The sequence below is a fragment of the Saccharopolyspora sp. CA-218241 genome (genome assembly GCF_050954615.1).
GTDB lineage: Bacteria > Actinomycetota > Actinomycetes > Mycobacteriales > Pseudonocardiaceae > Saccharopolyspora > Saccharopolyspora cebuensis.
This window is the reverse complement of record NZ_CP191860.1, coordinates 4,297,795-4,353,909: the sequence shown is the minus strand read 5'-3', so window position 1 is coordinate 4,353,909 and position 56,115 is coordinate 4,297,795. Positions and strand designations below refer to the sequence as shown.

The following is a 56,115-nucleotide window of genomic DNA, read 5'->3' as shown; positions in this document are numbered from 1 at the left end:
CCGGCCCAGCACGCCGAGGTGCGGGGTGCGGCCCAGCAGCACGTAGTCGGTGACGGTCAAGCCGAGGGGCAGCTGCGGGATCTGCGGGGCGTACCCCAGCGCCCGGGCCCGTTCGCGCCTGCTCAGCGAACTCAGCGCCCGCCCGTCGACCAACACCCGCCCGCGGTGCCGGACCACCCCGGTCAGCGCCTTGAGCAGCGTCGACTTGCCCGAACCGTTGGGGCCGATGACCGCCAGCCAGCCGCCGGAGCCCACCGTGGTCGTCACCCCGGAGACCACGGTGCCGCGCCGGTACCCGGCGGCGAGGTCCTCGATCCGCAGCGCGCTCACGCGTGCCGCTTCCGGGTCTGCAGCAGCACCGCGAAGAACGGCGCTCCGGTGAACGCGGTGATGACGCCGATCGGGATTTCGGCGGGCGCCAGCAGCGTCCGGGCCAGCATGTCCGCCGACACCAGGAACACCCCGCCGTAGAGCAGCGACAGCGGCACGATGATCCGGTAGGTGCCGCCGACCGCCAGCCGCACCAGGTGCGGCACGACCAGGCCGACGAACCCGATGAGCCCGGCCACCGACACCGCGGCCGCGGTGGCCAGCGAGGCGGCGACCAGCACCACGGCCCGCACCCGGCCGGGCCGCACGCCCAGCGCGGCGGCCTCCTCGTCGCCGGTGCCGAGCAGGTCCAGCAGCCGCGCGCAGACCCACAGCACCACGCCCGCGGCGACCAGGTGCGGCAGCACGACGAGCACCTCGCGCCACCCGGTCGTGGTGAGTCGGCCGAGGATCCACATGTAGACCTGCTGCAACGAGTCCACCCGGAGCTGCATCGCGAAGGTCTGCCCGGCGGTGAGGAACGCGCCGACCGCGACCCCGGCGAGCACCAGCGTCGCGGTGTCCTGCCCCGCGGTGCGGCCGACCACCCAGGTCAGCCCGACGCCGCCGAGGGCGCCCGCGAAGGCGGCGAGCTGCACCACCGGTCCGCTGGCCGCCTGCGGCGCGGTGGTGATCACCACGGTCACGGCCAGCCCGGCGCCCGCCGCCGAGCCGAGCAGGTAGGGGTCGGCCAGCGGGTTGCGGAAGACGCCCTGGAACGCCGCTCCGGAGACCGCCAGCGCCGCGCCGACGAGCACCCCGAGCAGCACCCGGGGCACCCGCAGCTCCCACAGGATCGCCGCCTCGCGCTCGGACAGCGGGGAGACCCCGCCGGTGAGCTGGGCGGCGATCTCGCCGAGCACCCGCTGCCAGCCGAGCTCGGCGGCGCCGAGCAGCACCGACAGCAGCGTGCACAGCACCAGGGCGAGCACGCCGAGCAGCAGGTGCCGGGGGCGCAGCTTGGTCGGGGTCAGCACGGGCGCGGTGGTCCTGGCCGGCCGCTCGGTCGTCGCGGTCACCCCTGGGCCTTGGCGATCCCGTCGCCGATCGCCCGCACGAGCTCCACCACGCGCGGCCCCCAGCGGCCCGCCACGTCGTCGTCGAGTTCCACCACGTTGCCCGCGCGCACCGCGTCCATCGTCGCCCAGCCCGGGCGCTGCGCGGCGGAGGCGGCGGTGACCTGGCAGCACTCGGTGTCGGCCAGGAAGATCAGGTCCGGGTTGGCCTGCAGCACGTGCTCCTCGGAGAGCTGCGGGAACGGTCCGCCCGCCGGGTCGGCGATGTTGCGCAGCCCGAAGCGGGAGTAGACGTCGCCGACGAAGCTCTCCGAGGTCGCGGTGTAGTAGTCCGGGCTGACCTCGTGGTAATAGGTCAGCGGCTCCGGGGGCTTGGGCGTGTCCGCCACGATGCGCCGGATCTCCTCCCGCATCGTGGACACCAGGTCGCGGGCCTGCTCGCGGTGGCCGGTGGCCTGCCCGAGCACCTCGATCTGCCGGTACGCCGACTTCAGGTCCGCCGCGGCGGGGGTGAGCAGCACCGGGACGTCGATCGCGCGCAGCCCTTCGGCGAGCTCGGTGGCGCTGTCCGGCACGACGACCAGGTCCGGGTCGTGCGCGCCGACGGCCGCCGCGTCGGCCTGGAGCCCGGACAGCTCGGTGCGCGGCGCGTGCTCCGGGAAGTTCGAGTAGGAATCGACCGCGACGACCTGCTCACCGGCGCCCACGGCGTAGAGCGTCTCGGTCGCGGTGGGCGACAGCGAGACGATCCGCTTCGGCTGCTGAGTCAGCGTCACCGGCTCCTGGTCGCCGAGCTGGACCCGGACCGGGAACGCCGAGGCCGGGTCGTCGACCGGTGCCGGGATGGCCGATTCGGGTCGGGTGGCGCAGGCGGTGGCCCCGATGAGCAGGGCCAGCGCGGCGAACAGCAGCGCGGCGAGGCGGCGGAACCCGGTCATGTCTTCCCTCGGTTCTGCCCGGTGCGGTGCGGCGCGTCCGAGGCGGGCGGCGCCGCACCCCTGCACCGGGGGTGGCGGACGTCCACGCCGATCGCCGAGGCGGCCTGGCTCGACCCGGCGGGGGCCGGGGATCACAGTTGCGGCACAGCACCGGGTTCGCACCGGATTTCGCTCGACGGCGGCGTTGCTCAGAACACCTTTTGCTCGGGTGCCCTGAGCTGGAAAGATATCAGGAGGTGGGCGTGTGTCCACGCCTGCGGCGATCGCGGGTGGACGGGTGCCGACCCAGCGGTGGCCATCGATGACCGATCGTGTCCGCGACCGGGCGCCCTAACCCATCGCCCGCCGCGGCAACAACATGGTCAGCGTCACTCTCAAGGTGCTGCCAGTGGGTATCGTGGCTGTTAAAGTCCTCTGAACAACTCCGGCCGCAGCGAGCCGGGCCTTCCCGCCCGAACAATTCTGTCGAGCCGCCGGACGTCCATTTTGCGGGCCAGTGTCGTCCCGTGCCCAGAAGTCCTGAAAGTCGATGACTTCAGCACGACGAGATGACGAGGGAGGTCTGCGCAGTGGTCTTCTCTGCCGTACCCGGTCCCCAGGGGTTGTACGACCCCGCCGCGGAGCAGGATTCCTGCGGTGTCGCCATGGTCGCCGACGTCCGGGGCCGCCGCTCCCACGGCATCGTCGCCGACGCCCTCACCGCGCTGGCCAACCTGGAACACCGCGGCGCGGCGGGCGCCGAGCCGACCAGCGGGGACGGCGCGGGCATCCTGCTCCAGCTCCCCGACGAGCTGCTGCGCTCCGAGGTCGAGGTCGCGCTGCCCGAGCCGGACGCCTCCGGTGCCCACCGCTACGCCGCGGGCATCGCCTTCCTGCCCGCCGACCAGCAGGCCCGGCAGCGCGCCGTCCGGCTGGTGGAGGACCTCGCCGCCGAGGAGGGCCTGCGGGTGCTGGCCTGGCGCGACGTGCCGGTCGCCCCGGAGCACGCCGGGGTCGGGCCGACCGCCATCGGGTGCATGCCGCACTTCGCGATGGTGCTGGTCGCCGGGGAGCGCGAGGAGTCCGGCCTGGCCCTGGACCGGCTGGCGTTCTGCCTGCGCAAGCGCGCCGAGCGGCGGGCCGCCGACGAGGGGCTGGAGCTCTACTTCCCGTCGCTGTCCAGCCGGACCCTGGTCTACAAGGGGATGCTCACCACCGAGCAGCTCCCCGCCTTCTTCCCCGACCTGCGCGACGAGCGGCTGATCAGCGCGATCGGCCTGGTGCACAGCCGGTTCTCCACCAACACCTTCCCGTCGTGGCCGCTGGCGCACCCGTTCCGCTTCGTGGCGCACAACGGCGAGATCAACACCGTCCGGGGCAACCGGAACCGGATGCGGGCGCGCGAATCGCTGCTGGCCTCCGACCTGATCCCGGGCGACCTGTCCCGGCTGTACCCGATCTGCGCCGACGACGGATCCGACTCCGCCTCCTTCGACGAGGTGCTGGAACTGCTGCACCTGGGCGGCCGGAGCCTGCCGCACGCGGTGCTGATGATGGTGCCGGAGGCGTGGGAGAACCACGCCGAGATGGACCCGGCCCGCCGCGCCTTCTACCAGTTCCACGCCAGCCTGATGGAGCCCTGGGACGGCCCGGCCTGCGTCACCTTCACCGACGGCACCGTGATCGGCGCGGTGCTGGACCGCAACGGGCTGCGCCCGGCGCGCTGGTGGCGGACCGCCGACGACCGCGTGGTGCTGGCCAGCGAGACCGGGGTGCTCAGCCTCAAGCCCGAGGAGGTGGTGGCCAAGGGCCGCCTCCAGCCGGGCCGGATGTTCCTCATCGACACCGCCGAGGGCCGGATCGTCGACGACGAGGAGATCAAGTCCGAGCTGGCCTCCGCGCACGCCTACGGCGAGTGGCTGCACGCCGGCCAGCTCCACCTCGACGAGCTGCCCGACCGCGAGCACGTGGTGCAGAGCCACGCGTCGGTGGTGCGCAGGCAGCTCTCCTTCGGCTACACCGAGGAAGAGCTCGCGATGCTGCTCGCCCCGATGGCGCAGACCGGCGGGGAGCCGCTGGGCTCGATGGGCTCGGACACCCCCACCGCCGCCCTCTCGCAGCGCTCGCGGATGCTCTACGACTACTTCGTCGAGCAGTTCGCGCAGGTCACCAACCCGCCGCTGGACGCGATCCGGGAGGAGATCGTCACCTCGGTGGCCCGCGTGATGGGCCCCGAGCAGAACCTCCTCGCACCGTCCCCGGCGTCGAGCAGGCACATCGTGCTGCCCACCCCGGTGATCGACAACGACGAGCTGGCCAAGCTGATCCACGTCAACGACGACGGGGACCTGCCCGGCTTCTCCTGCACCGTGCTGTCCGGGCTGTACGAGGCCGAGGGCGGCGGTGCGGCGCTGGCCGAGGCGATCGAGCGGGTCCGCGAGGAGGCCTCGGAGGCCATCGCGGGCGGCGCCCGGGTGCTGGTGCTCTCCGACCGCGACTCCGATCACCGGTTCGCGCCGATCCCGTCGCTGCTGCTGGTCTCGGCGGTGCACCACCACCTGGTGCGCACCAAGGAGCGGCTGCGGGTCGCCCTGGTGGTCGAGAGCGGGGACGCCCGCGAGGTGCACCACATCGCCACCCTGCTCGGCTTCGGCGCCGCCGCGGTCAACCCGTACCTGGCCTTCGAGACCATCGAGGACATGATCTCCACCGGCCAGATCAGCGGCATCCGGCCCGCGGTGGCGATCGGCAACTACGTGCGGGCGCTGGTCAAGGGCGTGCTCAAGGTGATGTCGAAGATGGGCATCTCCACCGTGGGCGCCTACACCGCGGCGCAGGTCTTCGAGGCCGTCGGACTGGCCGAGGACGTCGTGGCGGCGTACTTCACCGGCACCTCCTCCAAGCTGGGCGGCGTCGGCCTCGACGTGCTCGCCGAGGAGGTCGCCCAGCGGCACCGCCGCGCCTACCCGGACAACCCGACCGACCGGGTCCACCGCAAGCTGGAGGTCGGTGGCGAGTACGCCTACCGCCGCGAGGGCGAGCTGCACCTGTTCAACCCGGAGACGGTGTTCCTGCTCCAGCACTCGACCAAGACCGGCAAGTACGACGTCTACCGCCGCTACACGTCCGAAGTGGACCGGCTGGCCGCCGAGGGCGGCACGCTGCGCGGGCTGTTCCGGTTCGACAGCGGGCGCGCCCCGATCGACGTCGACGAGGTCGAGCCCGCCGCGGAGATCATGAAGCGGTTCTCCACCGGGGCGATGAGCTACGGCGCCATCTCCGCGGAGGCGCACGAGACGCTGGCGGTCGCGATGAACCGGATCGGCGGCAAGTCCAACTCCGGCGAGGGCGGCGAGGACGTCGACCGGCTCTACGACCCGCAGCGGCGCTCCGCGGTCAAGCAGGTCGCGTCCGGGCGCTTCGGGGTGACCAGCGAGTACCTGGTCAACGCCGACGACATCCAGATCAAGATGGCGCAGGGCGCCAAGCCCGGCGAGGGCGGCCAGCTCCCCGCGCACAAGGTGTACCCGTGGATCGCCAAGACCCGGCACTCCACGCCCGGCGTCGGGCTGATCTCGCCGCCGCCGCACCACGACATCTACTCGATCGAGGACCTCGCGCAGCTCATCCACGACCTGAAGAACGCCAACGAGCACGCCCGGGTGCACGTGAAGCTGGTCAGCGCGCTGGGCGTGGGCACCGTGGCGGCGGGCGTGTCCAAGGCGCACGCCGACGTGGTGCTCATCTCCGGGCACGACGGCGGCACCGGCGCGGCCCCGCTGACCTCGCTCAAGCACGCGGGCACGCCGTGGGAGATCGGTCTCGCCGAGGCGCAGCAGACGTTGCTGCTCAACGGGTTGCGCGACCGCGTGGTGGTGCAGGCCGACGGCGGCTTCAAGACCGGGCGCGACGTGCTCGTCGCCGCCCTGCTCGGCGCCGAGGAGTACGGTTTCGCGACCGCCCCGCTGGTCGTCGAGGGCTGCGTGATGATGCGGGTCTGCCACCTCGACACCTGCCCGGTGGGCGTGGCGACGCAGAACCCGGACCTGCGCAAGCGCTACACCGGCCAGGTCGAGCACGTGGTGAACTTCTTCGAGTTCGTCGCCGAGGAGGTGCGGGAATACCTGGCCGAGCTGGGCTTCCGCACCCTGGACGAGGCCATCGGCCAGGTTTCGGCGTTGCGCACCGACGAGGCCGTCGCGCACTGGAAGTCGCGCGGGCTGGACCTCGCCCCGGTGTTCGCCGAGCCGGAGACGCCGTACTCCTCGGTGCGCCGCCAGATCCGCGGCCAGGACCACGGGTTGGAGCACGCGCTGGACCGCACCCTGATCCAGCTCGCCGAGGCGGCCCTGGAGGACGCCCGCCCGGTGCGGCTGCAACTGCCGGTGCGCAACGTCAACCGCACCGTCGGCACCCTGCTCGGTGCGGAGGTCAGCCGCCGCTTCGGCGGGGACGGCCTGCCGGAGGGCACCATCGAGGTGGAGCTGGAGGGCTCGGCCGGGCAGTCGCTGGGCGCGTTCCTGCCGCGCGGCGTCGCGCTGGACCTCATCGGTGACGCCAACGACTACGTCGGCAAGGGCCTGTCCGGCGGTCGGATCGTGGTCCGCCCGCACCCGGACTCGGCGTTCGTCGCCGAGGACCAGGTGATCGCGGGCAACGTGATCGGCTACGGCGCGACCGGTGGCGAGATCTTCCTGCGCGGCAAGGTCGGCGAGCGCTTCGGCGTGCGCAACTCCGGTGCGGTCGCGGTGGCCGAGGGCGTCGGCGACCACGCCTTCGAGTACATGACCGGGGGCCGCGCGGTGGTGCTCGGCGGGACCGGGCGCAACGTGGCGGCCGGGATGTCCGGCGGCATCGCCTACGTGCTCGACCTCGACCCGGTGCGGGTGAACACCGCGATGATCGAGCTGCAGCGGCCCGGCGCCGAGGACCTGAAGTGGCTGCACGGGATCGTGCGGCGGCACCACGAGCTGACCGGCTCCGCGGTGGCGGCCTCGCTGCTCGGCGACTGGCCGCGCCGCTCCGCGGCGTTCACCAAGGTGATGCCGCGCGACTACCAGCGAGTCCTGGAGGCCATGCGCCTGGCGAAGACCGAGGGCCGGGACGTGGACGAGGCGATCATGGAGGCTTCCCGTGGCTGACCCCAAGGGTTTCCTGAAGCACCCCCGGGCGGACGCGCCGAAGCGTCCGGTCGACGAGCGGCTGGGCGACTGGCAGGAGGTCTACGCGGCGCTGTCCGCCGAGGCCCGGGCCGACGAGGTCGCCACCCAGGCCGCGCGCTGCATGGACTGCGGCATCCCGTTCTGCCACTCCGGTTCCGCGGGCTGCCCGCTGGGCAACCTGATCCCGGAGTGGAACAACATGGTGCGCCGCGGGCAGTGGTCGGCGGCCGGTGACCGGCTGCACGCCACCAACAACTTCCCGGAGTTCACCGGCAAGTTGTGCCCGGCGCCGTGCGAGGCCGGCTGCGTGCTGGCGATCTCGCCGGACGCGGGCGGCGCGGTGGCGATCAAGCGGGTCGAGGAGACCATCGCCGAAGTCGCCTGGGACAACGGCGAAGTCGTTCCGCAGGTGCCGGAGGTGCACACCGGCAAGCGGGTCGCGGTCGTCGGCTCCGGCCCGGCCGGGCTCGCCGCCGCCCAGCAGCTCACCCGCGCCGGGCACGAGGTGACGGTGCACGAGCGCGACGACCGGATCGGCGGCCTGCTGCGCTACGGCATCCCCGAGTTCAAGATGGAGAAGTCCGCATTGGACCGGCGGCTCGGCCAGATGCGCGCCGAGGGCACGAAGTTCGTCACCGGCTGCGAGGTCGGCGTGGACCTCACCGTCGCCGCGCTGCGCGAGCGGTTCGATGCGGTGGTGCTCGCGGTCGGCGCGCTGCGCGGCCGCGACGACCGCACCATCCCGGGCCGCGAGCTCGACGGCGTGCACTTGGCGATGGAGCACTTGGTCCCGGCGAACAAGGAGCGCGAGGGCGACGGCCCGTCGGCGCTGACCGCCGAGGGCAAGCACGTCATCATCCTCGGCGGCGGGGACACCGGCGCGGACTGCTACGGCACCGCGATCCGGCAGGGCGCGCTCAGCGTCACCCAGCTCGACAACTACCCGCAGCCGCCGACGGCCCGCGACGACGACCTCTCGCCGTGGCCGACCTGGCCGTACGTCCTGCGCACCTACGCGGCGCACGAGGAGGGCGGCGAGCGGCGCTTCGCCGTGGCGATCGAGGAGTTCGTCGGCGACGAGCAGGGCCGGGTGCGCGCGGTGCGGCTGCGCGAGGTCTCGGTGCAGCGCGACGCCGACGGCCGCAGGCAGGTCGTCCCGGTCTCCGACGAGGTGCAGGAGCTGCCCTGCGACCTGGCGCTGCTGGCCATCGGTTTCGAGGGCGTCGAGCGCATGCCGCTGCTCGACGGGCTCGGCATCGAGCTGACCGCCCGCGGCGCCATCGCCTGCGGCTCGACGTGGGAGACCACCGCCCGCGACGTGTTCGTCTGCGGCGACGCCCACCGGGGCGCCTCCCTGGTGGTGTGGGCCATCGCCGAGGGCCGCTCGGTGGCCAACGCCGTCGACGCCCACCTCACCGGCGACTCCCGCCTCCCCAGCCCGGTGCACCCCACAGCTCTACCCCTCGCAGTAGCCTGAACCCTTTTTTGAGTGAGGGGCACCCTTGTCCCAGTTAGGGGTCTTTTCAGTATGCGGCGGAGCCGCATGCGGTGAGGCTGTCAGCTTGCACCTCCGCGGGTTCTCAGCGGTCTTCTCGCGAGGACAGCCGTGACGCCGTGTACGTGGTTGGTACATCAGGAGCGGCTCCCGGAGCGAGAAGACCGCTGAGGTTCCGCTACCCGCACCGCCACGCAAGCCGTTCTGAAAGCGGTCCTAACTTGGGCAAGGGTGCCCCTCACTCACTTCCCGGACGGGTGGAGGAGGTCGGGGAGGGGTCCGGGGTGGACGATGCCTAGGCGTTGGGTGGCGCGGGTGAGGGCGACGTAGAGGTCGTTCGCGCCGTGTTCCGAGCCGTCCAGGATGCGCTCCGGGTCGACCACCAGGACCCCGTCGAACTCCAGGCCCTTGCACTGCTCGACGGTGAGCAGCGCGACGGGGGAGCTCAGGCCCTCCGGGTCGGTGCCGATGGCCGAACCGGGCACCGACGTCGCGAGGGCGGGGCCGAGGTCGGCGAGCAGCTCGGGGGGCAGCAGGACCGCGAGGGTGCCGTCGCCGATCGACGCGCGCTCGGCGGCGATCAGCTCCGGCAGCTCGGCGGCCAGGTGCTCCTCGGGGACCTGCCGCGTCCACGGCTCGTGCCCGCTGGTGCGCACCGAGACCGGCGCCCGCAGATCGGTGTCCATCGTGGACAGTACGTTCGCGGCCAGCGCCATGATCTCCGCCGGGGTTCGGTAGTTCACCGTCAGCTCGGCGAGGTTCCACCGGTCCTGGACGTAGGGCCCGAGCACCTCGCCCCAGCTCCGGGCGCCGCCGAGGGCACCGGTCTGCGCCACGTCGCCGACCAGGGTCATGGACCGGCTCGGGCAGCGCCGCATCAGCACCCGCCAGGCCATCGGGGAGAGCTCTTGGGCCTCGTCGACGATGACGTGCCCGAAGGTCCAGGTCCGGTCCTCGGCGGCCCGCTCGGCGGCGGTGAGGTCGCTGCGGGTCTGCTGCCGCTCGGCGAGCAGCTCGGCGTCGAGCACGTCGGAGACCCGCAGCCGCTCCTCGTCGGCGATCTCCTCGTCCTGCTCCATGATGTGCAGCACGCCTTGGGCGTAGGCGAGTTCCTCGCGCTGCCTGCGGTCCTGCTCGGCGCGGGTCGCCGCGTCGTCCTCGCCGAGCAGCTCGGCGAGCTCGTCGAGCAACGACACGTCGGCGGCGGTCCACGGTGCGCCCGGCTCGCGCAGCAGGGCGGTGCGCTCGGCGTCGTCGAGGTGCTTGCGGGTGGCGTCGGCCAGCCGGTCGGCGTCGGAGAGCAGCTCGTCGAGCACCTGCTGCGGGGTGAGCTCCGGCCACAGCGCCTCGACCTCGGCGGTGACCGCCGGGTCCGCCCGCAGCTCGGCGCTGATCTCGTCGAGGTCGCGCGGATCGAGCAGGTCGCGGCCGTAGCGGTCGGCCACCTGCAGGGTCAGCGCGGCGTACAGCTCGTCGCGGAAGACCCGCCGGGCCAGGTTGTGCGGGCGGCGGGCGCGCCGGGCCTTGGTGCGGGCCTGCGTGACGGCCTTGCGGTGGAAGCGCAGCGGGGCGCGGTCGAAGGTGATCTCGACGTAGTCCCGGGGCACCCGCTGGCGGTCGCGCACCGCGGCGGTCAGCACCGCGACCATGTCGGCCCGGCCCTTGATCTCCGCCGCGCGCGGGGAATCCGCGCCGGTGGCGGTGACGCCGGGGTAGAGCCCGCCGGTGGTCGACAGCAGCACGCCGGTCTCGCCCAGCGAGGGCAGCACCTGGCCGATGTAGCGCAGGAACGTCTCGTTCGGGCCGACGACGAGCACGCCGCGCTTGGCGAGCTGCTCGCGGAAGGTGTAGAGCAGGTAGGCGGCCCGGTGCAGCGCGACCGCGGTCTTCCCGGTGCCCGGCCCGCCCTGCACCACCAGCACCCCGTTCATCGAGGCGCGGATGATCCGGTCCTGCTCGCCCTGGATGGTCTCGACGATGTCCTGCATCTGCCCGGTCCGGCGGGCGTCGAGCTTGGCCAGCAGCGTCGCCTCACCGGCCAGGCCGAGGTCGCTGCCCTGCTCGGCGGCGTCGAGGTCGAGCACCTCGTCCTCGAAGTCCAGCACCCGGCGCATGCTGGTCCGGAGGTGCCTGCGCCGCCGCACGCCGTCCCGCGACGCGGCGGTGGCCAGGTAGAACGGCCGCGCGGCGGGGGCGCGCCAGTCGACGAGCAGCGGCTCGTAGTCGTGCTCCTCGTCGAACAGGCCGAGCCGTCCGATGTGGAAGCTCTCGCCCCCGTCGAGGTCCAGCCGCCCGAAGCACAGCCCGTGCTCCACCGCGCTGATCTGGGTGAGCCGGTCGGTGTACATCCGGGTCGAGATGTCCCGCTCGGTGCGGGCCTGCGGGGAGCCGCCGCTGTCGCGCAGGGTCGTCCGCAGGCGTCGGGTGGTCTCCTCGCGCAGGTCGTCGAGCTTCGCGTAGAGCATGGACAGGTAATCCTGCTCGTCGGCGATCTCCCGGCCGCGCTGGTCGGCGTGGGCATCCCGATCGGCTCGGGCGTTGGACAATTGCGCCACCTTCGTGGAACGGGTCTGGGGAGCGGGTCCGCGCGGGCCCGACCCACCAATATACCGCGCGCGGCGGGGGCACCCGGCTCGTCGCGAGGTGCGCGCGCAGGGCCGCCGATCACCCGGACGTGACATGAGTGAGGGGCACCCCGCACCACGTCACGTGGTGCGGGGTGCCCCTCACTCGTCGGCGGAGCGCGTGGCCGGGCGGCCGGGTGGGGCCGGCCGCCCGTGGGTCACAGGACCGCGCTCAGCCCCAGGATCACGACGAACGACACGACCGAGATCAGCGTCTCCATCGCCGACCAGGTCTTGAGGGTCTGCCCGACGCTCATCCCGAAGTACTCCTTGACCAGCCAGAACCCCGCGTCGTTGACGTGCGAGAGGAACAGCGAGCCGGAGCCGATGGCCAGCGCGACCAGCGCGCCCTGGGCGGGGTCGAGCCCGGCCACCAGGGGCACCACCATGCCCGCCGCCGAGATGGTGGCCACGGTGGCCGACCCGGTGGCGACCCGGATGCCGACCGCGATCAGCCAGCCCAGCACCAGCGGCGAGAGGTTGGTGCCGGAGGCGACGTCGATGATCATGTCGTTGACGCCGGACTCGACCAGGGTCTCCTTGAACCCGCCGCCCGCACCGACGATCAGGATGATCCCGGCGATGGCGGGCAGCGAGCCGCCGACGATGTCGGAGAGCTTCGCGCGGCCCAGCCGGGCGCCCCGGCCCAGGACGACGAGCGCGATCAGCACGGTCAGCAGCAGCGCCACCACGGGGGTGCCGACGGTGTCGAGCACCAGGTAGGCGATCCCGCCCTCGGCGAGCACCAGGTCGGCGACCGACTTGCCCATCATGAGCACGACCGGCAGCAGCAGCATGGCCACGGCCGTCCAGAAGCTCGGCCGGCGGACCGGGGTGTCGGAGTCCTCCGCCGGCTCGTCGGTGCCCCCGCCGAGCAGGTGGGTGGCGGGCGGCAGTTCCACCCGCTTGGCGATGAACGAGCCGAAGACCGGTCCGGCGACCACCGCGGTCGGGATGGCCACCACGATGCCCAGCGCCAGGGTCAGCCCGAGGTCCACGCCCAGCGAGTCGACCGCGGCCAGCGGGCCGGGGTGCGGCGGGACGAGGCCGTGCAGGACCGAGAGCCCGGCCAGCGCGGGGATGCCGATCTTGAGCATCGGCTGCTTCGCGCGGGAGGCGACCATGACCACGATCGGCACCAGCAGGACGACGCCGACCTCGAAGAACAGCGGCAGGCCGAGCAGCGCGGCGATGAACACCATCGCCCACGGCAGGGTCTTGTCCGTGGTGCGCCGCAGCACCGTCTCGACGATCTCGTCGGCGCCGCCGGTGTCGGTGAGCAGCTTGCCGAGCATCGCGCCGAGGGCCACGAGCAGCCCGACGTCGCCGACGGTGGAGCCGACACCGCCGGTGAAGGTCTCCACCAGGTCGCTGATCGGCATCCCGGCGACCAGGCCCAGCGCCGCGGCGCCCAGCGCGAGGGAGAGGAAGGGATGCAGCTTGGCCCAGCTGATCAGCAGGACGATGACCGCGATACCGGTGACGGCGGCGAGCAGCAGCCGCGTGTCGTGACCGGTCCAGGTGCCCGCGGCCTGGGCGAGCAGGGCGACGTCGGTCGAGCCGCCCGTGAGGCTGTGAAGCATGAGATGGGCTCCTCATTGAGCTGGTGCGCCGCCACAGCCTAGGCAATAAGTATGACTTTACAAGGGTCCGTACCGATAAAGTATGCCGTTATCCGGATCACTCACCTATGTTGGGGGCGATCCGACGAGGGAGGTGCCGGTGGGCGGCGGGCTGCACGGCAAGGTGGTGGAGGAGCTCGGTCGCGAGATCAGCGCGGGGCTGCACCCGCCCGGCACGGTGCTCCGGATCGACGAGATGGAGCGGCGCTTCGGCATCTCGCGCAGCGTGGCCCGCGAGGTGGTGCGCACGCTGGCGTCCATCCAGCTCGTGATGAGCCGCAAGCGGGTCGGCGTCGTGGTCCGCCCGCGCGCCGAGTGGAACGCCTTCGACCCGGTGCTGATCCGCTGGTTGCTGTCGGTCGACCGGGAGGCGCAGCTGCGCACCCTGGCCGAACTGCGCACCGCGATCGAGCCGGTGGCCGCCTCGGCGGCCGCCCGCAACGCCTCCGACGAGCAGGCCGCGCACCTGGTGGGCCTCGCGGAGCGGATGGTCGCGACCGCGCGGGCCGGGGACCTGGCGCAGTTCGTGGACGCCGACTGCGCCTTCCACCGCGCCGTTCTCGGTGCCTCGGGCAACCCGATGTTCGCCCAGCTCCACGAGGTCGTCGGGGAGGTGCTGCGGTGGCGGACCGGGCACGGGCTGATGCCGTCGCACCCGCGTCCGGTCGCGGTCCGGCTGCACTGCGAGATCGCCGAGTGCGTCCGCAGCGGTGACGGGGCGCGGGCCGAGGAGGCCATGCGGGAGCTGGTCGCCGAGGCGCTGGAGGGCACGATCGCGCTGCTCGGCGAACCGGCCGCCGCCGAGTCCTGACGTTCGCCGGTGGTGCGCGCGGCGGTCCTCCCGCTGCGGAGAACCCGCCGCGGGAACACCGCCGAGGAGCTCAGTAGCCCTGGTAGCTGCCGCCCGAGCTGACGCCGAGGACGCCGGGCACGTTCGACAGCGAGCCGTAGCGCTCGATCGCGTACCGGGTGGCGGCCACGATGTTGTCGACCGGGTCCAGGATGTCGCCGTGCCCGGGCAGGGCGAAGGACTCGAAGGTCGGCTCGATGGTCTGCATCAGGCCCTTGGAGGGGGTGCCGGCCAGCGCGTTGGAGTCCCAGCTGTTCACCACGTCGGGGTCGCCGCCGGACTCGTGCATGATGATCGTGCGGATCGCCTCGCGGTTGAGCTTGTCGGAGGGCACGCCGTGCTCCTCCAGCACCGCCACGGCCTCGTCGATCCACCGGCCGACCTCGTCCTTCGGGGGCGCCTGCGGAGCGGGTTCCGGGGCCGGGGCCTCGGGAACGCGCGGGGCGGGGTCGGCGCCCCGGGGGAGGCCGCCGGTTCGGGGTGCGCCGGTCCGGGATGCGCCGCCGGTTCGGGGGAGCGGCGGCGTCGAGGGCGGTCCGCGCCTCGGCGGCCAGCGGGGTGACGTGCGCCGCGTTCGTGACCTGCTCGGTCTCGGCGGACGCACCACCGGCCAGCGCACCGACCACGCCGACGGCGGCCACCGCGGCGCCGACCTGGACCGACCGCATCTTCGGGGGGAGGCGGTGCTGCCGGGTCGCAGGGCCGGGGCCAGGGCGCCGCGGGACAGGGCGCCGCGGGACAGGGTGCCGCGGAGTCGGCCGATCGCGGTGGACGATGTCTGATCGGGATGCTCGGGGCTCACGTGTCTCCACCCTCCTGCACGGAGGGTGCCCACGCACCGAGGTTTGTCCCGGCATGACTACCTGGTTTTGTGGGCGAAAGCGACTGATCGGGCGGCTTCCGACACGGTCGGTGACGATCTAGCTCCCGCTGTCGGCTGCGTCACCCTGCTTCTGGCCCGCGACCCAGCCGCCGATCTGGGCCCGCGAGGAGAAGTCGAGCTTCGACAGGATGTTCTGCACGTGGCCCTCGACGGTGCGCTGGGCGATCACCAGGCCCTCGGCGATCTCCTTGTTGGTGTTGCCCTGCGCCACCAGCTCGGCGATCTGCCGTTCCCGCCTGGTCAGCGGCATCGGGTGCACGTTGTCGTCCTCGCGGGCCTGCCGGGGCTGCTTCTTGGCCTCCAGCGCGAACTCGACCGCGCCGGGCAGCGAGAGCCGGCGGCCCCGGTCGAAGGAGTCCTGGAAGGTCTCCTCGCCGAGCATCTGGCGGGTCTGCTGGGCGTGCTCGGCGTGGGTGGCGCTGAACGGCGTGTAGAACGCGGGGGAGGCGCCGACGGAGTCCCACAGCGCGGCGGCGGCGCCGAACAGCCGCGCCGCCCGCTCGGCCCGCGCCTGCCGCTGCGCGGTCCAGGCCAGGGTGTCCAGGGTGAAGGCGAGGGCCAGCCGGTTGTCCAGTTCGCGTTGCAGCCGCAGCGCCTCCTTGGCGGCGTTCTCGGCCCGCTCCGCGGCGTCCTGGCGGATCGCCACCTGGGCCAGCGCCCACAGCGCGTAGGCGCGCCAGAACAGCTCCCCGTACCCGGCGGTGATCGCGATGCACTCGTTGAGCAGCGCCAGCCCGGAGTCCGGTTCCTCGCCGAGCCCCCGCACCAGCCCGAGCGCGAACAGCGCGAACAGCTCGCCCACGACCGAGCCCTGCGCCCGGGAGCGCTCCAGCGCGTCGGTGACCAGCCCGTCGGCCTGCTCCAGGCGCCCGAGGATGAGTGAGCCCAGGCCCCGGACCAGGGCGATCGCGGCCTTCTCCGCCTCGTCACCGCGCCGGGTGGCCAGCACCCCGGCCTGCTCCAGCATCGGCATCGCCGCCTCGACGTCGCCGAGCAGCAGCGCGAGCCACGCGTCGTAGCGCAGCGCCGCGGCCCGCTCCGGGTCGTCGTTCGGGGCGATCTCCAGCGCCTGGTCCAGCCAGTGCCTGCCTTCGCCGTTGAGGCCCCGGATGCCCCAGTACTGGCCGAGCCCGGTGGCCATCCGCAGCGCCGTCGAGGCCGTCTCCGCGGAGGACAGCGAGGTGTGCAGGGCCAGCCGCACGTTGCCGTGCTCGCGGCGCAGCCGGTGGACCCACTCGACCTGCCGCTCGCCGATCCAGTCGGCGGCGAACCGGTCCACCAGGTCGGCGTAGTAGAGCCGGTGGCGCTGCTTCATCGGGTCCTGCTCGCCCAGCGCGGCGAGCTTGTCGTGGCCGTACTCGCGCAGCGCGTGCGGCAGCCGGAACCGCACCTCGCCGCCTTCCTCCTCGCGCACCAGCACCGACTTGTCCACCAGGGCGTGCAGCGCGTCGAGCACGCCCGCCTCACCCGCGCCCCGCCCGGTGACGTACGCCGCGGCGGGCAGGTCGAAGGAACCGGAGAACACCGAGACCCGCGACCAGGCGACGCGCTCCTGCTCGCCGCACAGCTCCCAGCTCCAGTCGATCAGCGCCCGCAGCGACTGCTGCCGGGCGGGCGCGCCCCGGCGGCCGTCGGTGAGCAGGTCGGTGCGCCGGGCCAGCCGCTCCTCCAGCTGCGTCAGCGACAGCGATCGCAACCGCACCGCGGCCAGTTCGATGGCCAGCGGGTTGCCGTCGAGGTGGTGGGAAAGCCGCATCAGGGCCGGGGCGTTGTCCTGGGTCACCTCGAACTCCGGCACCGCCGCCCGCGCCCGCTCGACGAACAGCCGCACCGAGGCGTACTGCTCGTAGGCCTCCGGCGGCGGCAGGTGCTCCGGGTCCGGGGTCTGCAGCGGCGGCACGACCAGCGTCGCCTCGCCCGCCACGCCGAGCGACTGGCGGCTGGTGGCCAGCACCCGCACCGCCGGGCACCAGCGGGTCACCGCGTCCACCACCCGCGCCGCGGCGTCCACCACGTGCTCGCAGTTGTCCAGCACCAGCAGCATCTCGCGGTCGCGCAGGTGCTCCAGCACGGCGTCCAGGTCGGCGGTGGTCGGTCCGCCGAGGCCGAGCTGCTCGACCACGGCGTCGACGACCAGGTCGTCCTCCTCGACGTCCTCCAGCTCGACCAGCCGCGCCTTGTCCCGGAACTGCCGCCGCATCCCGCCGGCCACCCGCAGCGCCAGCCGGGTCTTGCCGACCCCACCGGGGCCGGTGAGCGTGACCACCCGCGATTCGGCCAGCAGCCGCTTGGTGAGGGTGATCTCCCGCCTGCGGCCGACGAAGCTCGTCACGTCGGCCGGGAAGGAGCCGGAGAGTTCGCCGTCCCGGGAGCGCGCAGTGGAGACCACGCACCGAGCGTAACCCGACAACGACGCTGTGACCTGCGATCTTCGTGCCGGTCCGGCGAGCGCCACGCCGTCCGGGTGCCGGCCCCGCCACCCGACCCACTCCGCCACCGACCAGCCTCCGGGCAGGCGAAGTCGTCGGCCGGTCCCACCGCCCGCCGGCACGTCGTGGAAGTGCCGGTCGGTCCAGTGGGGCGCGCCGTCACCATCGGAGTGATCTAGGGCACCGGGGAAGCCCCGGGGCGGGCGCGGCGCCGCTTCCAGGAGTGGCGGCGAGGATGCCCCGGGAGGCCAATCGGCCAGGTGACCACCGGCGGCCATCCGAGGGCACGACCGATGGTGCCCCCCGGCGACCGCGCGCTCCGGCGGCCCGGCCATCGTGGCGGGGTCGTCGTCGAGGAGCGGGAGGGAGCCGGGCGTGCGGTTCGAGGGGTTCGGGGACGGGCTGGTCGACTTCTTCGAGGGCTTGGAGGCGGACAACTCCAAGGCCTACTGGAGCGACCACCTGGCGCACTACCGGGAGCAGGTGCGCGGGCCGATGGAGGCGCTGCTGGCCGAGCTAGAGCCGGAGTTCACCGGGCCCGGGATGGCGGGCAAGGTGTTCCGCCCGCACCGCGACGTCCGGTTCAGCGCCGACCGCTCGCCGTACAAGACGCACTGCGGCGCGGTGATCGAGCGCGGTCGGGGCGGCGGTGCGTACTACGTCGAGGTGAGCGCGGCGGGGATGCTGGTCGCCGGCGGCTGCTTCCACGCCGAGTCCGACCAGCTCGCCCGGTTCCGCGGCGCGGTGGACGCCGCACCGCACGGCGAACGGCTGCGCGCCCTGCTCGCCGAGCTCACCGGCGCGGGGTTCCGGATCAGCGGTGACGTGCTGCGCACCCGGCCGCGCGGGGTCCCCGCCGACCACCCCCGGCTGGAGTTGCTGCGGCACCGCACCCTGCACGCCGTCCGGGACTGGCCGCCGGACGAGGCGCTGCACGACCGGCGCTGCCTGGACCGGGTGCGGCGGTCGTGGACCGCGCTGCGCGGGCTCACCGAGTGGTGCGCCGAGCACATCGGTCCGTCGGCGAAGCGCTGAGCCCCCAGCCCGACGCGCGGTGGCCCCGCGCCGGAGCGACGCGGGGCCCCGCGGAACGGAGCCTCAGCGGCCGAGGAAGTCCAGCAGGCCGCCTTGGCCACCGGCTTGCGAGCTGGTGCCCGAAACCTTCGCGTCGTCCTCGCCTGCCGTGGCCTCGTGCTGCTGGTAGGACGCCTTGCCGGAACCGTCGTCCGGCGCCTTCACCTGCGTCTGGCTGGTGCTGACGCCCTCCTGCCCGACCGAGGTCTCGTGCTCGGTGCACTCGGCCGCACCGGCCATCCCGGACAGGCCTAGGACCAGCGGAGCGGACAGGGCGCCGGCCGCGGTACCACGGGTGAGCTCGCGCGTCGGGAGAACTCCTCTCCTCGTCGCGTTCGCCGCGGCGGACCGCGGCTGCGGGCTCCACTGAACCCCTGATCATCGGCTACCCGGCGCCTCACCGGCCACCGGCACCGGGAATGCCACTTCTCACCGCCCGTCCCACCAATCCCCGAGGCGGCGGGCTCCGAACGCGAGCAGCAGGCCGAGGGCGATGCCGAGCGCGTTCACCGCGACGTCCAGCGGGTCGGCGCTGCGCCCCAGCGGGAGCACGCCCTGGAGCACTTCGGAACCGGCCGCGTAGCCCAGCAGCGCGGCGGCCAGCGCCGGAGCGCCGAACCCGGCGCGGCGCCCGGTGGCCGACAGCGCGGTGAACAGCGCCAAGTGGACCAACTTGTCGGTGCCCGGCGGGGCGGTGGGCACGCCGGAGGCGGGAGTGAACAGGATCACCACGCTGATCAGGATCACGCCCAGGAACGGCAGCCGACGGGCCGGTGAGCGGGGATGGTGCGGCACGAGGTCCTCTCACCTGGGATTCCGCCCGGCGCGATCGATGGCGCGGGGACGGCTCGATCGGGCCCGCTCGCGCGACTCGGTGCTGCGGTGATCGGTCAAGAGACTACGCTGGCGTGATGTGAGTCGACGAGCCAAGATCGTTTGTACCATGGGCCCCGCCACCGCCACTCCGGAGAAGGTGGCCGAGCTCGTCAGCAGCGGCATGGACGTCGCCCGGCTGAACTTCAGCCACGGCAGCCACGCTGATCACCAGCACGTCTACGACCTCGTCCGCAACGCGGCCGCGGAGTCGGGCCGCGCCGTCGGCGTCCTCGCCGACCTGCAAGGACCGAAGATCCGCCTCGGCACGTTCGCGGCGGGCCCCGTCGAATGGCGCACCGGCGACACGGTGCGCATCACCGTCGACGACGTCCAGGGCACGCACGATCGCGTGTCCACCACCTACGCCGGCCTGGCCGACGACGCCACGCCGGGTGACCGGCTGCTCGTCGATGACGGCAAGGTCGGCATGGTGGTCACCGCGGTCGAGGGCAGCGACGTGGTCTGCGAGGTGACCGAGGGCGGTCCGGTCTCGGACAACAAGGGGATCTCGCTGCCGGGGATGGACGTCTCCGTGCCCGCGCTGTCCGACAAGGACATCGAGGACCTGGAGTTCGCCCTGGAGCTCGGCGCCGATTTCATCGCGCTGTCCTTCGTCCGCAGCCCGGCCGACATCGACGTGGTGCACCAGGTGATGGACCGCGTCGGGCGCCGTGCCCCGGTGATCGCCAAGCTGGAGAAGCCCGAGGCGGTGGACAACCTGGAGGCCATCGTGCTGGCCTTCGACGGCGTCATGGTCGCCCGCGGCGACCTGGGCGTCGAGCTTCCCCTCGAACACGTCCCGCTGGTGCAGAAGAAGGCGATCCGGATCGCCCGCGAGAACGCCAAGCCGGTCATCGTCGCGACCCAGATGCTGGACTCGATGATGAGCAACTCGCGGCCGACCCGCGCCGAGACCTCCGACGTGGCCAACGCGGTGCTCGACGGGACCGACGCGGTGATGCTGTCCGGCGAGACCAGCGTGGGTCGCTACCCGATCGAGACGGTCGAGACGATGGCCCGCATCGTCGAGGCCGTCGAGTCCGGTTCGGCGACCCCGCCGCCGCTGAGCCACGTGCCGCGCACCAAGCGCGGGGTGATCTCCTACGCGGCCCGCGACATCGGCGAACGGCTCAACGCCAAGGCGCTGGTGGCCTTCACGCAGTCCGGCGACACCGTGCGGCGGCTCGCCCGGCTGCACACCCGGCTGCCGCTGCTGGCCTTCACCCCCGAGGAGTCCGTGCGGAGTCAGCTCGCTCTCACTTGGGGGACGGAGACGTTCCTGGTGCCTAAGGTGGACACCACCGACCAGATGGTCCGCCAGGTCGACCAGGCGATGCTCTCGCTGGGCCGTTCCCAGCGCGGGGACACGGTGGTCGTCGTGGCCGGTTCCCCGCCGGGAACCGTCGGCTCCACCAACCTGATCCGCGTGCACCGGTTGGGCGAGGAGGACCACGTCTGATCCGATCCGACGACCGCCGCGGACACCAGGGCGTCCCGCCCTCGGGGTCCGCGGCGGTGTTCTCGAACGAGGAGCACCCGTGACCGAAGCGGCCCGAGCTGCGGCGGCCGACCCCGGCGGCCTCGACCTCCCCGGCGACGTGCCGCGGGACGCCAACGGCATCGCGCACGGCCAGCCCGTGCTCGACCGGCTGGTGTCGCTGCTCGACCTGGAGCGCGTCGAGGAGAACATCTTCCGCGGCGTCAGCCCGGCCGAGTCGCCGGTGCGGGTGTTCGGCGGCCAGGTCGCCGGTCAGGCGCTGGTCGCGGCCGGGCGGACGGTGCCCGCCGAACGCCACGTGCACTCGCTGCACGCCTACTTCATCCGCCCCGGCGATCCCAGCGTGCCGATCGTCTACGAGGTGGACCGCACCCGCGACGGCCGGTCGTTCACCACCCGGCGGGTGGTCGCGGTGCAGCGCGGCAAGCCGATCTTCTCGCTGTCGGCGTCGTTCCAGGTCCGCGAGGACGGGCTGGACCACGCCGAGCCGATGCCCGACGTGCCCGCCCCCGAGGAGCTGCCGACCTGGGGCGAGCAGGTCGGGGACCTGATGGCGCGGTTCGGCCGGACCGAGCCGCGGCCGATCGACGTCCGCTACGTGACCGACCCGCCGTGGGTGGCCCGGGACAAGGGCAAGCAGGAGGCCCGCAGCCAGGTGTGGATGCGCGCGGACGGCGCGCTGCCCGCCGACGACCTGCTGCACGTGTGCATCGCCGCGTTCGCCTCGGACATGACCCTGCTGGACTCGATCCTGGTCGCGCACGGCGTCTACTGGGGACTGGACAACGTCAACGGCGCCAGCCTCGACCACGCGATGTGGTTCCACCGGCCGTTCCGCGCCGACGAGTGGCTGCTCTACGACTGCGCGTCGCCCAGCGCCTCCGGCGGCCGCGGGCTGGCCACCGGGCGGTTCTTCTCCCGCGACGGGCAACTGGTCGCCACGGTCGTCCAAGAAGGACTGCTGCGCGTGCTGGACTGATCCCGCGGATCAGCCGCCGCGCCGCCTGCGGGCCGGGCGCAGGTGCCGCGGCGGGGTCAGCGCGCGGGTGTGCACCTGCTCCAGCACCACCGAGCTGGTGAAGTGGCGCACCTCGGTGCGCGAGGCCAGCGTGTCCACCAGGAACCCCTGCAGGTGCGCGGTGTCGGCGACGGCGACGTGCAGCAGGAAGTCGGCCTGCCCGCTGACGTGCAGCAGCGAGCGGGTCTCGGGCTGGGCGAGCACGAACTCCCGGAACTGGTCGACGATCCGCCGGGTGTGCGGGCGGACGTTGATCGACACCACCGCCTCCAGCGGCAGCCCGGTCGCCGCCGGGTCCACGTCGATGTGCGATCCGGTGATCACGCCGCGTTCCCGCAGCCGCCGGACCCGTTGCAGGCAGCTCGACGCCGCCAGGCCGACGCGTTCGGCCAGCTCCCGGTTGGCCAGCGTCGCGTCGTTCTGCAACTCCTCCAGGATGCGCCAGTCGACCGCATCGAGTTCGACGGATTCCTTCACATCCGAACATGCTACGGCGATCGTGGCGACCTCGCGAACGAACCACGGAGGATGGGCGCGAATCCGCTCGAACTGATCTGGAGGACTGCGGTGCACATCGCCTGGGGGCCGTTCCTGCTGGCGCTGGTGGTGATCGTCCTGGTGCCCGGCCCGGACTTCGTGCTGGTCACCCGCAACGCCGCGAACGGGGCGCGGTACGGGTGGCTGGCCGCCGCCGGGGTCACCTGCGGGCTGCTGCTGCACGCCGCCGCCGCCACCCTGGGGCTGTCCGCGCTGGTGCTGGCGTTCCCGGCCGCGCTGCTGGTGGTGAAGGCGATCGGCGTGGCCTACCTGGGCTGGATGGGAACCCAGACGCTGCGCCAGGCCCACCGCGCCCCCGCCCCCGCCGAAGCCGACATCGCCCCGCCCGCCTCCGGCGGTGCGGTGTTCCTGCGCGGCCTGCTCACCGACGTGCTCAACCCCAAGGTGATGCTGATGTTCCTGACCCTGCTGCCGCAGGCGATGCGGCCCGGCGCGGACCCGATGGCCCAAGCCGCGCTGCTCAGCGCCGTCGCCGTCGCGGCCTTCGGCTGCTGGTGGCTGGTCGTGGTCCCCTCGGTGCGCAGGCTCACGGCGCTGCTGGCCGCACCCCGCCGCCGCACCGCCTTCGAGCGGTGCTGCGGTGGGGCCCTCCTAGCAATGGCAGCCTCCATCGCTTTTGCTTGAGGGTTTTTGTCGGCTCGCTTTGCGTGGCGGTGCGGGTGGCGGAACCTCAGCGGTGCCAGCTGCGAGGGTGGGGTAGTGCGAAAGCGGCTCGCGCCGCTTGCCTGACGGGGTTCTGTTCGGCGCGTGCGTGGGTTGGAAGCGGCTTTCGCCGCTTGCCCGACGGTGGTCGGGTTTCGCGCGTGCGTGGGTGGACCCGGCCTTGGCGCTTGGTTGGTTGGTTGTGGTCGTGGCTGGTCGTTGACCGCGGGTGATCGTGGGATTACGCTCCGGGTCCTCTCGGCGATCGGAGTGGCGGATGCGACGCGCGGTGCTGGTGGGGCTGGTCGGTGCGGTGCTGCTGCCGCTGGTGGGGGCGGTGCCGTCGGCGGCGGCGCGCACCGGGCCGGAGGCGTTGCGGGCCGACCTCGACGAGATCCTGGCCGATCCGCGGCTGGACGGGGCGCACGCCGGGGTCGTGGTGCGCGACCCGGCGACCGACGAGGTGCTCTACCGCAGGCAGGCCGACGCCCGCGCCACCCCGGCGTCCGGCGCCAAGCTGCTCACCGCCGCGGCGGCGTTGGAGGAACTCGGCCCGGAGCACCGGTTCCGCACCGACGTGGTGACCGACGCCCCGCGTCGCGGACCGGTGCTGCTCGGTGATCTCCACCTGCGCGGCACCGGCGACCCGACGCTGCGCGAGCAGGACCTGCACGCGCTGGCCGAGCAGGTCGCGGCGAGCGGTGTCCGGGTGGTGCGCGGGCAGCTCAAGGCCGACGCGAGCTGGTTCGACGACGTCCCGCTGGGCACCGGTTGGATGTGGGACGACGAGCCCTACTACTACGCGGCCCCGGTGTCGGCGCTGACCCTGGCGCCCACCGCCGACTTCGACGCGGGCACGGCCCTGGTGCGCACCGCGCCGGGCGAGCCGGGCGGACCCGCGGTGGTGGAGGTGGTGCCGCGCACCGATGCCGTGCGGATCGACAACCGGGCCACCACGGCCGCCCCGGGTACCGCGCCCGACGTGCGGGTGCGCCGGGAGCACGGCGGCGACACCGTGGTCGTCAGCGGCTCGGTCCCGGCCGGCGGTGCCCCGGTGGAGGACTACACCAGCGTGCGCGATCCCGCCGCCTACGCCGTCGACGTGTTCGCCCGGGTGCTGCGCGAGCACGGCGTGCGGGTGGGCGGCACCGGCGCCGGGGTCGCGCCCGCCGGGGCGCGGACGCTCGCCGAGCGCGAGTCGATGCCGCTGCGGGACCTGCTGCTGCCGTTCCTCAAGCTCTCCAACAACGGGCACGCCGAAGTGCTGGTCAAGGCGATGGGCCGGAAGGCGCGCGGCGCGGGCACGTGGGACGCCGGGCTCGCGGTGGTCGAGGAGCGGCTGGCCGGGCTGGGGATCGGCCGCGGGACGTTCCGCCTCGTCGACGGCTCCGGACTGTCGACCATGGACGCGGTGAGCCCCGCCCAGCTCGCGCTGCTGCTGGACAACGCGCGGCAGCGGCCCTGGTTCGCGGTGTTCGCCGCCGCGCTGCCGGTCGCCGGGATCGAGGACCGGGCGGTGGGCGGCACGCTGCGCGGTCGGATGGACGGCACCGCGGCGGAGGGCGTCGTGCGTGCCAAGACCGGCTCGCTCACCGGCGTGACGTCGCTGTCCGGCTACGTCACGGCCGCCGACGGGACACCGCTGATCTTCTCCGTGCTGTTCAACGACTTCCTGTCGGACTCGCCGAAGGACCTGGAGGATGCCGTGGCGATCCGCCTCGCCGAGTACCGGGGCGCGGCCGACCGGCCGCGGGAGGCCGCACCGCTGCCGAACGCCGGTGCCGACGATCCGGTGACCCGGGTGGACGAAGGCGCCGTGGAGTGCTCCTGGACCAAGAGCTGCTGAGCCGGGATTCCTGGGGCCGCTGAGGTGCGCGGGACCCCGGGGACGGGGTCGGGGAGAACCCGGTGCCGGGTCGGGAGGTTTCCCGGGCGCGGGTTCGACGGGCGCAGGTAGCGTGATGAGCGCCCAGCAGCCCGCGTCGAGGAGAGCACGTGTCGTTCATCAGCGAATTCCTGGCCTTCGTCGCCGGATTACCCAGGCCGCTGCTCGTGCTCGTCACGGGCGCGCTGGTGCTCGGCGAGTGCACGATCGGCCTCGGGTTCCTGGTGCCGGGGAGAGCGGGTTGTTGATCGCCTCCGCCGCGGTGACCGACCTGGGCTTCTTCTTCACCCTCTCCGGCGTGGTGGCGGCGTGCGCGGCGCTCGGGGACAACATCGGGTACTGGCTGGGCAGGCGGTACCGGCTGAAGATGCGCGAGACGCGGGTGGTGCGCAAGCTCGGCCAGCAGCACTGGGACCGGGCCGGCCGGTTGCTGTGCCGCTACGGGATCGGCGCGGTGCTGGTGGCGCGGTTCCTCCCGGTGGTGCGCACGCTCACCCCGGCGGCGGCCGGGGCCAGCGGCCTGGGCTACGGCCGGTTCCTCGCCGCCTCCCTGATCGGCGCGGTGAGCTGGTCGGCGCTGCACGTCAGCATCGGCTGGGCGGCCGGGGCGTCGGCGAAGTACATCGAGGCGTGGCTCGGCCGGGCGAGCTGGCTGCTGATCGCCGTGCTGGTCGCGGTGGTCGTCGGCACCTGGCTCTACCGGCGCAGGCGCCAGGCTCGCGTGCACCGCGCCACCGCCGCGCAGGACGACGAGGTCGAAGAAGCGGCCTGACCCGCCCAACGGAGCGGACCCCAGCACCACCCCTCCGCGCCACCGACCGACTCCACGAAGCCCCCGGAGCCGCGCCCACCCGGGTGGTCCTGAACGAGGTGAGAGGCACCCTGCACCCAGTTGCGTGGTACAGGGTGCCCCCTCACTCGGCCCACTTCCGGGTGGTCCTGTGCGGGGGCGTCACGGGGAGGCGTGCTCGCCTTCGCCGGCGGGTTCGTCGGGGGACCGGCCGCGCCGGGAGAACCGGTAGCCGATGATCACGGCGGCGGCCAGCAGCGGCGCGATGTAGAGCGCCACCCGGGTTTCGGCGTCGAACCCCAGCAGCACCAGGACCATCGCCAGGAACGCCAGCACGAGGTAGTTCGAGTGCGGCGCGAACGGCATCCGGAACCGGCCGGCGGGCAGCAGCCCGGCCCGCACCTTGCGGTGGTAGCCGAGGTGGGCGAGCAGGATCATGCCCCACGTGAAGATCGCGCCGATGGTGCTCGCGCTGGTGATGTAGACGAACGCCTGCTCGGGCACCAGGTAGTTCAGCACCACGCCGACGAGCATCGCGCAGAAGGTCACCGCGATGGCCCGGGACGGCACCGCGCGGGGGCTGAGCCGCCCGAGCGCCCGCGGCGCCTGGCCGTCCTGGGACAGCGTGCGCAGCATCCGGCCGGTGGAGTAGATGCCGCTGTTGCAGGACGACAGGGCCGCCGTGGTGACCACGAAGTTGACCACGCCCGCCGCGGCCGGGATGCCGATCAGCGCGAAGGCGTGCACGAACGGGCTGCCGTCGGCCGGGAACCGGAACCAGGGCACCAGCGCGGTCAGCGCGGCCAGGGCACCCACGTAGAAGATCAGGATGCGCCACATCACCGCGTTGATCGCGCGCGGCAGCACCTGCCGCGGGTTGGCGCTCTCGCTGGCCGTCTGCCCGACCATTTCCACGCCGACGAAGGCGAACATGACGATCTGGAAGGCCACCAGCGCCGCGACCGGACCGTTCGGGAAGAACCCGCCGTGCGACCAGATGTTGCTCAGCGAGGCGGTGTCGCCGAGGTCGCTGAAGCCGAACACCAGGATCGCCGCGGCCAGCACGATCAGCCCGATGATGGCCAGCACCTTGATCAGGGCGAACCAGAACTCGAACTCGCCGAACAGCTTCACCGCGATCAGGTTGACGCCGCTGAGCACCACCAGCGCGCCCAGCGCCGGGATCCACTGCGGCAGGCCGGGGAACCAGAACTCGAAGTACTCGCCGACCGCGGTGATCTCGGCCATGCCGGTGACGATCCACACCATCCAGTAGCCCCAGCCGGTCGCGAACCGGGCCCACGGGCCGACGAACTCGCCCGCGTACTCCGCGAAGGACCCGCTGACCGGCCGGTACATCAGCAGCTCGCCCAGCGCCCGCATCACCAGGAAGATCATGCCGCCCGCGATGGCGTAGATCAGGATCAGCCCGGGGCCGACCTGGTGCAGCGCCTTGCCGGAGCCGAGGAACAGGCCCACGCCGATCGCGCCGCCGAGCGCGATCATGTTGATGTGCCGGTTGCTCAGGTCCCGGCGGTACTCCTCGCTGGCGGGTGTGCTCATCGGCGGACTCCTCACCCGGCGGTGTGCTGCTGGCAGCGCCCGATACTGCGCCACCGCCGTGCCGTCCGCAAGCCGGAAATACTTGTCACCGAGGGAGTTTCGGCCCCATAACGATCCACTTCGGATCTTCCGGACGCAGCAGGGGCCCGCGTTCGGCGAACGCGGGCCCCTGCGGGTCAGCCGGTCACAGCTCCGGGTAGAGGGGGTTGGCCTTGGCCAGGGTTTCGACCCGGCTGCGCAGGGCGGTGGCGGTGGCCTCGTCGAAGCCGGGCTTGAGGGCTTCGGCGATGATGTCGGCGACCTCGGTGAACTCGGTGTCGCCGAAGCCGCGGGTGGCCAGTGCCGGGGTGCCGATGCGCAGCCCGGAGGTGGTCATCGGCGGTCGCGGGTCGTTGGGCACCGCGTTGCGGTTGACCGTGATGCCGATCTCGTGCAGCCGGTCCTCGGCCTGCTTGCCGTCCAGCTCGGAGTGGCGCAGGTCCACCAGCACCAGGTGCACGTCGGTGCCGCCGGAGACCAGGGAGATCCCGGCGGAGCGGGCGTCGTCGGCCTGGAGCCGCTCGGCGAGCAGCTTGGCCCCGGCCACGGTGCGGCGCTGCCGGTCGGCGAACTCCGCCGAGGCCGCGACCTTGAACGACACCGCCTTGCCCGCGATCACGTGCTCCAGCGGCCCGCCCTGCTGCCCGGGGAACACCGCGGAGTTGAACTTCTTGGCCAGCGCGGTGTCGGCGGACAGGATCACCCCGCCGCGCGGACCGCCGAGGGTCTTGTGCGTGGTCGTGGTGACCACGTGGGCGTGCGGCACCGGGTTCGGGTGCAGCCCGGCGGCCACCAGCCCGGCGAAGTGCGCCATGTCGACCATCAGATAGGCGCCGACCTCGTCGGCGATCTCGCGGAACCGGGCGAAGTCGAGCTGCCGCGGGTAGGCCGACCAGCCCGCGACGATGAGCTGCGGCCGGTTCTCCCGGGCCAGGCGGGCGACCTCGTCCATGTCGACCCGGTGGTCGTCGTCGCGCACCGTGTAGGGCACCACGTTGTACAGCTTGCCGGAGAAATTGATCTTCATCCCGTGGGTCAGGTGACCACCGTGCGCCAGATCCAGACCCATGATGGTGTCACCCGGCTTGAGCAGCGCGAACATCGCCGCGGCGTTGGCCTGCGCCCCCGAGTGCGGCTGGACGTTGGCGTACTCCGCACCGAACAACGCCTTGACCCGGTCGATGGCCAGCCGCTCGACCACGTCGACGTGCTCGCAGCCACCGTAGTACCGCTTGCCCGGATAGCCCTCGGCGTACTTGTTGGTCAGGACCGAACCCTGCGCCTCCAGCACCGACCGCGGCGCGAAATTCTCCGAAGCGATCATCTCCAACGTCGCCTGCTGGCGGTTCAACTCGGCACCGACCGCCGCCGCCACCTCGGGGTCGACCGCGGCGAGCTGGTCGTTGAACAGGTCAGGTGTCGACATGGTGTTGCCTCCTGTAGTGATCTCTCAGGCGTTGCGGCGGTAGAAGGGGAGCTCGACGACCTCCACGGGCGCGGTCCTGCCCCGGATGTCCACCTGCAGCGCGGTGCCCGGCGCGCTGTGCGCCCGGTCCACGTAGGCCATCGCCACCGGGTGCCCCAGCGTCGGCGACGGCGCACCGCTGGTGACCTCGCCGACCTCGGTGCCCGCGTCGTCGAGGACCCGGTAGCCGTGCCGGGGAGCGCGGCGCTGGTCGGTGGTCAGCCCGACCAGGGTGCGGGCGGTGGGCTGCTCGGCGACCGCGGCCAGCGCCGCCTTGCCGACGAAGTCGCCCGGCTTGTCGAGCTTGACCACCCGGCCCAGGTTGGCGTGGAACGGGGTCAGCTCGGTGGAGAGCTCGTGGCCGTGCAGCGGCATCCCGGCCTCCAGCCGCAGCGTGTCCCGGCAGGACAGCCCGGCGGGCCGCAGCTCGTGCTCGGCGCCCGCCTCGGTCAGCGCCTGCCAGATGGCCGCCGCGTCGCCCGGCGCGGTGAACAGCTCGAAGCCGTCCTCGCCGGTGTAACCGGTGCGGGCCAGCAGCACCGGGTGACCGGCCACCGCGCTCCGGTAGCCGGCGAAGTACTTGACCTCGGTGAGGTCGGTGTCGGTCAGCGGGGCCAGGATCGCGGCGGCGCGGGGTCCCTGCACCGCCAGCAGCGCGTACTCCTCGGAGACGTCGGCGAACTCGGCGTCGAACCCGCCGACGCGCTCGGCGAGCTCGGCGGCGACCACCGCGGCGTTCGCGGCGTTGGCCACCACCAGGTACTCCTGCTCGGTGAGCCGGTAGACGATGAGGTCGTCGAGCACGCCGCCCCGCTCGTCGCAGAGCATCGTGTAGCGGGCGCGGCCCGGCTTGATCCCCGACGCCTTCGCCACCAGCGCGTGGTCCAGGGCCTCGGCGGCCTGCGGGCCGCTGATCCGGAGCTCGCCCATGTGGGTGAGATCGAACAGCCCGGCGGCGGTGCGCACGGCGTGGTGCTCGGCGGTGTCACCGGAGTACCGCAGCGGCATCCGCCAGCCCGCGAACTCGGTGAAGGTGGCGCCGAGCGACTCGTGCACCTCGTGCAGCAGGGTCCGTCGTGGCGACGACATGGCTATGGCTCCTCCTGGTGGGCGCGGGTCGGCGGACGAGGGGCCGGTCAGCCGCGCGAAGCACAACCTTATCCGGGGCACCCCGACGTCGACCTGCGCGGGTTCGCGCTGGTCGGGGTCTCCCCGGAGTCATTGGCCTGAGAGTTTCACCGCGGTCCGGCGCCAGGACACCGGGCGGCTTGCACCGTGGGCGAGGAGCGGGGCTCCTGCTTTTCTCCGTGTTCGCCTGCTGTCGCGCGGTGCCGGTGCCTGAGAGTTTCTTGGGGAGATTGCTCCTTCGGCGCCCCGTGACGCTGGGGTCTCTCCCGCACGACGTCGTCGGCGCGGTCTTGAGTTGTGGGCCGGTCGGATTCGGACGCTACGGAGGTGCGCGAAGCCAGTCAACACAACGCGAGGGTGATCTCAGTGGAAGGTGTTGTGGTCCGATCGCGATGCGGTGCGGGTGACTCAGCCGGGCTGGGTGGTGAGGTCGTGGTGGAGGCGGGTCAGGCTGTCGACCAGGGCGGTGAGTGCGAGCTCGAAGCTGTCCGCGTCGATCTCGGCCGCGTGCTCGCGCAGCAGGTGGGCCCGGTCCAGGTGGGGGAAGCGCTCGTCGTAGAGCTCCGCCTCGTCCGGGAAACCGGCCGAGAATGAGCCCATCGCCGAGCCGACCACCAGGTACTTGGTGGAGGCGCCGATCATCGTCGCGTACCGCTGCGGCCAGCCCGCCGAGGTGAGCCCGCCGTGCACGGCGTCGGCGCGGCGCAGCGCGGTCTCCCGCCGGGCCGGACCGGAGGCCAGGAACGGGACCAGGTGGGGGTGCGCGATGAGCGCGGCCCGGAACGAGCGCGCCCAGGTGCGCAGCCCGGTCGCCCAGTCCTGCTCGAAGCCGCTGACGTCCACGGCGCGCATCACGCCGTCGGCGATCTCGTGCAGCAGTTCGTCCTTGCCGGGCACGTGGTTGTAGAGCGACGCGGCCTTGACGCCGAGCCGGTCGGCGAGCCGCCGCATGGACAGCGCTTCCAGCCCGAGCTCGTCGATGATCTCCAGACCGGCCAGCCGGATGCGGTCCGGCGTCAGCAGGGGATTGCTGGGGCGGGGCACGGTCCCTCCTCCTCGGAACACCCTTGCGGGCCTCGTCGCGGCGGTTCTAGACTCCCATAAAACTAACGCCGTTAGTCACAGGGCGCGGAAAGGAAAGCCCCATGGTCGACTTCTCGCTGTCGGAGACCGAGCGCGACATCCGCGACTGGGTTCGCAACTTCGTCCAGCGCGAGCTGGTGCCGCTGGAGCCGGAGGTGCTGCGCCGGGAGCGCGCCGGCGAGCGCGGCCTCACCAAGGACGAGCAGCGGGAGCTCCAGGACAAGGCCAAGCAGGCGGGCTTCTGGGGCGTGCAGACCCCGGAGGAGTACGGCGGGATGGACCTCTCCGCCGTGATGTCGGCGCTCATCGAGGCCGAGCTGGGCCGCACCTTCGTGCCGTTCCGGTTCGGCGGGTACGCCGACAACATCCTCTACCACGCCAACGAGGAGCAGAAGCGGGAGTACCTGCTGCCCACCATCGAGGGCACCCGCAAGTCCTGCTTCGCGATCACCGAGCCGGGCGCCGGGTCCGACGCCAAGAACCTGCGCACCACCGCGCGCAAGGAAGGCTCGGAGTGGATCGTCAACGGCGAGAAGACGTTCATCACCGGCGGCATCGACGCCGACTTCGTGATGGTGTTCGCGGTCACCGACCGGGAGAAGGGGGCCGACGGCGGCGTCACCTGCTTCCTCGTCGACCGCGACATGGGCTGGAAGTCCGAGCCGATCGACATCATGGGCCCGTGGGAGCGCCGCCCCGCCGCGCTGGTGTTCGACGAGGTCCGGGTGCCGGAGCGCAACGTGCTCGGCGAGGTCGGGAAGGGCTTCCGGCTGGCCATGCAGTGGATCGGCCGCGGCCGGTACCTGCTGCCCGCGCACGCCCTCGGCGCCTGCGAGCGGCTGCTGGAGATGGGCATGGACTACGCCAAGACCCGCGAGACCTTCGGTGAGCCGATCGCCGAGCGGCAGGCGATCCAGTGGATGGTGGCCGACTCCGCGGTGGAGATCGAGGCGCTGCGCTGGCTGGTGCTGCACGCCGCGTGGCAGGTCGACCAGGGCGGCGACTCCCGGCACGCCCAGTCCATCGCCAAGCTCTACGGCGGCACCCGCGCCGGGGAGATCGTGGATCGGGTGCTCCAGATGCACGGCGGCATGGGCTACACCAAGGAGCTGCCCATCGAGCGCTGGTACCGCGACCTGCGGCTGCTGCGGATCTTCGAGGGCACCGACGAGATCCAGCGCCGCACCATCGCCCGCAACCTCCTCAAGGGCCACGCCTCGGTCTCCGGTGCCCTCGGCTGACCCGTCCCGTTCCTGGTGAGGGGCACCTTCGTCCGACGTAGCCGGATGAAGGTGCCCCTCGCTCATTCACCTTCCGGGTGAAATGGGAGGTGCTGGTGGGACGGTGGCCGGTGGGTGGTTCGCCGAGATCGTCGGGAGCCGGCCGGGAGTGGGTACCCTGGAGGTGGAGTTGATCGCGGCTCGACCGCGCCCGGCCGGAGCTGAGGAGACGCTATGTCGTTGTTCAAGAAGGTCAGCCAGTTCGCCAGCAGCCCGCAGGGCCGCAAGGCGATGGAGCAGGCGAAGAAGTACGCCTCCGACCCCAAGAACAAGGAGAAGATCGACCAGGTCAAGAACAAGCTGTTCGGCAAGGGCAAGAGCCACTGACCGAGGCTTCCGCGACCCCCGGTTCGCCCGGGGGTCGTTTTCACGCGCCGGGCGCGTAGCGCACGACGGGCACCGGGCCGCTCCCGGCGGGGACGTCCCGCAGCAGCCCGACCACGGCGTCCACGGTGTCGGCCGCCAGGTCGGCGAGCGCCACGTGCGCGGTGGCCCCGGCCGCCCGCGCCGCGCGCAGCGCCGGGACCAGGTCGCGCACCAGCGCCTCGGCGGCGGGCCGGTTCTTCACCCACAGCTGCTCGAAGCCGGTGACCAGCACCGCCTCGCACCCCGATCCCGCCAGGGCCCCCTCCACCGACGCCGCTCCGGGGGCCAGGGCACCCAGCAGCGCACCCAGGTCCGGACCGCCGCGCGCGTCCAGCACGGCGCTGCGCTCCCGCGCGGTGAAGGCCCCGTGCAGCGACGGCGGGAGGTCCAGGTGCACGGCCACCGGCTCGCCGTCCACCGGCGCGAGCCGCCCCGGGGGCAGGTCGTGCACCACGACCGGCTCCGGCGGACGGCGGTGGAAGGTGATCTGCGGGTCGTAGGGCTCGTCGGGTTCGTCGAACACCTCCACGACGAACTCCCGGTCCGGGAACTCGGCGGCCAGCAACGCCCGCCAGCAGTCGGCGAGGGTGTTCGCGAGCGTGGACAGGTCCGCGTCGTGCGGCTCCAGGTCGTCGTTGCCGAAGAGGTCCTGGAGCGACAGCAGGTTCGAGTGCCGTTCCACGAGGTCGATCCGATCGTCGAACCTCCTGAAGAACGTGTCGATCGCCTGCCGCCGGTCGCCGCTGTCGTCGGCGCTGGACCCGGAGAAGAACACGCCCCCTCGGTGCTCGATGAACTCCGGGCGGAACAGCCACTGGGCGGCGAGCACGAATTCGATCCCGCCGCCCCAGCCGAGGAAGCTGAGTGGCGTGAACCCGGGACCGTTCGTCTTGCGCCACGGGTCCAGGAAGCTGGGGAAGCGACGGGGCTCGGCACCGTCCTGCTCATTCATCGGTAGTCCGTTTCATGTTCTTCCGCGTTCCGCACCTCGGATTGTCCGACGTGGACCTCACCGGTCTTGGGGTTCGTGTGCAACGAGAACTCGTGCACGTGCCCGGTCATGCCCCCGTGCGTGCCGACGATGTCGACGCGCTTGATGATAAAGCCGCGTTCGTCGTAGACGGAGTAGCTCGTGATCGACCCCGTCCCAGGTGGATTCCGCAGGAAGAGGACCTGGTTCGGATCGGCTTCCTTCGGCAGCTTCCGGCCTCCGCGTCCTCGGCCCGGCTCGGTCCACTCCGAACCGTTCGCGATGAGTTCTCGGGCGTGCGGGAGGGGGCCGTCCCGCCGGTACTCCGGTGGCGGCGGGGGTGGTGGCACCGGCGGTGGTGGCGGTGGTTCGGGGCCGAAGAGGGACTCGACGAAGTCCACGATGCTCTGGAACGCGCGCTTGGCGACGTCGAGCACCGTCCTGGCCACCGAGCGCAGGAGCTGCCCGAGGCGGCGCAGCAGCGGCCGGAGCGCGTTGGCCAGCATCCGCAGCAGCGTGCTGATCAGGGGCGCCACGACCGCTCCGGCGGCCTGGTGCCGGACCCGCTCCCGCTGGGCGTGCCCGGCCGCGAGCACCTCGACGGCGGTGCCCTTGGTCACGCCCGTGGCGGTGGCCAGCGCGTCCACGGCCGTGGCGACCTGGTGCGCCGCCGCCGCGCCGAGCGCGACCCGCGGTTCCAGCTCCGCCCACCGGGCGGTGAAGGCGTCCACCGCGCGGCCCCGGTTGTGGGCGGCGACCGCGCGCGCCGGGGGAGCGGCGCGGTCGCGCAGCTCCGCCAGGCGGTCGCCGGTCCGGCGCCAGCCGTCGGCCAAGCCCCGGAGCCGGTCCTCGTCGGCTTCGGGCCACGGTTCGCCCACCTCCGCGAGCAGGGCGGCGAGTTCGCCGGGCAGCGCGACGCTCATCGCGGCGACCGCAGCTCGTCGCTCAGGCGGCGGAGCCGGTCGGCGTGCTCGCGGTCGGTCTCCTCGGTGTCGTCGGCGGTGGCGCGCAGGGCCGCGCCCAGCTCGTCGACCCCGCGGCCGAGCGCCGCCAGCGCGCGGGCGGCGAGGTCGGCGAGCTCCTGGTGCGCCGCGCCGAAGTCCGCGCCCGCGTCGTCGACGCCCCACACCGAGGCGTCCCCCGCCGTGTCGGCGCGAGCGCGGCCCACGGCGGCGCCGAGGTCGGCCCCGGCGGCGCGGAGATCGCCGCCCGACTCCCGCATCCGGTCCGGGTCGACCGAGAACGTTCCCACGGTGGTGCACCTCCGATTCCCGGCGGACGGTAGTGGGCCGATCGGCGGTGTGGGATGGTTTCGCGGAAACGTTCTGATCTTGGGCTGGTGGGCGACGTGGGCGACGTGGACGACGAGGTGCGGGGCAGCGGTGCGGCGGCCGAGGGCGCGGTGCGGGCCGCGCTCGACGCGAACGGGCGGCTGACCGGGCTGGAACTGGAGCCGGAGCTGCTGGAGCGGGGCGCGCCCGCCGTGGCGGAGGCGGTGCGCGAGGCGGTCACCGCCGCGCAGGACGACCTCGCCGAGCGGCTGCGCACCGACAGCGGGGCGATGGGCGCCTTCGAGGACCAGCTCGACCAGCTCACCGCCGGTTTCGAGAAGGCCATCGAGAAGGTCACCCGCGATCTCGCCGACGCCCAGAAGCGCTTGGAGGGCTGAGTCCGCATCGGATCGCCGACGCGATCGCTGATTCCGGAATCGTCGGGGAATTGACGTCGTGCGGTGAATCCGCTTTCCGATCGCCGCGGCGCCCGGTGCCGTCGCGGATTCCGCCCGGAATCGCGGGCGGCCGTCGTCGCCGGTCCCGCGCACCGGCCGTTCCCGACGCGTTCCGGGGAATCGGGCTCCGGCTACGCGCGTCGATCCGTGCTGCTCGCGCCGCCTCCGGAGTGCTCGTCCGGGCGCGCGAAAAATGATTCATGAAATCGTCGATCGGCCTTTCGTGGTACCGCTTCGGGTGTATTGACCCGCCAAATTCGCCTCGGTAGCTTCGTGAATCGCCGCGACAACCGGCAATCAATCCTCTGGGAAAGGACGGATTCGCGATGGCCGAGAACGGGATCGACGTGCGGGACGGCGCTTACGAGGCGCCGGCGATTCTTCCGGTGGGCGACTTCACCGAGGTGACCCGGATCAAGACCAGCGGGAACTACATCGACAGCCCGTACGGGGTGTTCTGCATCGGCAACTGCGGGTAGACGCACCGGTGATCGCGACCGCGCGGTCACCGCTGGTCCCCGAACGATGAAGCACCACGGCCTGGTCGGTTCCGGCGTTCGAACGGCGTGCGCGGGTCGGACACCGGTCAGGCCGTCGGTGCCGGAGCGAGCAGGAGCGTCGTGGAATTCACCGTGTTCCCGGACAGTCCCTCGGCGGAACCGCTGGTCCGGCGGCTGGAGTGGGACGGTGCGCAGGTGCTGCACCACGCCTCGGGTCGGCCCTGGGTGGTCGGCCGGTGGCACGCCGGAGCCGTCGTGGACGTGGTGGCCGGGGCGAAGCGGCTGGTGCTCCTCGGCCGCAGCGACGTCGGTGCCGACGAGCTGCGGGCGCGCCTGGCCCGGTTACCCGGCGTCGAGGACCTGGACCGGGTGCTCTCCGGCGTGCCGGGCTGCTTCCACGCCCTCCTCGCCATCGACGGCGACGTGCGGGTCCAGGGCAACATCGCCGCGAACCGGCGGATCTTCCACACCACCGCCGACGGCGTCCCGGTGGCGGCCGACCGGCCGGAGCGGATCGCGGTGCTGGCCGGGTCCCGGCTGGACGAGCGCGTGCTCGCGCTGCACCTGCTCGCCCCGTACGGCCCGCCGTGGCCGCTGAGCGACCTCAGCCCGTGGCGCGGCGTGCGGGCCGTGGCCGGCGGCCACTACCTGCGGATGCGCCCGGACGGCGAGGTGCGGGACACCCGGTGGTGGCGCCCGCCGGAGCCCGAGGTCGCGCTCCCTGCGGGACGCGAGGTGCTGCGCGCCGCGCTGGAGGACGCGGTGCGGACCTGCGGCGGGCGGGACGGGACCGCCCTCACCAGCTTCGACCTGTCCGGCGGGATGGATTCGACCAGCCTGTGCTTCCTGGCCGGTCGGGCCGGGCTGCGGTTCTCGACCGTGCACCACGAATCCGCCGACCCCGCCAACGCCGACCACGCGTGGGCCGAGTGGTGCCGACCGCGGCTGGCGGCCGACGGCCACCGCCTGCTGCGCGCCGGTTCCTGGTCGGGATTCTACGGCGAGGTGAGCGAACCCGATCCGCACGGCCCCAGCCTCGAAGCCCCGTACGTCCACATGAGCAGGCACCTGGTCGAGCGGCTCGCCGAGTCCGCGGCCGAGGCAGGGGCGCACGCGCACGTCGGGGGCACGGCTCGGACGAGCTGTTCCGGACCGAGCTGACCTTCTTCAACGCGTTCGTCCGCAGGCACCCGGTCCGCTCCCTGCCGTACCTGCGGCGGACCCGCGCGAACCGCCGGATGACCGTGGCGGGGACGCTCCGCGCGCTGCGCCCGCCGATCCCGTTCGCCGAGTGGCTGCGCCGCTGCGGTGAGACCGTGACGGACCCGGTCGGCGCCGCCGGGGTGGGCTGGGACCACCCCGCCAGGATGCCGGTGTGGGCGACGCCGGAGGCCGTCGCGATCGTGCGGCGGTTCTTCGCCGACGCCGCCGCGAGCGATCCGGAACCGTTCAGCCCGATGCCGTTGCAGCACGAGATGCTGCGGCAGGTCCAGTCCAACGGGATGACCGTGCGGCAGTGCTCGCGGATCGCCGAGCCCTTCGGCGTCTCGTTCGAGGCGCCCTACCTCGACGACCAGGTGGTCGAAGCGGCGATGTCGATCCGGCTGCGGGACCGCGTCCGGGATGGCCGGAACAAGCCGGTGCTGGCCGCCGCCCTGGCGGGCGCGGTACCGGACGAGCTGCTGAACCGGGCGTACAAGGGCGTCGGGAACCAGGACCTGTACCAGAGCTTCGACCGGCACCGGGCGGCGCTGCGCGCGCTGTGGGACGACTCCCGCCTGGCCCGGCTCGGCTTCATCGACCCGGAGCGGCTGCGCTCGACCGTGTTCGGGCTGCACGCCACGCTGCTGCCGATCCTGCCCCTGCAACCCACGCTGGCGTGCGAGCTGTGGCTCCGCTCCGACGAGGTCGCCGACCGGCTGAGCACCGGCGCGGGACCGGCCCCGGCACCGGCCGCGGGGGGCGAGCGATGATCGAGTTCGCGCCGCAGGTGATCCTCACCGAGACCGAGCACGGCGTGGTCCTGCTCGACGGGGACACCGGCGGGTACTGGATCACCAACGGCAACGGCGCCGTCGTCGTGCGGTCCCTCGCCCGGGACGGCACGGCCGCGGACGCGGCGACCGCGCTGCGCGCCGCGAACCCGTCGCTGGACGGGGACATCGCCGCGCGGGACGTCGCGGCGCTGCTCGACGAGCTGCGGCGGAGCGGGCTGGTGCTGCCATGAGCGTGCGGGTGACGGGGTGGGAACCGGCGGGTCCGGTGCGCTGGTGGTGGCGTCCGGTGGCCTTGGTCGCGGTGCTCGGCGCCCGGGTCCTCGGCCGGTTGAAACCCGCCAGGCTGCGCCGGGTGCTCGAAGCCGCTCGGCGGGGCGCGCGCCCGGCCACCGGCGCGGAGGCGCGGCGCGCCCTGGACGCGGTGCTGGCGGTGAGCGTGCGCTGCGGCGGCGAGTGGTGCCTGGAGCGGGCGATCGCGACCGCGCTGACCTGCCGGTTGACCGGGACCTGGCCGGAGTGGTGCACCGGCGTGCGGATGCAGCCGTTCGAGGCCCACGCCTGGGTGGCCGTCGACGGCGAGCCGATCGGGGAGAACCCGCACACGATGCCGCACTTCCGGGTCGTGTGGAGCGTCCCGCCCGCCGACCGCTGCGCGTGACGATCCCCCGATCTTCGGACTGCCGCCGAACCGTGATCGACAGTAGGGTCCCGGTGGCACCGAAGGTGAGGAGGGCGTGGTGGCGAAGGCCTACGTCGTCGGCACGTTCGACACCAAGGGCGCCGAGCTGCGCTACGTCGCCGGCTTGCTGGCGGCGCGGCACGAGGTCGTCACCGTCGACGTGAGCACCAGCGGTGCCACCGATTGCGGAGCCGACGTCCCGGCCGCCGAGGTCGCCGCGCACCACCCGGACGGCCCCGGGGCCGTGTTCACCGGGCAGCGCGGGTCGGCGGTCGCCGCGATGAGCACCGCGCTGCGCCGCTTCCTGCCCGCCCGGGCGCCCGACGGCGTCCTCGGGCTCGGCGGCTCCGGCGGCACCGCCCTGATCACCCCGGCGCTGCGCGACCTGCCGATCGGCGTGCCGAAGGTGGTGGTGTCCACCGTGGCCTCCGGCGACGTGTCGGCCTACGTGGACGCCAGCGACATCGCGATGTTCCCGTCGGTCACCGACGTGGCCGGGCTGAACCGGATCTCCCGCACCGTGCTCGGCAACGCCGCGCATGCGCTGCTCGGGGCGCTGGCGCACCCGGTGCCCGCGGGCGAGGACCGGCCCGCCGTCGCGCTGTCGATGTTCGGCGTCACCACCCCGTGCGTGTCGGCCGTGGCCGAGCGGCTGCGCGCCGAGCACGACCCGCTGGTCTTCCACGCGACCGGGGTCGGCGGGCGGGCGCTGGACAACGTGGTCGGCACCGGGATGGTGCGGGCCGTGCTGGACCTCACCACGACCGAGGTCGCCGACCTCGTCGCCGGGGGCGTGATGAGCGCGGGGGAGCAGCGGTTCGACGCCGCCGCCCGCACCGGAGTCCCGTTCGTGGCCTCCTGCGGTGCCCTCGACATGGTCAACTTCGGCCCGCTCGACACCGTGCCCGCGCACTACCGCGACCGCCTGCTGCACGAGCACAACGCGCAGGTCACGCTGATGCGCACCACGCCGGAGGAGTGCCGCGCGATCGCGGAGTTCCTCGCCCGCAAGCTCAACGCCCACCCCGGACCGGTGCGCCTGCTGCTGCCGGAGGGCGGGGTCTCGGCGCTCGACGCGCCGGGCGAGGCGTTCCACGACCCGGCCGCCGACGCGGTCCTGTTCGACGAGCTGGAACGGCAGGTGCGCACCGGGCCGGGCCGGATCGTGCGCCGGGTGCCGCACCACCTCAACGACCCCGGGTTCGCCGAGGCCGTGATCACGGCGTTCCACGAGGTCACGACCCCTGCGGAGGCGATGTGACGGCACGACCCGACCGCGCGGAGATCCTCCGGCGGCTGCACGAGAAGGTCGCGCGCGGCGAGCCGGTCATCGGCGGCGGCGCGGGCACCGGGCTCTCCGCCAAGTGCGAGGCGGCCGGGGGCATCGACCTCGTCGTGCTCTACAACTCGGGCCGCTACCGGATGGCCGGGCGCGGCTCGCTGGCCGGGCTGCTGGCCTACGGCAACGCCAACGAGATCGTGCTGGAGATGGCCCGCGAGGTGCTGCCGGTCGTGCCGCGCACGCCGGTGCTGGCCGGCGTCAACGGCACCGACCCGTTCCTGCTGCGCGACCGCTTCCTGCGCGAACTGCGCGACCTGGGCTTCGCCGGGGTGCAGAACTTCCCCACCGTGGGGCTCATCGACGGGGTGTTCCGGGCCAACCTGGAGGAGACCGGGATGAGCTACGACCTGGAGGTCGAGCTGATCGCCGCCGCTCGCGAGGCCGACCTGCTCACCACCCCGTACGTCTTCTCGGCCGACGACGCCCGCGCGATGGCCGAGGCGGGTGCCGACGTGGTGGTCTGCCACCTGGGCCTGACCACCGGCGGCAGCATCGGCGCCGGGACCGCGCCCTCGCTGGACGACTGCGTGCGCTCGATCGACGAGTGGGCGCGGGCGGCGGCCGCGGTCCGCGACGACGTGCTGGTGCTCTGCCACGGCGGGCCGATCGCCGAACCGGCCGACGCCGCGCACGTGCTCGCCCGCACCGAGCGCTGCCACGGCTTCTTCGGCGCGAGCAGCATGGAGCGGTTGCCGGTCGAGCAGTCGATCACCGAGCGCACCCGGGCGTTCACCAACATCACCCGTTGAGGAGGAATCCGTGGCCAGGTCGTACGCGAGCGCGGTCGTCGACGCGCCGGTCGAGCAGGTGTGGGAACTGGTGCGCGACTTCGACGGGCTGCCCCGCTGGCACCCGGCGATCGAGCGCAGCGAGATCGAAGGCGGTGGGCCCGCCGACCGGATCGGCGCGGTGCGACGGCTCGCGCTCAGCGGCGGGGGTGAGGTGCGGGAGCGGCTGGTCGCTCTCGACGACACCGCCCGCAGCACCAGCTACGAGTTCGTGACCAGCCCGTTCCCGGTGCGCCGCTACCGCGCCACGCTCCGCGTCGCCGAGGACACGGCGGGCGGGCGCAGCTTCGTGGAGTGGTGCGCCGACTACGACGCGGACGCCGCCGACGAGGCCGAGCTCGACCGCACCTTCGCCACCGGCGTCTTCGCGGCCGGGCTCGCGGGACTCCAGAGCCACGTCACCGAGTAGGGCGACGCGCCGTAACCAGTTCGACGCGGCCGTCCACCACCGGGTGATGCGCGCCGGTTAGAGTCTGGCCCGTGTCAAGCGTGAGCCCCGAACCCGCCCCCGCCGATCGGGTCGTCGTCACCGGAGGTTCCGGTTTCGTCGGCCGTGCGGTCGTGCAGGCCTTCGTCGAACGCGGTACCCCGGTCACCATCGTCGACCTCCAGGAGCCACCGGAGTCGCTGCGCGGCGACCTGGTGCACTACCTCGCCGGTGATCTGCGCGATCCGGCGGTGCGCGACGCCGCCGTCGAGGAAGGCGCGGCCGGGATCGTCCACCTCGCCGCGATCACCTCGGTGCTGCGCTCGGTGGACCAGCCCGACGACACCTTCGCCACCAACGTCGCGGTCACCCACGGCTTGCTGGAGCTCGCCCGGCTCCGCGGCGTGGACCAGTTCGTGCTGGCCTCCACCAACGCGGTGGTCGGCGACGTCGGGCACGGCACCATCTCCGAAGCGCTGCCGCTGACCCCGCTCACGCCCTACGGCGCCACCAAGGCGGCCTGCGAGATGCTGCTGTCCGGCTACGCCGGGGCCTACGGGCTCAGGGCCGCTGCGCTGCGCTTCACCAACATCTACGGTCCCGGCATGGGGCACAAGGACAGCTTCGTGCCGCGGCTGATGCGCGCGGCGCTCGCGGGCACCGGCGTCGAGGTCTACGGCGACGGCGGCCAGCGCCGCGACTTCGTGCACATCGATGACGTGGTGCAGGGCATCCTCGCGGCCTGGGACAAGCAGTACACCGGCACCGCGGTGATCGGCTCCGGCGACTCCATCTCGGTGCTGGAGCTGATCGAAGCGGTGCGCACCGCGACCGGCGAGCCGGTGCCCAGCACCCACGTGCCCGCCAAGAACGGCGAGATGCCCGCCGTGATCGTCGACGTCACCAAGGCGCAGCGGGAACTCGGCTACACCCCCGCGGTGGAGCTCACCGCCGGGCTGCGCACGGTGTGGGCGGACTTCCGCGCCTCCGCCGCCTCATGACGGCCGCGCTCGGGCGCTTCCTCCGCGCGCACTGGCTGCTCGCGCTGCTGCTGGTGGCCGGGACGGCGCTGCGGGTGGTCGCGCAGCTCGCCTACCGCCCGGCGCTGCTCTACATCGACTCGTTCCGGTACCTCGACGACCTCGGGGTGTTCTTCCCGGGCGGGATCAACCCGATCGGCTACGAGCTGTTCCTGTGGCCGCTGCTGGCGGTGGGCAACCTGACGCTGGTGGCCGCCGTGCAGCACCTGCTCGGGCTCGGTCTCGGCGTGGCGATCTACGCGCTGCTGCGCCGCTTCTCGGTGCGGCCCTGGCTGGCCGCGCTGGCCGCCGCGCCGGTGCTGCTGGACGCCTACCAGGTGCAGATCGAGCACCTGATCATGTCCGACCTGCTGTTCCAGCTGCTGCTGCTCGGCACGATCTACCTGCTGACCTGGTGGGGGACGCCCGGGCCCAAGCTCGCCGCGCTGGCCGGGCTGGTGCTGGCCGCCTCGGTCATCGTGCGCATCGTCGGGGTGACCCTGGTGGTGCCCGCCGCGGTCTTCGTGCTGCTGGCCGCCGGGCTGCGCCCCCGCGACGGGTGGCGCCGCCGGTGGGCTTCGACCGCGGCGCTGGTCGGGGCGTTCGCCGCCGTGCTCGGCGGATACGCGATGTACCACATGCTGTGGACCGGGGTGCCCGCGCTGGGCGGCTCCACCGGCAGCGTCGTCTACGGCCGCACCGCCGTCGTGGCCGAGTGCGAGCAGCTCGACCTCACCCCGGAGGAGGAGCTGGTCTGCCCGGACGAGCCGGTCGCGGAGCGCGAGCAGAAGGGCATCGACCACTACATCCACTTCTGGCACCAGCAGCACAACGTGGAGAACCTGCTGCCGGAGGGCATGGACTTCGTCTCCGCGCAGGGCTCGCTGGCCGCCAAGGTGCTGCTCAACCAGCCGCTGGACGTGGTCGGCGGAGTCGTCGAGGACTTCCTCAAGGGCTTCGCGCCGACCCGCACCCAGAGCCCCGGGGACGTCCCGCTGCACCGGTGGCAGTTCCAGACCTTCTACCCGATGTACGCCGACGAGTGGTACGTGGCCGAGTGGGTGGAGCGCCACGACGACGGCGAGATCTCCGTCGACCCGGAGCTGGCCGGCTTCCTGCGCGCCTACCAGCTGGGCGGCGGCTACACCCCGGGCACCGTCCTCGGCGTGGCGCTGCTGGTCGCGGTGCTCGCGGTGGCCGGTGCCGGCCGGGCCCGGCGCTCCGGCTTGCGCTCGGTCGTGCTGCTGCCCGCCGGGCTCGCCACCACCGTGCTCGGCACCGCCGCCGCGATGGAGTTCTCCTGGCGGTACCAACTGCCCAGCCTGGTGCTGCTGCCGCTGGCGGGAGCGCTGGCCATCACCGCCGTCCTGGGCGGGCGCAGGCCGCCCGCGCCGCACGCATCACCGAAGGAGACCGAGATGACGGCCTACCCGGACCCGGTGGACCGGGCCGCGCTGGACGACTACGCCACCCGCTACGGCGACCACCGATTCGCCCCGGTCGTGGTGCTCATCGCCGCCTACAACGAGCAGGAGGCGCTCGGCGGCGTGCTGGACGGGATGCCGTCGAGCAGCTGCGGCCTCGACGTGGACACCCTGGTCGTGGTGGACGGGGCCACCGACGGCACCGCCGAGGTCGCGGTGGGCCGCGGCGTGCAGACCTGCGTCGCCCCCGCCAACCGCGGGCAGGGCGCGGCGCTGCGGCTGGGCTACCACCTGGCGGCCGAGCGCGGCGCCCGGTACGTGATCACCACCGACGCCGACGGCCAGTACGACATCACCGAGCTGCCGAAGCTGCTGCAACCGCTGATCGACGACCGGGCGGACTTCGTCACCGGCTCGCGCCGCCTGGGCAGCAACGAGCGCCCGGCGCTGATCCGGCGGGTCGGCACCCACGTGTTCGCCTGGGCGGTCAGCGCGCTGACCCGGCAGCGGATCACCGACACCTCGTTCGGCTTCCGCGGGATGAAGGCCGAGGTGCCGGTGTCGGTCACCCTGGAGCAGCCGCAGTACCAGTCCTCGGAGCTGTTGGTCGGCGTGCTCAGCCGCGGTTACCGGGTGCTGGAGCAGCCGATGCGGATGCTGGTGCGCGCGGCGGGCAAGTCCAAGAAGGGCGGCGCGCTGCGCTACGGCTACAGCTACTCGAAGGTCGTGTTCGGCACCTGGCTGCGGGAACGCCGGGCCACCGCGTCGCGGCGGGCGCCGGAGCCGGTCAGCGAGGCCGCGGTGGCTGCCGAGCGGTGAACACCAGCCGGTCGATCAGGAAGAACTTCACCACGAACATCACCGCGTAGGTGCCGAGGAAGGCCGCCCAGACCACGACGACCTGGGCGGCTTCCCGGTCGGCGAAGGCGGAGCGGGCGAGGTGCTCGGCGCCGCTGGTGGCCAGCGCGGCCAGCACGGCGGTGCCCACCGAGATCACGCCGTAGCGCAGCAGCTCGCCGCGCAGCGCGTCCCGGCCACCGCCGCCCCAGGTGCGCCGGTTGAGCGCGAAGTTCGGCACCGCGCCCGCCAGCCAGGCCAGCGCGGTGGCCGCCGCCGGCGCGGCGCCGAGCGCGTAGGACGCCACGAAGACGACCTGGCTGACCGCGGTGGCGACCACCGACGCCGCCGCGAACCGGCGGACCAGCCGCCAGTACCGCCCGCGCGTCGGCTGGGTCCCTTCGTCGGCGTGCTGCACCATTGACCCCTCCGCGGTTGCTGCTGCCCGGCTGACCCTACCCAGCCCATCGCCGGTCGCGAAGGAGGTGGCCACTGCTTCGCAGTCCGCCACAAGGATGAGAACATCACCGCGTTGTTGTACCCATCGGGTGAAGCTCGTCGGAGGCGACTTGACCCGCCCGGCTCACCGTGCCAACTGCGGTGCCGCATGACGTAGAGGAGAAATAGGCGTGCGAATCCTCGTCCTCGGGGGGGACGGCTACCTCGGTTGGCCGACCGCTCTGCACCTGTCCGACTGCGGCCACGACGTCGCCGTCGCCGACAACTACGCCCGCCGCGGCTACGACCACGAGATGGGCGTCCAGAGCCTGGTGCCGATCGAGCCCATGCAGGTCCGGGTGGACGCGTGGCGCGAGGTGTCCGGCAAGACGATCAAGTCGTACTACGGCGACCTGGTCGACGGTGACTTCACCACCGAGATGATCCGGGACTTCCGCCCGGACACCATCGTCCACTTCGCCGAGCAGCGGGCCGCCCCGTACTCGATGATCGACCGCAAGCACGCGGTGTACACCCAGCAGAACAACGTCGTGGGCAACCTCAACGTGCTGTTCGCGATCCAGGAGGTGGACCCCGAGATCCACCTGGTCAAGCTGGGCACGATGGGCGAGTACGGCACTCCGAACATCGACATCGAGGAAGGCTGGCTGGAGGTCACCCACAACGGGCGCAGCGACCGGATGCTGTACCCGAAGAAGCCGGGGTCCTTCTACCACCTGAGCAAGGTCCACGACAGCCACAACATCGAGTTCGCCTGCCGGATCTGGGGGCTGCGCGCCACCGACCTCAACCAGGGCGTGGTGTACGGCCAGGAGACCCCGCAGACCGTCCGCGACCCGCGGCTGGCGACCCGCTTCGACTACGACGCCATCTTCGGCACCGTGCTGAACCGGTTCGTCATCCAGGCCGTGCTGGGCCACCCGCTGACCGTCTACGGCTCCGGCGGGCAGACCCGCGGCGCGATCGACATCCGGGACACCGTGGAGTGCATTCGGCTGGCCTCGGAGAACCCCGCCGCGCAGGGCGAGTTCCGGGTGTTCAACCAGATCACCGAGAGCTTCTCCGTGGGCGAGATCGCCAAGGTCGTGGCCAACAGCTTCGACGGGCAGGTCGAGGTCGAGCACGTCGACAACCCGCGCGTGGAGCAGCACGAGCACTACTACAACGTCAAGCACACCGGCCTGGTCGAGCTCGGCCTGGAACCGCACCTGCTGTCCAACACCCTCATCGAGTCGCTGTTCGGCGTCGCCGAGGCGCACAAGGACCGGGTGGACCTCGGCGCGATGCGCCCGACGGTCAACTGGCGCACGGCGTCGAGCCCGCTGCGCACCGACTCCTGATCGGGACCCGGTGGCGCGGCTCGCCCCGGGCCGCGCCACCGGGCGCACGCCTTTGACACCCGTGATGCGGGCCCGTGCCCGAACTGTGCCGCGCCCGGGGTGGAATATGCCAAGACGGGAAGGCAGACTGAGCCTGAGCGTTGCGGCTGCGTGAAAAGTCGCGGTACGGGGAGCGGTGCCCCGGGCATGGACTCTGCGCCAGACCCGGGGCACCTACCGTGTGTCGGGGGCTTCCACACGGTCTACTGAACGGTAACTCTTGTGGGTGAGGTCGGCGATACGGCACGTGGGTGTTGAACGCCGTTCACCTGACCCGGAGACCCGCCCCGGCCTGCTCCGCCCGGGTGAAGCCCTGCTCCGCCCGCCACCCGCACCACACCGGATGATCTTTTCGAGGTGAGGGGCGCCCCGGCCCGCGTGACGTGGTGCGGGGTGCCCCTCGCTCATCCTCCCGGGTGATCAGTCGGTTGCCGAGCGGGCGGGTTCGGGCTGGTCCGCGGTGTCGAGCTCGCGGCGCTCGCGGAGCACCGTGCGGGTCGTGTGGGCCAGGGCGGCCACCCAGGCCAGGGCGATCGCGACGTAGACCGCCACGCCGGCGGTGCCCGGCAGGCCGATCGCCTCGACCAGGGTGCGCGCGTTCGTCAGCACGATGAGGCCGCCCGCCCCGACGCCGATGAGCCGCATCGGCACGATCCGCACCAGGTAGGCCGCCAGCGGCGCCGCGACGACGCCGCCGAGCAGCAGCGCCCCCACCGTCGTCCAGGACAGCTGCTGGCCGCTCAGCGAGGTCAGGAAGCCGATGCTGGCCGCCACCGCGATGAGGAACTCGCTGGTGTCCACCGAGCCGATGACCTTGCGGGGCTCGATCTTGCCGGTGCTCAGCAGCGTCGGCGTCGCCACCGGCCCCCAGCCGCCGCCTCCGGTGGCGTCGACGAACCCGGCGACCAGCCCCAGCGGCGCGGTGAGCTTGGGGCTCACCCCGGTGAGCGTGCGCCGCCGCAGCGGCCGCAGCGCGAACTTCAGCAGGACGTAGAGGCCGAGCGCGAAGAGCACGAACGCCATCCACGGTTCCGCCGCCGCGGTCGACACGTTGCTCAGCGCGGTCGCCCCGAGGAACGCGCCGACGGCGCCGGGCACGCCGAGGGTGAGCACGACCTTCCAGTCGACGTTGCCGAACCGCCAGTGCGATACCCCGGAGGCCACCGAGGTGCCGATCTCGGCCAGGTGCACCGAAGCCGAGGCCAAGGCGGGGGCCAGTCCGGCGGTGAGCAGGATCGTCGTCGAGGTGACCCCGTAGGCCATGCCGAGCGACCCGTCGACGAGCTGGGCGATGAAGCCGCCGAGGGCGAAGAGGATGAACCCGTGCACGATGCCTCCGATGGGTGCGTGCGGACGCCCGCGCGCGGGGCCACCGCGTGCGCGGTGGTGCGGGGGCCGGATCGGACGCGGCCGCGTCGCCGGTGCGGCCGGGGAAGGGGGCGGGGCGTGGTGGCGGGCCTACCGCTCGCGCCGACACCCCGCGGAGATCACGCGCAGCAGGTCCACGTGGAGGCGTTCCGCCAGCAGCCGCCACTGATCTCCATGCGCCATGCCGGACAGTCAAACAGATCACGCGGACGAGTGGGGTCGGCTCCCACAGTCCGGGAGGCCCACCGGGGCCCTTCCGCGCGGGGTGTGGTCAAGGCCACCGACGACCTCGGCAGCGATCTTCGCGGTGCCCGAGCGGCGTTCCCGCGGGCCCGGGCGGAGATCGTCCGCGGGGCCCTCCGCGCGGGCGCGGCGGGACCCGCGCGGGCGTGCCGGGATGATCTCCGCGTTCGGTCCTCGCCTGCGATGACCAGCGAAAATACCTCGGACGCTGATCGATTTCGGCTTTCCGGTGGGGAAAAGTCGATCGATCGGCTCCGCCGCGTTGCGCGGACCGGGGGCGCGTTACCGGATGGTCATCTCCGGTGCTCACTCGGAGTAGCTAGTCGCTGAAACTCGGGTCGGACAAGCTCCCTGAATGGAGCATTGCTTGCGGTTCGTCGTCACCCTCCGCTACGGTCCCGCCTCGTACGTCACGGTTCGGTCACGAAGTCCTCAACCCCCGATGGAGGGCACCCGCTCGACCCCCAGGCGGGCGCGGCCGGATCTCCCCCGAGACGGAAGGTCACGATGAGCGATCATCGCCAGGAGAACGAGCAGTCCCCGAACGCCGATCTCCCGAAGTCCCGCAAGCTCCCGGTCCGCAACAAGGTGGTGGCCGCCGTCGTGGCCACCGGTGCCTTCGCCGCGGTCGGGGTGCCGTTCACGGCCACCGCGGCCGAGGGCGAGCACCGCCCGGTGCAGCCGCTGGTCGGCGAGACCGACCTGAGCCTCGCGGTCAACGGCGCCGAGAACCGCCCCGCGTCGGTCGAGCTGCTGCAGGCGCGCAGCCCGATCACCGAGGAGGGCGAGCTCGGCAAGATCGAGAAGGCCCGCGAGCTGGAGCAGCAGCGCGCCGCCGAGGCCAAGCGCCAAGCCGAGGAGGCCGCCCGGAAGGCCGCCGAGGAGGCGGAGGCCCGGGCCGCCGCCGAGGCGCAGGCGGCCCGGGAGAAGGCCGAGGAGGAGGCCCGCAAGGCGGCCGGCTTCGTCAAGCCGGCCGAGGGCACGTTCACCTCGGGCTTCGGCGCCCGCTGGGGCAGCAGCCACAACGGCATCGACATCGCCAACGACATCGGCACCCCGATCCGCTCGGTCGCCGCGGGCGAGGTCATCAACGCCGGACCGGCCAGCGGCTTCGGCCAGTGGATCCGGGTCCAGCACGACGACGGCACGATCAGCGTCTACGGCCACATCAACACCATCGACGCCAGCGTCGGCGACCGCGTCGATGCCGGTGAGCAGATCGCCACGATGGGCAACCGCGGCCAGTCCACCGGCCCGCACCTGCACTTCGAGATCATCACCGGCGGCAGCAAGATCAACCCGCTGCCGTGGCTCCAGGAGCGCGGCATCGACGTCCAGTCCTGAGCCCCCGCGGCCCGGCCGCGCTCAGGTGATTCCGAGTGAGGGGCACCTTCATCCGGCTAGGTCGGATGAAGGTGCCCCTCACTCATGTCGAAGTGGCGGCGGTCCGCGGTCAGTCGGCCTTCGCGGCGGCGTCCTGGTCCAGCCGGTCGCGCAGCCAGCTCAAGGTGCGCGCGAGCAGCCGGGAGACGTGCATCTGCGAGATGCCGACCTGCTCGGCGATCTGGGTCTGGGTCATGCCCCGGAAGAACCGCATCACCAGGATGCGGCGCTCGCGCTCCGGCAGCTCGTCGAGCAGCGGGCGGACCATCTCCCGGTTCTCCACCTCGGCCAGTTCGCTGTCGTCCTCGCCGATGGCGTCGCCGAGCGGGATCTCGTCGGTGTCGGTGAGCAGTTCGTCCAGCGAAGCGCTGCGGTAGGCGTTGCCCGCCTCCAGCCCCCGGTAGACGTCGTCGGTGCTGATGCCGAGGTGCCGGGCCAGCTCGCTGGGCGTGGGCGCCCGGCCCAGCTCCTGGGACAGCCGCGCGATGGCCGAGGAGACCGACAGGTGCAGCTCCTGGAGCCGCCGCGGCATCCGCACCGCCCAGCCGGTGTCGCGGAAGTGCCTGCGGACCTCGCCCATGATGGTCGGCACCGCGTAGGACAGGAAGTCGACGCCGCGTCCGGGGTCGAACCGGTCCACCGCGTTGATCAGCCCGAGGGTGGCGACCTGGGTGAGGTCCTCCTGCGATTCACCCCGGTGGCTGAACCGGCGCGCGATGTGCTCGGCCACCGGCAGGTGCTCGGTGACCAGCTTCTCCCGCAGCTCGCCGCGACGGGAGTCGTCTGCGCTCAGCTCGGCGTACTCGACGAACAGCGGAGCCAGTTCGTCGTAGCGTTCGTTTCTCGACGAGTGAGCAGATCCGGGAACCGCTCGCTTCACACGTGGGCCGTCCGTCCCTTGATCAGGTCGATCCGGACCAGGTTGCCGCCGCTGGCGGGGTCCGGCTCGACCGAGGTTGACACACTGTCGGCCAGGGCGCTCAGCACCCGCCAGCTGAAGGTGTCCTTGCGCGGTCCGAAAGCATCGTCGCTGGTCACCTCCGCGCTGATCGACAGCGTGTCGGTCAGCGAGCGGAACCGGCAGCGCAGCGTCGCCTCCGGTGCGGCCAGCCGCACGAGGGACGAGCACGCCTCGTCCACCGCCAGCCGCAGATCGGCGATCGCGTCCACGTCGAAATCCGCGCGCATCGCCAGGTCACCGATGACGGCCCGCATCACCGCCAGTTGTCGCGGGTCCGCGAGCACGCGGACCTCCACCGCGTCCGCTGCGGGTTCGTCCGTCTCGACCTGCGCGACCTCGCGCTCCACGCTCATCCCCGGGCCACCTCGTCTCGGTCTGTGCGTCGGTGGCGCACACGTTGCTCACAATCAGCTCATACCCGAGCCCCGCACCGAACAAACGGACGGCGCCACCGCCACCGCCCCAACGGGTCGTCGGCCCGGAACGCGGGACGCCCCGCCGGGTCGATCGCCCGGCGGGGCGTCCCGCTAGTCGCTCAGCTCCTCGGCCCGCGGTCGTTCGCGCGAACGACCGCACGCCCCTAGAACAGCGAGCTCCAATAGTCCCAGAAACGGATCAGGATCAGAACCACGACGAGGAGGTACCACAGCACCAGCACCACGCTGTGGAAGCGGCCGAGCGCGGCGCCGAGCGAGCGTCCCCCGCCGAGGTGGCCGTCGCGCAGCACGTGCAGCAGCGTGTACCAGAACATCGGGATGACCACGGCCCACACGACCATGCAGTACGGGCACAGCGCGCCGATCTCGTAGAGGCTCTGCCAGATCAGCCAGTGGACGAACGCGGCGCCGAGCGCGGTCCCGGCCAGCAGCCCCAGCCAGAACCAGCGCGGCGGGCGGTACCCGGCCAGCAGCGCGACGCCGACCGTGACCACCACCGGGAACGCCGCGATGCCGATCAGCGGGTTCGGGAAGCCCAGCACCGCGGCCTGCGGGCTGTCCATCACCGAACCGCACGAGATGATCGGGTTCAGACTGCACGTGGGCACGTACGTCGGGTCGGCGAGGCCGGCCAGCTTCTCGATGGTCAGCGCGAGGGCGGAGGCCAGGCCGATCAGGCCGCCGACGATGTGCAGCCAGGCCAGCCCGCGAACGGGGGTCGGGTGCTGCGCCGTGGTCACCGCGCGAGCTCCTGGTCCAGCTTGGCCCGGAACTCCTGGGACAGCTCCTGGTAGGTCTGCGAGGTCGGCTCCCACTTCTGCCCGTTGACGAAGATCGTCGGGGTGCCGGAGACGCCGGCGGCCTCGCCGTCCTCGATGTCCTGCTCGATGCGGTCCTTGACCGCCTGGGAGTCGTAGTCCTGCGCGAACCGGGCCATGTCCAGGCCGTTCTGGCGGGCGAACTCCTCGAACTTGGCGCGCGCGGCGGACACGTCGCTGGCGTAGCCGCTGCCGTCGGGGGTCATCGCCCAGCTCTGCCAGTTGTCGTACAGGGCGTGGTACATCTCCTTGAACTTGCCCTGCATCGCGGCGGCCTCGGCGGCCTGCGCGGCGGGTCGCGCCAGCGGGTGCATGTCCAGCGGGAAGTTGCGGACGACGAAGTCGATGCGGCCCTGGTAATCGGCCTCCACCTGCTTGGTCAGCGAGGTGTAGTACTGCTGGCAGGCGGGGCACTGGTAGTCCAGGAACTCCACCACGGTGACCTTGTCCCCGGGGCCTCGCTGAGCGTGTTGCTCTCCGGCTTGCGCAGCACGTCGGCGGAGACCCGGTCGTCGCCGCCCCCGCCGCCCGGGCCGCCGCCGCTGAACAGCAGCACCCCGCCGATCACGAGCACCGCCACGACGACGACCACGACGGTGAGGATGATGTTGGTGGACATCCCGCTCTTCTGGGTCAGCGGGTTGGAGCTCTTCGGCATCGGCTGCTTCACCTTCGGCGAACGGCGAGGAACGTCTCGCTCTGCGTGGCAGTTCTGATCCAGTCTCGCGCACTCACACGAACGTGTATTCGTCCGGGTCGTCCCTCTCAGCGGGTTCACAGGAACGTCTCAGCTCCCGCCGGTTTGGCCGCGTCGCCCGGCGGGGTAGCCGCTACCCGATGCGACCCCCGATGCGACCCGGGTGAGCGGCGATGAGCGATCCGTTCCGCCTCCTCCAGGAGGGCCAGGACAAGCTGCTGCGGGCCTGGGGCGGCGGCACCTGGCACACCCCGGAGCTGGCCGTGCTGACCGACCGGCCGTTCTCCGACGAGCGCTGGCTGTTCGAGCGCAAGCTGGACGGGGTGCGGCTGATCGCCGGGCGCGACGGGGGCGCGCCGCGGTTGTGGTCGCGCAACGGCAAGCGGGCCGACGCCGCCTACCCCGAGGTGGCCGACGCGCTCGGCGAGGGACCGGAGCGGTTCGTCGTCGACGGCGAGGTGGTGGCCTTCGAGGGCGGCCGGACGAGCTTCGAGCGGTTGCAGCGGCGCATCCACCTGACCCGCCCGGAGGAGGCCCGGCGGACCGGCGTCGCGGTGTACTACTACGTCTTCGACCTGCTCGCGTTCGGCGGCGTGGACCTGACCCGGTTGCCGCTGCGGGACCGCAAGCGGCTGCTGCGGGAGTGCTTCGGGTTCACCGATCCGCTGCGCTTCTCGGCCCACCGCGGCGGCGACGGGGAGGACTTCTTCCGGCAGGCCTGCGAGCGCGGTTGGGAGGGGCTCATCGCCAAGCGCGCGGACCAGCCGTACCGCAGCGGGCGGTCCCGGGACTGGCTGAAGTTCAAGTGCGTCGCCGGGCAGGAGTTCGTCGTCGGCGGCTACACCGATCCGCAGGGCGCCCGGCAGGGCTTCGGCGCGCTGCTGGTCGGCTACTACGAGGGTTCCCGGCTGCGCTACGCGGGCAAGGTCGGCACCGGCTACGACGAGCGGACCCTGCGCGACCTCAAGGAGCGGTTGGACCGGCTCGGGCGGGACCGGTCGCCGTTCGCCGACGAGGTCGGGGAACGGGCGCACTGGGTCGCGCCCGAGCTGGTCGCCGAGATCGGGTTCACCGAGTGGACCGCCGAGGGCAAGCTCCGCCACCCCCGGTTCTCCGGCCTGCGCACCGACAAGAGCGCCGGTCAGGTCGTCCGGGAGGGGTAGCCCGGCCGCCGCGCGGGAACGCGGGTCAGCGCTGCACGTGCTCGATGGTGCTGACGCTGGCGGCCGGCGTCGGATGTTCCTGCGGAGGTCCCCACGCGGCGAAGACGACGGTGGCGAGGACCATCATCATCGATCCCACAACCGACACGATCGTGCGGCTGTTGTTCTGCATGGGCGGGGCCTCTGCTTCCTCTCGCAGGGATGGGGGAAATGTGGCGGTAGCGACACCGCCAACCGCTTGTCGCTACCCAGGGCGACAACGTTACGACCCGATCGGCTAATCCGGGTGTGACCTGAAACTCCCTCGTAACACAGGGTTCTGTCGATCTCGGGAACCCCGGCCGCGGGCTGTGTCCCCGCTCACGGTGCCTTGCCGCCGCCTCGGCCCGGGTAGTTGGTTCCTCGCATGGATGTTCCCCGTCTGCAGGACCTGCTCGACCTCGCCGAGCCCGGCGGCGACCGGTTCCTGGGCCGCACCCAGCCGCTGCCGGCCCAGCGGTTGTTCGGCGGGCTGCTGCTGGCCCAGTCCATCGCGGCGGCCGGGCGGACCGTGCCGGAGGGGCGGCCGGTGCACTCGATGCACGGCCTGTTCGTCCGGGCCGCCGTGCCCACCGACCTGGTGGAGTACTCGGTGGAGCGCATCCGCGACGGCGGGGCGACCTCGGCGCGCCGGGTGATCGCGCGGCAGGGCGGCGCGGAGGTGTTCTCCGCGACCGTGTCCTTCCAGCGCGCCCGCGAGGGCCTCCGGCACCAGGCGCACTGCCCGCCCGCCACGTCGCCGGAGGACCTGCTGCCGCTGCACGAGCGGTTCGCCGCCTCGGACGTCCCGGTGCCAGAGTGGTGGCGGCGGCCGAGGGCGATCGAGCTGCGGCACGTGGACGACCCGCCGTACCCGCCGCCGGTGCAGGCCACCGATGCCTCCCGCCACCTGGTGTGGATGCGGGCGCCGGAGAAGCTGCCGGACGACCCGCTGCTGCACGCCTGCGCGCTGGCCTACGCCTCGGACATGACGCTGCTGGAGCCCGTCTTCCTGCTGCACGGCGTGGACCGGCACGCCAGCGACGTGCGGTTGGCCAGCCTGGACCACGCGATGTGGTTCCACGACGACCTCCGCGCCGACGAGTGGCTGCTCTACGACCAGGACTGCCCGGTGGCGGGCGGCGGCCGGGTGCTGGGCCGGGGGGCGGTGTTCGACCGCGCCGGCCGCCAGGTCGCCACCGTCGCGCAGGAGGGCCTGCTCTCGCTCTCCCGCTGATCCCGGGCGGGCCGCGCGGGCTGGTTCGGCCGGGCCGGCCGGGGCCGCCGGTATCGTCGAGGAGCGTGGTAGCCGATCCTGCCGATTCCGCCGCCGTCACCCACGCGCTCGCCCGCGCGCGCCTGGAGGACCTCCCGGCGCTCACCGAGCGGCTGATGGCGGCGATCTTCACCGACAACCCGGAGTGGACCGACTACAGCCCGGTGCCCCGGGAGGACCTGTGGGACGGCTGCCGCCGCTACCTGGAGCGCATCCTGCAGATCCTCAGCGGTGCGGTCGGCGGCCCGGACGGTGACGACGTCGCCGCGGCGATCGGCAGGCGGCGCGCCGAGCAGGGCGTGCCGCTGGAGGTGATGCTGCGGACCTTCCGGCTCGGCGGGCGGATCATCTGGGAGGAGCTCGTCGACCAGGCCCACCAGGAGCACGCGGACCCGGACTCGATGCTGGGCGTGGCGACCTCGATGTGGACCGTCATCGACGGGCTGTCCTCCACGCTGTCGACCTCGTACCGCAACACCGAGCTGGAGCAGGTGCGCCGCGACGACCAGCGCAGGCACGCGCTGGTCGAGGACCTGCTCGCCGGACGCGCGCGGGACATCGCCTTCGCCCAGCGCACCGCCAAGGAGCTGGACCTGCCACCGGGCGGCGACTACCTGGCGGTGGTGGCCGAGATGCAGCCCGACGGGGCGTTCGCGCTGCGCGGTCACCAGGACGCCCTGCACGCGCTGCACGTCCGGTCGGTGTGGCAGGTGCGGGCCGACACCCTGGTCGGCCTGGTCGCGCTGGAGCAGCACGACAAGAACCTGGTGCTGGACGCGCTGCGCCCGCTGGCGCGTGCCAGGGTGGCGGCCTCGCCGGTGGTCCGCGGCCTGGCCGAGGCCGGGCTGGCCCACCAGCTCGCGCTCACCGCGCTGGGCACCTCCTCGCACGGGGTCGCCGAGCTGGTGACGCTGGAGGAGCGCTACCCGGAGGCGCTGCTGGTGCAGTCCCCGGACCTGGCGCAGCGGCTGCTGGAATCCCGCCTCGGCCCGGTGCTGGCGCTGCCGGTGCGGGAGCGGGACATGCTGCTGGACACGCTGACGGCGTGGCTGGAGGAGAACTGCTCGACGGCCAACGCGGCGGTCCGGCTGCACTGCCACCGCAACACGGTGCTCAACCGGCTGCACCGGATCACCTCCCTGATCGGGCAACCCCTGTGGGGGCGCAGCGCCTACGTGTCGCTGTCGCTGGCCCTGTCGGCGCTGCGGTTGCGGGACGGCTTGCGGAGCTGATCGGGGGGCTCGCGCTGTGCAACCTGCGCACCGCCCCGAATGCCCGATTGGTCCGTCCGGCGGTCCGGCGCCGGCTGGAATGCGCCGCACATCCGGACATTTCCGCCCGGGCCGCCCCGGCGTGTGGTACGCGTCTCGGCACCATCGGTGATGGTATGACTACACCTCGTGTTCGTTCGAGCGACCGATGTGCGTTCTGCACAGTCGCACCCGGTGAAGTCTGGGCGAGCGGGCATAGCGCGAAAGTGGTCGTGCTCACGACACTCTGAGTGAGATTCGCCCGTCCATCCGGGCGATGGGCAACGGGCGCGTACGGCACGAAGGAGCACATCGAAGT

Annotated in this window: 54 protein-coding genes and 2 riboswitches (2 of these 56 cut by a window edge); of the genes, 29 read left to right on the top strand and 25 right to left on the bottom strand. The window is 72.7% G+C overall.

Annotated features, from left to right (window positions below):
- The 3 genes in view from ACQP0T_RS20725 to ACQP0T_RS20715 are tightly spaced (each overlapping or abutting the next) and all read right to left on the bottom strand, a layout consistent with a single transcriptional unit that may run on beyond the window.
- Window positions 1–330, bottom strand: the 5' portion of a protein-coding gene (locus ACQP0T_RS20725; RefSeq protein ID WP_433869573.1) for an ABC transporter ATP-binding protein. 450 nt of this gene lie to the left of the window's left edge; only the first 330 of its 780 coding nucleotides appear in the window; its start codon is at window positions 328–330; its stop codon lies beyond the left edge, outside the window.
- Window positions 327–1,388, bottom strand: a complete 1,062-nt coding sequence (locus tag ACQP0T_RS20720) for a FecCD family ABC transporter permease (RefSeq protein WP_345354982.1) — start codon at window positions 1,386–1,388, stop codon at window positions 327–329. The genes ACQP0T_RS20725 and ACQP0T_RS20720 overlap by 4 nt, the downstream gene beginning before the upstream one ends.
- Window positions 1,385–2,323: an ABC transporter substrate-binding protein gene (locus ACQP0T_RS20715; protein ID WP_433869572.1), complete on the bottom strand. Its 939-nt coding sequence runs from the start codon at window positions 2,321–2,323 to the stop codon at window positions 1,385–1,387. Before ACQP0T_RS20715 ends, ACQP0T_RS20720 begins: the two co-directional genes overlap by 4 nt.
- 569 nt (window positions 2,324–2,892) lie before the next feature.
- Here ACQP0T_RS20715 and gltB point away from each other — a divergent pair.
- Both gltB and ACQP0T_RS20705 read left to right on the top strand, forming a co-directional pair.
- The gene (gene gltB / locus ACQP0T_RS20710) at window positions 2,893–7,443 is read left to right on the top strand and encodes a glutamate synthase large subunit (protein WP_433869571.1); all 4,551 of its coding nucleotides are present in this window, start codon (window positions 2,893–2,895) and stop codon (window positions 7,441–7,443) included.
- Window positions 7,436–8,941: a glutamate synthase subunit beta gene (locus tag ACQP0T_RS20705; RefSeq protein WP_433869570.1), complete on the top strand. Its 1,506-nt coding sequence runs from the start codon at window positions 7,436–7,438 to the stop codon at window positions 8,939–8,941. Before gltB ends, ACQP0T_RS20705 begins: the two co-directional genes overlap by 8 nt.
- 260 nt (window positions 8,942–9,201) lie before the next feature.
- On the opposite strand, the gene ACQP0T_RS20700 is transcribed toward ACQP0T_RS20705, so the two are convergent.
- A complete protein-coding gene (locus ACQP0T_RS20700; protein WP_433869569.1) occupies window positions 9,202–11,505 on the bottom strand; it encodes a HelD family protein in 2,304 nt (767 codons plus the stop codon).
- Between the two features lie 236 nt (window positions 11,506–11,741).
- Window positions 11,742–13,127 (bottom strand): gluconate:H+ symporter, encoded by a 1,386-nt coding sequence (locus ACQP0T_RS20695; protein ID WP_425570133.1) that lies wholly within the window; start codon window positions 13,125–13,127, stop codon window positions 11,742–11,744.
- 178 nt (window positions 13,128–13,305) lie between these two features.
- Between ACQP0T_RS20695 and ACQP0T_RS20690 the strand changes: the two genes are divergently transcribed.
- Entirely contained in the window at window positions 13,306–14,016 is a 711-nt protein-coding gene (locus tag ACQP0T_RS20690) for a FadR/GntR family transcriptional regulator (RefSeq protein WP_433869568.1), read from the top strand.
- 70 nt (window positions 14,017–14,086) lie between these two features.
- On the opposite strand, the gene ACQP0T_RS20685 is transcribed toward ACQP0T_RS20690, so the two are convergent.
- Together ACQP0T_RS20685 and ACQP0T_RS20680 are read right to left on the bottom strand one after the other, a co-directional pair.
- Entirely contained in the window at window positions 14,087–14,413 is a 327-nt protein-coding gene (locus ACQP0T_RS20685) for a transglycosylase SLT domain-containing protein (RefSeq protein WP_433869567.1), read from the bottom strand.
- Window positions 14,414–14,975: 562 nt separating this feature from the next.
- Entirely contained in the window at window positions 14,976–17,327 is a 2,352-nt protein-coding gene (locus ACQP0T_RS20680) for an ATP-binding protein (protein WP_433869566.1), read from the bottom strand.
- 415 nt (window positions 17,328–17,742) lie between these two features.
- Between ACQP0T_RS20680 and ACQP0T_RS20675 the strand changes: the two genes are divergently transcribed.
- Complete coding sequence (locus ACQP0T_RS20675) at window positions 17,743–18,402, top strand: DUF2461 domain-containing protein (protein WP_433869565.1); 660 nt, start codon at window positions 17,743–17,745, stop codon at window positions 18,400–18,402.
- 63 nt (window positions 18,403–18,465) lie between these two features.
- On the opposite strand, the gene ACQP0T_RS20670 is transcribed toward ACQP0T_RS20675, so the two are convergent.
- Together ACQP0T_RS20670 and ACQP0T_RS20665 are read right to left on the bottom strand one after the other, a co-directional pair.
- Window positions 18,466–18,681 (bottom strand): hypothetical protein, encoded by a 216-nt coding sequence (locus tag ACQP0T_RS20670; protein WP_433869564.1) that lies wholly within the window; start codon window positions 18,679–18,681, stop codon window positions 18,466–18,468.
- Between the two features lie 189 nt (window positions 18,682–18,870).
- The gene (locus tag ACQP0T_RS20665) at window positions 18,871–19,236 is read right to left on the bottom strand and encodes a VanZ family protein (RefSeq protein WP_433869563.1); all 366 of its coding nucleotides are present in this window, start codon (window positions 19,234–19,236) and stop codon (window positions 18,871–18,873) included.
- Between the two features lie 118 nt (window positions 19,237–19,354).
- Here ACQP0T_RS20665 and pyk point away from each other — a divergent pair, with 118 nt between their 5' ends.
- Together pyk and tesB are read left to right on the top strand one after the other, a co-directional pair.
- Window positions 19,355–20,776: a pyruvate kinase gene (gene pyk / locus ACQP0T_RS20660; protein WP_433869562.1), complete on the top strand. Its 1,422-nt coding sequence runs from the start codon at window positions 19,355–19,357 to the stop codon at window positions 20,774–20,776.
- 79 nt (window positions 20,777–20,855) lie between these two features.
- On the top strand, window positions 20,856–21,794 hold the full coding sequence (tesB, locus tag ACQP0T_RS20655) for an acyl-CoA thioesterase II (RefSeq protein WP_433869561.1): 939 nt from the start codon (window positions 20,856–20,858) through the stop codon (window positions 21,792–21,794).
- A gap of 9 nt (window positions 21,795–21,803) precedes the next feature.
- Here the strand turns inward: tesB and ACQP0T_RS20650 are convergent, their stop codons facing one another.
- The gene (locus ACQP0T_RS20650) at window positions 21,804–22,310 is read right to left on the bottom strand and encodes an Lrp/AsnC family transcriptional regulator (protein WP_345368237.1); all 507 of its coding nucleotides are present in this window, start codon (window positions 22,308–22,310) and stop codon (window positions 21,804–21,806) included.
- Between the two features lie 51 nt (window positions 22,311–22,361).
- Between ACQP0T_RS20650 and ACQP0T_RS20645 the strand changes: the two genes are divergently transcribed.
- The 4 genes from ACQP0T_RS20645 (at window position 22,362) to ACQP0T_RS20630 (ending at window position 25,690) form a co-directional block, all read left to right on the top strand.
- On the top strand, window positions 22,362–23,015 hold the full coding sequence (locus ACQP0T_RS20645; protein ID WP_433869560.1) for a LysE family translocator: 654 nt from the start codon (window positions 22,362–22,364) through the stop codon (window positions 23,013–23,015).
- A gap of 295 nt (window positions 23,016–23,310) precedes the next feature.
- Window positions 23,311–24,879 (top strand): D-alanyl-D-alanine carboxypeptidase/D-alanyl-D-alanine endopeptidase, encoded by a 1,569-nt coding sequence (gene dacB, locus ACQP0T_RS20640; protein ID WP_433869559.1) that lies wholly within the window; start codon window positions 23,311–23,313, stop codon window positions 24,877–24,879.
- A 149-nt stretch (window positions 24,880–25,028) separates the two neighbouring features.
- Window positions 25,029–25,166 carry a hypothetical protein gene (locus ACQP0T_RS20635; protein ID WP_433869558.1) on the top strand — a complete coding sequence of 46 codons (138 nt, stop codon included), beginning with the start codon at window positions 25,029–25,031 and terminating at the stop codon, window positions 25,164–25,166.
- Entirely contained in the window at window positions 25,160–25,690 is a 531-nt protein-coding gene (locus tag ACQP0T_RS20630) for a DedA family protein (protein ID WP_433869557.1), read from the top strand. Before ACQP0T_RS20635 ends, ACQP0T_RS20630 begins: the two co-directional genes overlap by 7 nt.
- A gap of 180 nt (window positions 25,691–25,870) precedes the next feature.
- On the opposite strand, the gene ACQP0T_RS20625 is transcribed toward ACQP0T_RS20630, so the two are convergent.
- The 4 genes from ACQP0T_RS20625 to ACQP0T_RS20610 form a co-directional block, all read right to left on the bottom strand.
- Window positions 25,871–27,271, bottom strand: a complete 1,401-nt coding sequence (locus ACQP0T_RS20625) for an amino acid permease (protein WP_433869556.1) — start codon at window positions 27,269–27,271, stop codon at window positions 25,871–25,873.
- A 184-nt stretch (window positions 27,272–27,455) separates the two neighbouring features.
- Window positions 27,456–28,736: a serine hydroxymethyltransferase gene (glyA, locus tag ACQP0T_RS20620; protein WP_433869555.1), complete on the bottom strand. Its 1,281-nt coding sequence runs from the start codon at window positions 28,734–28,736 to the stop codon at window positions 27,456–27,458.
- 24 nt (window positions 28,737–28,760) lie between these two features.
- Window positions 28,761–29,864, bottom strand: a complete 1,104-nt coding sequence (gcvT, locus tag ACQP0T_RS20615) for a glycine cleavage system aminomethyltransferase GcvT (protein ID WP_433869554.1) — start codon at window positions 29,862–29,864, stop codon at window positions 28,761–28,763.
- 116 nt (window positions 29,865–29,980) lie between these two features.
- Window positions 29,981–30,091: riboswitch (glycine riboswitch) on the bottom strand.
- A riboswitch (glycine riboswitch) is annotated at window positions 30,092–30,182 on the bottom strand.
- A 129-nt stretch (window positions 30,183–30,311) separates the two neighbouring features.
- Window positions 30,312–30,947 carry a TetR/AcrR family transcriptional regulator gene (locus ACQP0T_RS20610; RefSeq protein ID WP_433869553.1) on the bottom strand — a complete coding sequence of 212 codons (636 nt, stop codon included), beginning with the start codon at window positions 30,945–30,947 and terminating at the stop codon, window positions 30,312–30,314.
- Between the two features lie 101 nt (window positions 30,948–31,048).
- Here ACQP0T_RS20610 and ACQP0T_RS20605 point away from each other — a divergent pair, with 101 nt between their 5' ends.
- Both ACQP0T_RS20605 and ACQP0T_RS20600 read left to right on the top strand, forming a co-directional pair.
- Window positions 31,049–32,227, top strand: coding sequence for an acyl-CoA dehydrogenase family protein (locus tag ACQP0T_RS20605; RefSeq protein ID WP_433869552.1), 1,179 nt, complete (start codon window positions 31,049–31,051; stop codon window positions 32,225–32,227).
- Between the two features lie 213 nt (window positions 32,228–32,440).
- Window positions 32,441–32,593, top strand: a complete 153-nt coding sequence (locus ACQP0T_RS20600) for a hypothetical protein (protein WP_433869551.1) — start codon at window positions 32,441–32,443, stop codon at window positions 32,591–32,593.
- Window positions 32,594–32,633: 40 nt separating this feature from the next.
- Here ACQP0T_RS20600 and ACQP0T_RS20595 read toward each other — a convergent pair whose 3' ends face one another.
- From ACQP0T_RS20595 to ACQP0T_RS20585, 3 genes are read right to left on the bottom strand one after another with little or no spacing between them, the layout of a single operon-like run.
- Window positions 32,634–33,584: a hypothetical protein gene (locus ACQP0T_RS20595; protein ID WP_433869550.1), complete on the bottom strand. Its 951-nt coding sequence runs from the start codon at window positions 33,582–33,584 to the stop codon at window positions 32,634–32,636.
- Window positions 33,581–34,525 carry a polymorphic toxin type 24 domain-containing protein gene (locus ACQP0T_RS20590; RefSeq protein ID WP_433869549.1) on the bottom strand — a complete coding sequence of 315 codons (945 nt, stop codon included), beginning with the start codon at window positions 34,523–34,525 and terminating at the stop codon, window positions 33,581–33,583. The genes ACQP0T_RS20595 and ACQP0T_RS20590 overlap by 4 nt, the downstream gene beginning before the upstream one ends.
- Window positions 34,522–34,854 carry a hypothetical protein gene (locus ACQP0T_RS20585; protein ID WP_433869548.1) on the bottom strand — a complete coding sequence of 111 codons (333 nt, stop codon included), beginning with the start codon at window positions 34,852–34,854 and terminating at the stop codon, window positions 34,522–34,524. Before ACQP0T_RS20585 ends, ACQP0T_RS20590 begins: the two co-directional genes overlap by 4 nt.
- 87 nt (window positions 34,855–34,941) lie before the next feature.
- On the opposite strand from ACQP0T_RS20585, the gene ACQP0T_RS20580 reads away from it, so the two are divergent.
- From ACQP0T_RS20580 to ACQP0T_RS20530, 11 genes are all read left to right on the top strand, one after another.
- Complete coding sequence (locus ACQP0T_RS20580) at window positions 34,942–35,271, top strand: YbaB/EbfC family nucleoid-associated protein (RefSeq protein WP_433869547.1); 330 nt, start codon at window positions 34,942–34,944, stop codon at window positions 35,269–35,271.
- Between the two features lie 386 nt (window positions 35,272–35,657).
- Window positions 35,658–35,810 (top strand): lasso RiPP family leader peptide-containing protein, encoded by a 153-nt coding sequence (locus ACQP0T_RS20575; protein ID WP_345367067.1) that lies wholly within the window; start codon window positions 35,658–35,660, stop codon window positions 35,808–35,810.
- 141 nt (window positions 35,811–35,951) lie between these two features.
- Window positions 35,952–36,992, top strand: coding sequence for an asparagine synthase-related protein (locus ACQP0T_RS20570; protein ID WP_433869546.1), 1,041 nt, complete (start codon window positions 35,952–35,954; stop codon window positions 36,990–36,992).
- Window positions 36,974–37,804 (top strand): asparagine synthase-related protein, encoded by an 831-nt coding sequence (locus ACQP0T_RS20565; RefSeq protein WP_433873796.1) that lies wholly within the window; start codon window positions 36,974–36,976, stop codon window positions 37,802–37,804. Before ACQP0T_RS20570 ends, ACQP0T_RS20565 begins: the two co-directional genes overlap by 19 nt.
- Entirely contained in the window at window positions 37,801–38,058 is a 258-nt protein-coding gene (locus tag ACQP0T_RS20560; protein ID WP_433869545.1) for a lasso peptide biosynthesis PqqD family chaperone, read from the top strand. Before ACQP0T_RS20565 ends, ACQP0T_RS20560 begins: the two co-directional genes overlap by 4 nt.
- The gene (locus tag ACQP0T_RS20555) at window positions 38,055–38,486 is read left to right on the top strand and encodes a lasso peptide biosynthesis B2 protein (protein ID WP_433869544.1); all 432 of its coding nucleotides are present in this window, start codon (window positions 38,055–38,057) and stop codon (window positions 38,484–38,486) included. The genes ACQP0T_RS20560 and ACQP0T_RS20555 overlap by 4 nt, the downstream gene beginning before the upstream one ends.
- 79 nt (window positions 38,487–38,565) lie before the next feature.
- On the top strand, window positions 38,566–39,768 hold the full coding sequence (locus ACQP0T_RS20550) for a Tm-1-like ATP-binding domain-containing protein (RefSeq protein ID WP_433869543.1): 1,203 nt from the start codon (window positions 38,566–38,568) through the stop codon (window positions 39,766–39,768).
- Window positions 39,765–40,598 carry a phosphoenolpyruvate hydrolase family protein gene (locus ACQP0T_RS20545; protein WP_433869542.1) on the top strand — a complete coding sequence of 278 codons (834 nt, stop codon included), beginning with the start codon at window positions 39,765–39,767 and terminating at the stop codon, window positions 40,596–40,598. Before ACQP0T_RS20550 ends, ACQP0T_RS20545 begins: the two co-directional genes overlap by 4 nt.
- A 10-nt stretch (window positions 40,599–40,608) precedes the next feature.
- Complete coding sequence (locus tag ACQP0T_RS20540) at window positions 40,609–41,046, top strand: SRPBCC family protein (protein ID WP_433869541.1); 438 nt, start codon at window positions 40,609–40,611, stop codon at window positions 41,044–41,046.
- A gap of 71 nt (window positions 41,047–41,117) precedes the next feature.
- Window positions 41,118–42,065 (top strand): NAD-dependent epimerase/dehydratase family protein, encoded by a 948-nt coding sequence (locus ACQP0T_RS20535; protein ID WP_433869540.1) that lies wholly within the window; start codon window positions 41,118–41,120, stop codon window positions 42,063–42,065.
- Window positions 42,062–44,326, top strand: coding sequence for a glycosyltransferase family 2 protein (locus ACQP0T_RS20530; RefSeq protein ID WP_433869539.1), 2,265 nt, complete (start codon window positions 42,062–42,064; stop codon window positions 44,324–44,326). The genes ACQP0T_RS20535 and ACQP0T_RS20530 overlap by 4 nt, the downstream gene beginning before the upstream one ends.
- On the opposite strand, the gene ACQP0T_RS20525 is transcribed toward ACQP0T_RS20530, so the two are convergent.
- Window positions 44,295–44,765, bottom strand: coding sequence for a GtrA family protein (locus ACQP0T_RS20525; protein ID WP_433869538.1), 471 nt, complete (start codon window positions 44,763–44,765; stop codon window positions 44,295–44,297). The two genes, ACQP0T_RS20530 and ACQP0T_RS20525, sit on opposite strands and share 32 nt — an antisense overlap.
- Before the next feature lie 208 nt (window positions 44,766–44,973).
- On the opposite strand from ACQP0T_RS20525, the gene ACQP0T_RS20520 reads away from it, so the two are divergent.
- On the top strand, window positions 44,974–46,143 hold the full coding sequence (locus tag ACQP0T_RS20520; RefSeq protein WP_345367047.1) for an NAD-dependent epimerase/dehydratase family protein: 1,170 nt from the start codon (window positions 44,974–44,976) through the stop codon (window positions 46,141–46,143).
- Window positions 46,144–46,602: 459 nt separating this feature from the next.
- Here ACQP0T_RS20520 and ACQP0T_RS20515 read toward each other — a convergent pair whose 3' ends face one another.
- The gene (locus ACQP0T_RS20515) at window positions 46,603–47,511 is read right to left on the bottom strand and encodes a sulfite exporter TauE/SafE family protein (protein WP_433869537.1); all 909 of its coding nucleotides are present in this window, start codon (window positions 47,509–47,511) and stop codon (window positions 46,603–46,605) included.
- Between the two features lie 789 nt (window positions 47,512–48,300).
- On the opposite strand from ACQP0T_RS20515, the gene ACQP0T_RS20510 reads away from it, so the two are divergent.
- Window positions 48,301–49,137: a M23 family metallopeptidase gene (locus tag ACQP0T_RS20510; RefSeq protein ID WP_433869536.1), complete on the top strand. Its 837-nt coding sequence runs from the start codon at window positions 48,301–48,303 to the stop codon at window positions 49,135–49,137.
- A 109-nt stretch (window positions 49,138–49,246) separates the two neighbouring features.
- Here the strand turns inward: ACQP0T_RS20510 and ACQP0T_RS20505 are convergent, their stop codons facing one another.
- From ACQP0T_RS20505 to ACQP0T_RS20485, 5 genes are all read right to left on the bottom strand, one after another.
- Entirely contained in the window at window positions 49,247–50,056 is an 810-nt protein-coding gene (locus tag ACQP0T_RS20505) for an RNA polymerase sigma factor SigF (protein WP_345367041.1), read from the bottom strand.
- A complete protein-coding gene (locus ACQP0T_RS20500; protein WP_345367039.1) occupies window positions 50,053–50,490 on the bottom strand; it encodes an ATP-binding protein in 438 nt (145 codons plus the stop codon). Before ACQP0T_RS20500 ends, ACQP0T_RS20505 begins: the two co-directional genes overlap by 4 nt.
- A gap of 227 nt (window positions 50,491–50,717) precedes the next feature.
- A complete protein-coding gene (locus ACQP0T_RS20495; protein WP_345367037.1) occupies window positions 50,718–51,314 on the bottom strand; it encodes a vitamin K epoxide reductase family protein in 597 nt (198 codons plus the stop codon).
- Window positions 51,311–51,826 carry a DsbA family protein gene (locus tag ACQP0T_RS20490; RefSeq protein ID WP_433869535.1) on the bottom strand — a complete coding sequence of 172 codons (516 nt, stop codon included), beginning with the start codon at window positions 51,824–51,826 and terminating at the stop codon, window positions 51,311–51,313. The genes ACQP0T_RS20495 and ACQP0T_RS20490 overlap by 4 nt, the downstream gene beginning before the upstream one ends.
- The gene (locus tag ACQP0T_RS20485; protein ID WP_433869534.1) at window positions 51,772–52,050 is read right to left on the bottom strand and encodes a hypothetical protein; all 279 of its coding nucleotides are present in this window, start codon (window positions 52,048–52,050) and stop codon (window positions 51,772–51,774) included. The genes ACQP0T_RS20490 and ACQP0T_RS20485 overlap by 55 nt, the downstream gene beginning before the upstream one ends.
- 212 nt (window positions 52,051–52,262) lie before the next feature.
- Here ACQP0T_RS20485 and ligD point away from each other — a divergent pair, with 212 nt between their 5' ends.
- Window positions 52,263–53,252 carry a non-homologous end-joining DNA ligase gene (gene ligD / locus ACQP0T_RS20480; protein ID WP_433869533.1) on the top strand — a complete coding sequence of 330 codons (990 nt, stop codon included), beginning with the start codon at window positions 52,263–52,265 and terminating at the stop codon, window positions 53,250–53,252.
- Between the two features lie 25 nt (window positions 53,253–53,277).
- Here the strand turns inward: ligD and ACQP0T_RS20475 are convergent, their stop codons facing one another.
- Window positions 53,278–53,424 (bottom strand): hypothetical protein, encoded by a 147-nt coding sequence (locus ACQP0T_RS20475; RefSeq protein ID WP_345367031.1) that lies wholly within the window; start codon window positions 53,422–53,424, stop codon window positions 53,278–53,280.
- 234 nt (window positions 53,425–53,658) lie between these two features.
- Here ACQP0T_RS20475 and ACQP0T_RS20470 point away from each other — a divergent pair, with 234 nt between their 5' ends.
- The 3 genes from ACQP0T_RS20470 to lpdA form a co-directional block, all read left to right on the top strand.
- A complete protein-coding gene (locus ACQP0T_RS20470; protein WP_433869532.1) occupies window positions 53,659–54,507 on the top strand; it encodes an acyl-CoA thioesterase in 849 nt (282 codons plus the stop codon).
- 65 nt (window positions 54,508–54,572) lie between these two features.
- Window positions 54,573–55,778, top strand: coding sequence for a PucR family transcriptional regulator (locus ACQP0T_RS20465; RefSeq protein ID WP_433869531.1), 1,206 nt, complete (start codon window positions 54,573–54,575; stop codon window positions 55,776–55,778).
- Between the two features lie 335 nt (window positions 55,779–56,113).
- A protein-coding gene (lpdA, locus tag ACQP0T_RS20460) for a dihydrolipoyl dehydrogenase (RefSeq protein WP_433869530.1) crosses the window boundary here: on the top strand, window positions 56,114–56,115 show a 2-nt sliver of it. Its footprint extends 1,459 nt past the window's final position; only 2 of the gene's 1,461 nt are visible here; only part of the start codon is in view: it crosses the right edge, with 2 bases visible at window positions 56,114–56,115; its stop codon lies beyond the right edge, outside the window.

Excerpts from the sequence above, each read along its gene's own strand:
- ACQP0T_RS20715 (WP_433869572.1), bottom strand. The coding sequence starts at position 2,323 with ATGACCGGGTTCCGCCGCCTCGCCGCGCTGCTGTTCGCCGCGCTGGCC.
- ACQP0T_RS20670 (WP_433869564.1), bottom strand. The coding sequence starts at position 18,681 with ATGGCCGGTGCGGCCGAGTGCACCGAGCACGAGACCTCGGTCGGGCAG.
- ACQP0T_RS20645 (WP_433869560.1), top strand. The coding sequence starts at position 22,362 with ATGGGCGCGAATCCGCTCGAACTGATCTGGAGGACTGCGGTGCACATC.
- dacB (WP_433869559.1), top strand. The coding sequence starts at position 23,311 with ATGCGACGCGCGGTGCTGGTGGGGCTGGTCGGTGCGGTGCTGCTGCCG.
- ACQP0T_RS20625 (WP_433869556.1), bottom strand. The coding sequence starts at position 27,271 with ATGAGCACACCCGCCAGCGAGGAGTACCGCCGGGACCTGAGCAACCGG.
- glyA (WP_433869555.1), bottom strand. The coding sequence starts at position 28,736 with ATGTCGACACCTGACCTGTTCAACGACCAGCTCGCCGCGGTCGACCCC.
- gcvT (WP_433869554.1), bottom strand. The coding sequence starts at position 29,864 with ATGTCGTCGCCACGACGGACCCTGCTGCACGAGGTGCACGAGTCGCTC.
- ACQP0T_RS20605 (WP_433869552.1), top strand. The coding sequence starts at position 31,049 with ATGGTCGACTTCTCGCTGTCGGAGACCGAGCGCGACATCCGCGACTGG.
- ACQP0T_RS20600 (WP_433869551.1), top strand. The coding sequence starts at position 32,441 with ATGTCGTTGTTCAAGAAGGTCAGCCAGTTCGCCAGCAGCCCGCAGGGC.
- ACQP0T_RS20595 (WP_433869550.1), bottom strand. The coding sequence starts at position 33,584 with ATGAATGAGCAGGACGGTGCCGAGCCCCGTCGCTTCCCCAGCTTCCTG.
- ACQP0T_RS20590 (WP_433869549.1), bottom strand. The coding sequence starts at position 34,525 with ATGAGCGTCGCGCTGCCCGGCGAACTCGCCGCCCTGCTCGCGGAGGTG.
- ACQP0T_RS20575 (WP_345367067.1), top strand. The coding sequence starts at position 35,658 with ATGGCCGAGAACGGGATCGACGTGCGGGACGGCGCTTACGAGGCGCCG.
- ACQP0T_RS20560 (WP_433869545.1), top strand. The coding sequence starts at position 37,801 with ATGATCGAGTTCGCGCCGCAGGTGATCCTCACCGAGACCGAGCACGGC.
- ACQP0T_RS20555 (WP_433869544.1), top strand. The coding sequence starts at position 38,055 with ATGAGCGTGCGGGTGACGGGGTGGGAACCGGCGGGTCCGGTGCGCTGG.
- ACQP0T_RS20530 (WP_433869539.1), top strand. The coding sequence starts at position 42,062 with ATGACGGCCGCGCTCGGGCGCTTCCTCCGCGCGCACTGGCTGCTCGCG.
- ACQP0T_RS20525 (WP_433869538.1), bottom strand. The coding sequence starts at position 44,765 with ATGGTGCAGCACGCCGACGAAGGGACCCAGCCGACGCGCGGGCGGTAC.
- ACQP0T_RS20510 (WP_433869536.1), top strand. The coding sequence starts at position 48,301 with ATGAGCGATCATCGCCAGGAGAACGAGCAGTCCCCGAACGCCGATCTC.
- ACQP0T_RS20500 (WP_345367039.1), bottom strand. The coding sequence starts at position 50,490 with ATGAGCGTGGAGCGCGAGGTCGCGCAGGTCGAGACGGACGAACCCGCA.
- ACQP0T_RS20485 (WP_433869534.1), bottom strand. The coding sequence starts at position 52,050 with ATGCCGAAGAGCTCCAACCCGCTGACCCAGAAGAGCGGGATGTCCACC.
- ligD (WP_433869533.1), top strand. The coding sequence starts at position 52,263 with ATGAGCGATCCGTTCCGCCTCCTCCAGGAGGGCCAGGACAAGCTGCTG.
- ACQP0T_RS20475 (WP_345367031.1), bottom strand. The coding sequence starts at position 53,424 with ATGCAGAACAACAGCCGCACGATCGTGTCGGTTGTGGGATCGATGATG.
- ACQP0T_RS20470 (WP_433869532.1), top strand. The coding sequence starts at position 53,659 with ATGGATGTTCCCCGTCTGCAGGACCTGCTCGACCTCGCCGAGCCCGGC.